The sequence below is a fragment of the Sphingomonas arvum genome (genome assembly GCF_026013565.1).
Lineage (GTDB): Bacteria > Pseudomonadota > Alphaproteobacteria > Sphingomonadales > Sphingomonadaceae > Sphingomicrobium > Sphingomicrobium arvum.
Window position 1 is genome coordinate 619,250 of sequence record NZ_JAPDOB010000001.1, and the last position, 54,221, is coordinate 673,470.

Annotated in this window: 58 protein-coding genes and 2 tRNA genes (2 of these 60 running past the window's edge); 38 read left to right on the plus strand and 22 right to left on the minus strand. The window is 67.9% G+C overall.

The features are described from left to right. Nucleotides 1-265 carry the final stretch of a porphobilinogen synthase gene (hemB, locus tag OMW55_RS03015; protein ID WP_264880715.1) on the plus strand. The gene continues 728 nt to the left of window position 1, outside the view, so 265 of the gene's 993 nt are visible here — the last part of the coding sequence; its start codon lies beyond the left edge, outside the window; its stop codon occupies nucleotides 263-265. Further along, nucleotides 258-839 (plus strand): GNAT family N-acetyltransferase, encoded by a 582-nt coding sequence (locus OMW55_RS03020; protein ID WP_264880717.1) that lies wholly within the window; start codon nucleotides 258-260, stop codon nucleotides 837-839. Before hemB ends, OMW55_RS03020 begins: the two co-directional genes overlap by 8 nt. Here the strand turns inward: OMW55_RS03020 and OMW55_RS03025 are convergent. Beyond that, entirely contained in the window at nucleotides 836-1,336 is a 501-nt protein-coding gene (locus OMW55_RS03025) for a hypothetical protein (RefSeq protein WP_264880718.1), read from the minus strand. The two genes, OMW55_RS03020 and OMW55_RS03025, sit on opposite strands and share 4 nt — an antisense overlap. 84 nt (nucleotides 1,337-1,420) lie before the next feature. On the opposite strand from OMW55_RS03025, the gene OMW55_RS03030 reads away from it, so the two are divergent. Then, a tRNA-Arg gene (locus OMW55_RS03030) sits at nucleotides 1,421-1,497 on the plus strand. Nucleotides 1,498-1,593: 96 nt separating this feature from the next. Here the strand turns inward: OMW55_RS03030 and OMW55_RS03035 are convergent. Continuing rightward, nucleotides 1,594-1,977 carry an OmpA family protein gene (locus OMW55_RS03035; RefSeq protein ID WP_264880719.1) on the minus strand — a complete coding sequence of 128 codons (384 nt, stop codon included), beginning with the start codon at nucleotides 1,975-1,977 and terminating at the stop codon, nucleotides 1,594-1,596. Nucleotides 1,978-2,563: 586 nt separating this feature from the next. Between OMW55_RS03035 and OMW55_RS03040 the strand changes: the two genes are divergently transcribed. After that, complete coding sequence (locus tag OMW55_RS03040) at nucleotides 2,564-2,737, plus strand: hypothetical protein (RefSeq protein ID WP_264880721.1); 174 nt, start codon at nucleotides 2,564-2,566, stop codon at nucleotides 2,735-2,737. A 35-nt stretch (nucleotides 2,738-2,772) separates the two neighbouring features. Here the strand turns inward: OMW55_RS03040 and OMW55_RS03045 are convergent, their stop codons facing one another. Beyond that, a complete protein-coding gene (locus tag OMW55_RS03045; protein ID WP_264880723.1) occupies nucleotides 2,773-2,928 on the minus strand; it encodes a hypothetical protein in 156 nt (51 codons plus the stop codon). A gap of 226 nt (nucleotides 2,929-3,154) precedes the next feature. Here OMW55_RS03045 and OMW55_RS03050 point away from each other — a divergent pair, with 226 nt between their 5' ends. Both OMW55_RS03050 and OMW55_RS03055 read left to right on the plus strand, forming a co-directional pair. Then, complete coding sequence (locus OMW55_RS03050; RefSeq protein ID WP_264880724.1) at nucleotides 3,155-3,394, plus strand: hypothetical protein; 240 nt, start codon at nucleotides 3,155-3,157, stop codon at nucleotides 3,392-3,394. A gap of 40 nt (nucleotides 3,395-3,434) precedes the next feature. Continuing rightward, nucleotides 3,435-3,767, plus strand: a complete 333-nt coding sequence (locus OMW55_RS03055; RefSeq protein ID WP_264880726.1) for a hypothetical protein — start codon at nucleotides 3,435-3,437, stop codon at nucleotides 3,765-3,767. Nucleotides 3,768-4,115: 348 nt separating this feature from the next. Here the strand turns inward: OMW55_RS03055 and OMW55_RS03065 are convergent, their stop codons facing one another. From OMW55_RS03065 to OMW55_RS03095, 7 genes are all read right to left on the minus strand, one after another. Next, nucleotides 4,116-5,369 (minus strand): N-succinylarginine dihydrolase, encoded by a 1,254-nt coding sequence (locus tag OMW55_RS03065; protein WP_264880728.1) that lies wholly within the window; start codon nucleotides 5,367-5,369, stop codon nucleotides 4,116-4,118. Between the two features lie 4 nt (nucleotides 5,370-5,373). Beyond that, nucleotides 5,374-6,390: an arginine N-succinyltransferase gene (locus OMW55_RS03070; RefSeq protein ID WP_264880730.1), complete on the minus strand. Its 1,017-nt coding sequence runs from the start codon at nucleotides 6,388-6,390 to the stop codon at nucleotides 5,374-5,376. Further along, nucleotides 6,387-7,595 carry a hydrolase gene (locus OMW55_RS03075; RefSeq protein WP_264880731.1) on the minus strand — a complete coding sequence of 403 codons (1,209 nt, stop codon included), beginning with the start codon at nucleotides 7,593-7,595 and terminating at the stop codon, nucleotides 6,387-6,389. The genes OMW55_RS03070 and OMW55_RS03075 overlap by 4 nt, the downstream gene beginning before the upstream one ends. Before the next feature lie 40 nt (nucleotides 7,596-7,635). Next, nucleotides 7,636-8,106 (minus strand): RNA pyrophosphohydrolase, encoded by a 471-nt coding sequence (locus OMW55_RS03080; protein WP_264880732.1) that lies wholly within the window; start codon nucleotides 8,104-8,106, stop codon nucleotides 7,636-7,638. A gap of 31 nt (nucleotides 8,107-8,137) precedes the next feature. Then, the gene (locus OMW55_RS03085) at nucleotides 8,138-8,869 is read right to left on the minus strand and encodes a hypothetical protein (RefSeq protein ID WP_264880734.1); all 732 of its coding nucleotides are present in this window, start codon (nucleotides 8,867-8,869) and stop codon (nucleotides 8,138-8,140) included. Between the two features lie 117 nt (nucleotides 8,870-8,986). Further along, the gene (locus OMW55_RS03090; RefSeq protein ID WP_264880736.1) at nucleotides 8,987-9,910 is read right to left on the minus strand and encodes an alpha/beta hydrolase; all 924 of its coding nucleotides are present in this window, start codon (nucleotides 9,908-9,910) and stop codon (nucleotides 8,987-8,989) included. Between the two features lie 62 nt (nucleotides 9,911-9,972). Then, a complete protein-coding gene (locus OMW55_RS03095; protein ID WP_264880738.1) occupies nucleotides 9,973-10,584 on the minus strand; it encodes a hypothetical protein in 612 nt (203 codons plus the stop codon). 70 nt (nucleotides 10,585-10,654) lie between these two features. Between OMW55_RS03095 and OMW55_RS03100 the strand changes: the two genes are divergently transcribed. The 7 genes from OMW55_RS03100 (at nucleotide 10,655) to OMW55_RS03130 (ending at nucleotide 19,200) form a co-directional block, all read left to right on the plus strand. Next, complete coding sequence (locus tag OMW55_RS03100) at nucleotides 10,655-12,640, plus strand: 2-oxoacid:acceptor oxidoreductase subunit alpha (RefSeq protein ID WP_264880740.1); 1,986 nt, start codon at nucleotides 10,655-10,657, stop codon at nucleotides 12,638-12,640. A gap of 70 nt (nucleotides 12,641-12,710) precedes the next feature. Then, the gene (locus tag OMW55_RS03105) at nucleotides 12,711-13,730 is read left to right on the plus strand and encodes a 2-oxoacid:ferredoxin oxidoreductase subunit beta (protein WP_264880742.1); all 1,020 of its coding nucleotides are present in this window, start codon (nucleotides 12,711-12,713) and stop codon (nucleotides 13,728-13,730) included. A gap of 24 nt (nucleotides 13,731-13,754) precedes the next feature. Further along, nucleotides 13,755-14,420, plus strand: coding sequence for a spermidine synthase family protein (locus OMW55_RS03110; protein ID WP_264880743.1), 666 nt, complete (start codon nucleotides 13,755-13,757; stop codon nucleotides 14,418-14,420). Continuing rightward, entirely contained in the window at nucleotides 14,420-15,376 is a 957-nt protein-coding gene (locus tag OMW55_RS03115) for a metal-dependent hydrolase (RefSeq protein WP_264880745.1), read from the plus strand. The genes OMW55_RS03110 and OMW55_RS03115 overlap by 1 nt, the downstream gene beginning before the upstream one ends. Nucleotides 15,377-15,434: 58 nt before the next feature. Beyond that, nucleotides 15,435-16,796, plus strand: a complete 1,362-nt coding sequence (locus OMW55_RS03120; RefSeq protein ID WP_264880747.1) for a cryptochrome/photolyase family protein — start codon at nucleotides 15,435-15,437, stop codon at nucleotides 16,794-16,796. Nucleotides 16,797-16,804: 8 nt separating this feature from the next. After that, nucleotides 16,805-18,055: an SAM-dependent methyltransferase gene (locus tag OMW55_RS03125; protein WP_264880748.1), complete on the plus strand. Its 1,251-nt coding sequence runs from the start codon at nucleotides 16,805-16,807 to the stop codon at nucleotides 18,053-18,055. Next, the gene (locus OMW55_RS03130; protein WP_264880749.1) at nucleotides 18,052-19,200 is read left to right on the plus strand and encodes a serine hydrolase domain-containing protein; all 1,149 of its coding nucleotides are present in this window, start codon (nucleotides 18,052-18,054) and stop codon (nucleotides 19,198-19,200) included. Before OMW55_RS03125 ends, OMW55_RS03130 begins: the two co-directional genes overlap by 4 nt. Here the strand turns inward: OMW55_RS03130 and OMW55_RS03135 are convergent. The 3 genes from OMW55_RS03135 to OMW55_RS03145 all read right to left on the minus strand — a co-directional run bounded on the left by OMW55_RS03135 (nucleotide 19,197) and on the right by OMW55_RS03145 (nucleotide 22,193). Continuing rightward, the gene (locus OMW55_RS03135) at nucleotides 19,197-19,901 is read right to left on the minus strand and encodes an SDR family NAD(P)-dependent oxidoreductase (protein ID WP_264880750.1); all 705 of its coding nucleotides are present in this window, start codon (nucleotides 19,899-19,901) and stop codon (nucleotides 19,197-19,199) included. The two genes, OMW55_RS03130 and OMW55_RS03135, sit on opposite strands and share 4 nt — an antisense overlap. A gap of 12 nt (nucleotides 19,902-19,913) precedes the next feature. Continuing rightward, on the minus strand, nucleotides 19,914-21,710 hold the full coding sequence (locus OMW55_RS03140) for an acyl-CoA dehydrogenase C-terminal domain-containing protein (RefSeq protein ID WP_264880751.1): 1,797 nt from the start codon (nucleotides 21,708-21,710) through the stop codon (nucleotides 19,914-19,916). 72 nt (nucleotides 21,711-21,782) lie between these two features. Further along, nucleotides 21,783-22,193, minus strand: coding sequence for a hypothetical protein (locus OMW55_RS03145; protein ID WP_264880753.1), 411 nt, complete (start codon nucleotides 22,191-22,193; stop codon nucleotides 21,783-21,785). A gap of 224 nt (nucleotides 22,194-22,417) precedes the next feature. Here OMW55_RS03145 and purF point away from each other — a divergent pair, with 224 nt between their 5' ends. After that, a complete protein-coding gene (gene purF, locus OMW55_RS03150) occupies nucleotides 22,418-23,869 on the plus strand; it encodes an amidophosphoribosyltransferase (RefSeq protein ID WP_264880754.1) in 1,452 nt (483 codons plus the stop codon). Between the two features lie 3 nt (nucleotides 23,870-23,872). Here purF and OMW55_RS03155 read toward each other — a convergent pair whose 3' ends face one another. The 3 genes from OMW55_RS03155 to OMW55_RS03165 form a co-directional block, all read right to left on the minus strand. Continuing rightward, on the minus strand, nucleotides 23,873-26,557 hold the full coding sequence (locus tag OMW55_RS03155; protein WP_264880755.1) for a putative bifunctional diguanylate cyclase/phosphodiesterase: 2,685 nt from the start codon (nucleotides 26,555-26,557) through the stop codon (nucleotides 23,873-23,875). A gap of 79 nt (nucleotides 26,558-26,636) precedes the next feature. After that, nucleotides 26,637-27,560 (minus strand): cysteine synthase A, encoded by a 924-nt coding sequence (gene cysK / locus OMW55_RS03160; RefSeq protein ID WP_264880757.1) that lies wholly within the window; start codon nucleotides 27,558-27,560, stop codon nucleotides 26,637-26,639. Then, on the minus strand, nucleotides 27,557-28,837 hold the full coding sequence (locus OMW55_RS03165; protein WP_264880758.1) for an MFS transporter: 1,281 nt from the start codon (nucleotides 28,835-28,837) through the stop codon (nucleotides 27,557-27,559). Before OMW55_RS03165 ends, cysK begins: the two co-directional genes overlap by 4 nt. A gap of 115 nt (nucleotides 28,838-28,952) precedes the next feature. Between OMW55_RS03165 and OMW55_RS03170 the strand changes: the two genes are divergently transcribed. Next, the gene (locus OMW55_RS03170; RefSeq protein ID WP_264880759.1) at nucleotides 28,953-29,384 is read left to right on the plus strand and encodes a hypothetical protein; all 432 of its coding nucleotides are present in this window, start codon (nucleotides 28,953-28,955) and stop codon (nucleotides 29,382-29,384) included. A gap of 17 nt (nucleotides 29,385-29,401) precedes the next feature. On the opposite strand, the gene OMW55_RS03175 is transcribed toward OMW55_RS03170, so the two are convergent. Further along, nucleotides 29,402-30,235 (minus strand): hypothetical protein, encoded by an 834-nt coding sequence (locus OMW55_RS03175; protein WP_264880761.1) that lies wholly within the window; start codon nucleotides 30,233-30,235, stop codon nucleotides 29,402-29,404. Nucleotides 30,236-30,442: 207 nt separating this feature from the next. On the opposite strand from OMW55_RS03175, the gene OMW55_RS03180 reads away from it, so the two are divergent. Next, nucleotides 30,443-31,267 carry a phytanoyl-CoA dioxygenase family protein gene (locus OMW55_RS03180; RefSeq protein WP_264880763.1) on the plus strand — a complete coding sequence of 275 codons (825 nt, stop codon included), beginning with the start codon at nucleotides 30,443-30,445 and terminating at the stop codon, nucleotides 31,265-31,267. A 53-nt stretch (nucleotides 31,268-31,320) separates the two neighbouring features. Next, complete coding sequence (locus OMW55_RS03185) at nucleotides 31,321-31,497, plus strand: hypothetical protein (protein ID WP_264880765.1); 177 nt, start codon at nucleotides 31,321-31,323, stop codon at nucleotides 31,495-31,497. Between the two features lie 100 nt (nucleotides 31,498-31,597). Here OMW55_RS03185 and OMW55_RS03190 read toward each other — a convergent pair whose 3' ends face one another. After that, entirely contained in the window at nucleotides 31,598-32,482 is an 885-nt protein-coding gene (locus OMW55_RS03190) for an alpha/beta fold hydrolase (RefSeq protein ID WP_264880767.1), read from the minus strand. Between the two features lie 89 nt (nucleotides 32,483-32,571). Here OMW55_RS03190 and radA point away from each other — a divergent pair, with 89 nt between their 5' ends. The 5 genes from radA to OMW55_RS03215 are packed head-to-tail and all read left to right on the plus strand — an operon-like array spanning nucleotide 32,572 to nucleotide 37,927. Continuing rightward, complete coding sequence (gene radA, locus OMW55_RS03195) at nucleotides 32,572-33,936, plus strand: DNA repair protein RadA (protein WP_264881984.1); 1,365 nt, start codon at nucleotides 32,572-32,574, stop codon at nucleotides 33,934-33,936. 10 nt (nucleotides 33,937-33,946) lie between these two features. Then, nucleotides 33,947-34,456 carry a CvpA family protein gene (locus OMW55_RS03200; protein WP_264880769.1) on the plus strand — a complete coding sequence of 170 codons (510 nt, stop codon included), beginning with the start codon at nucleotides 33,947-33,949 and terminating at the stop codon, nucleotides 34,454-34,456. After that, nucleotides 34,453-35,760: a cysteine--tRNA ligase gene (gene cysS, locus OMW55_RS03205; protein WP_264880770.1), complete on the plus strand. Its 1,308-nt coding sequence runs from the start codon at nucleotides 34,453-34,455 to the stop codon at nucleotides 35,758-35,760. Before OMW55_RS03200 ends, cysS begins: the two co-directional genes overlap by 4 nt. Next, on the plus strand, nucleotides 35,757-36,173 hold the full coding sequence (locus tag OMW55_RS03210) for an iron-sulfur cluster assembly scaffold protein (protein ID WP_264880771.1): 417 nt from the start codon (nucleotides 35,757-35,759) through the stop codon (nucleotides 36,171-36,173). Before cysS ends, OMW55_RS03210 begins: the two co-directional genes overlap by 4 nt. Next, nucleotides 36,170-37,927 (plus strand): monovalent cation:proton antiporter-2 (CPA2) family protein, encoded by a 1,758-nt coding sequence (locus OMW55_RS03215; protein WP_264880772.1) that lies wholly within the window; start codon nucleotides 36,170-36,172, stop codon nucleotides 37,925-37,927. Before OMW55_RS03210 ends, OMW55_RS03215 begins: the two co-directional genes overlap by 4 nt. Here the strand turns inward: OMW55_RS03215 and OMW55_RS03220 are convergent. Both OMW55_RS03220 and OMW55_RS03225 read right to left on the minus strand, forming a co-directional pair. After that, a complete protein-coding gene (locus tag OMW55_RS03220; RefSeq protein ID WP_264880774.1) occupies nucleotides 37,924-38,994 on the minus strand; it encodes a 3-dehydroquinate synthase family protein in 1,071 nt (356 codons plus the stop codon). The two genes, OMW55_RS03215 and OMW55_RS03220, sit on opposite strands and share 4 nt — an antisense overlap. Then, entirely contained in the window at nucleotides 38,991-39,551 is a 561-nt protein-coding gene (locus tag OMW55_RS03225; protein ID WP_264880775.1) for a shikimate kinase, read from the minus strand. Before OMW55_RS03225 ends, OMW55_RS03220 begins: the two co-directional genes overlap by 4 nt. 49 nt (nucleotides 39,552-39,600) lie before the next feature. On the opposite strand from OMW55_RS03225, the gene OMW55_RS03230 reads away from it, so the two are divergent. From OMW55_RS03230 to OMW55_RS03250, 5 genes are all read left to right on the plus strand, one after another. Next, nucleotides 39,601-39,762: a hypothetical protein gene (locus tag OMW55_RS03230; RefSeq protein ID WP_264880776.1), complete on the plus strand. Its 162-nt coding sequence runs from the start codon at nucleotides 39,601-39,603 to the stop codon at nucleotides 39,760-39,762. Next, complete coding sequence (locus OMW55_RS03235) at nucleotides 39,746-41,539, plus strand: hypothetical protein (RefSeq protein WP_264880778.1); 1,794 nt, start codon at nucleotides 39,746-39,748, stop codon at nucleotides 41,537-41,539. The genes OMW55_RS03230 and OMW55_RS03235 overlap by 17 nt, the downstream gene beginning before the upstream one ends. Before the next feature lie 38 nt (nucleotides 41,540-41,577). After that, the gene (locus OMW55_RS03240) at nucleotides 41,578-42,426 is read left to right on the plus strand and encodes a tyrosine-type recombinase/integrase (RefSeq protein WP_407822117.1); all 849 of its coding nucleotides are present in this window, start codon (nucleotides 41,578-41,580) and stop codon (nucleotides 42,424-42,426) included. Nucleotides 42,427-42,439: 13 nt separating this feature from the next. Further along, the gene (locus OMW55_RS03245) at nucleotides 42,440-43,381 is read left to right on the plus strand and encodes an acetyl-CoA carboxylase carboxyltransferase subunit alpha (RefSeq protein WP_264880780.1); all 942 of its coding nucleotides are present in this window, start codon (nucleotides 42,440-42,442) and stop codon (nucleotides 43,379-43,381) included. A 78-nt stretch (nucleotides 43,382-43,459) separates the two neighbouring features. Then, a complete protein-coding gene (locus tag OMW55_RS03250; protein WP_264880782.1) occupies nucleotides 43,460-44,929 on the plus strand; it encodes a M48 family metalloprotease in 1,470 nt (489 codons plus the stop codon). 10 nt (nucleotides 44,930-44,939) lie between these two features. On the opposite strand, the gene OMW55_RS03255 is transcribed toward OMW55_RS03250, so the two are convergent. Beyond that, nucleotides 44,940-45,146: a Flp family type IVb pilin gene (locus tag OMW55_RS03255; RefSeq protein ID WP_407822092.1), complete on the minus strand. Its 207-nt coding sequence runs from the start codon at nucleotides 45,144-45,146 to the stop codon at nucleotides 44,940-44,942. 87 nt (nucleotides 45,147-45,233) lie between these two features. Next, nucleotides 45,234-45,989, minus strand: coding sequence for an SAM-dependent methyltransferase (locus OMW55_RS03260; RefSeq protein WP_264880784.1), 756 nt, complete (start codon nucleotides 45,987-45,989; stop codon nucleotides 45,234-45,236). Nucleotides 45,990-46,029: 40 nt separating this feature from the next. On the opposite strand from OMW55_RS03260, the gene OMW55_RS03265 reads away from it, so the two are divergent. From OMW55_RS03265 to dnaK, 11 genes are all read left to right on the plus strand, one after another. Further along, nucleotides 46,030-46,764, plus strand: coding sequence for a ComF family protein (locus OMW55_RS03265; protein ID WP_264880785.1), 735 nt, complete (start codon nucleotides 46,030-46,032; stop codon nucleotides 46,762-46,764). 38 nt (nucleotides 46,765-46,802) lie between these two features. Further along, nucleotides 46,803-47,057 (plus strand): glutaredoxin 3, encoded by a 255-nt coding sequence (grxC, locus tag OMW55_RS03270; RefSeq protein ID WP_264881987.1) that lies wholly within the window; start codon nucleotides 46,803-46,805, stop codon nucleotides 47,055-47,057. Next, complete coding sequence (locus tag OMW55_RS03275) at nucleotides 47,054-47,893, plus strand: carbon-nitrogen hydrolase family protein (protein WP_264880786.1); 840 nt, start codon at nucleotides 47,054-47,056, stop codon at nucleotides 47,891-47,893. Before grxC ends, OMW55_RS03275 begins: the two co-directional genes overlap by 4 nt. Before the next feature lie 17 nt (nucleotides 47,894-47,910). Beyond that, on the plus strand, nucleotides 47,911-48,105 hold the full coding sequence (locus OMW55_RS03280) for a hypothetical protein (protein ID WP_264880788.1): 195 nt from the start codon (nucleotides 47,911-47,913) through the stop codon (nucleotides 48,103-48,105). 92 nt (nucleotides 48,106-48,197) lie between these two features. Next, nucleotides 48,198-48,274 (plus strand) — tRNA-Arg (locus OMW55_RS03285). Nucleotides 48,275-48,292: 18 nt separating this feature from the next. Continuing rightward, nucleotides 48,293-48,529 carry a DUF6356 family protein gene (locus OMW55_RS03290; RefSeq protein ID WP_264880790.1) on the plus strand — a complete coding sequence of 79 codons (237 nt, stop codon included), beginning with the start codon at nucleotides 48,293-48,295 and terminating at the stop codon, nucleotides 48,527-48,529. Then, complete coding sequence (locus OMW55_RS03295; RefSeq protein WP_264880791.1) at nucleotides 48,519-49,832, plus strand: FAD/NAD(P)-binding protein; 1,314 nt, start codon at nucleotides 48,519-48,521, stop codon at nucleotides 49,830-49,832. Before OMW55_RS03290 ends, OMW55_RS03295 begins: the two co-directional genes overlap by 11 nt. Continuing rightward, nucleotides 49,829-50,437, plus strand: a complete 609-nt coding sequence (folE, locus tag OMW55_RS03300; protein WP_264880793.1) for a GTP cyclohydrolase I FolE — start codon at nucleotides 49,829-49,831, stop codon at nucleotides 50,435-50,437. Before OMW55_RS03295 ends, folE begins: the two co-directional genes overlap by 4 nt. Nucleotides 50,438-50,506: 69 nt before the next feature. Continuing rightward, nucleotides 50,507-51,445 (plus strand): ACP S-malonyltransferase, encoded by a 939-nt coding sequence (gene fabD, locus OMW55_RS03305; RefSeq protein WP_264880794.1) that lies wholly within the window; start codon nucleotides 50,507-50,509, stop codon nucleotides 51,443-51,445. Further along, complete coding sequence (gene fabG / locus OMW55_RS03310) at nucleotides 51,445-52,185, plus strand: 3-oxoacyl-[acyl-carrier-protein] reductase (protein WP_264881989.1); 741 nt, start codon at nucleotides 51,445-51,447, stop codon at nucleotides 52,183-52,185. The genes fabD and fabG overlap by 1 nt, the downstream gene beginning before the upstream one ends. Nucleotides 52,186-52,349: 164 nt before the next feature. Then, a protein-coding gene (dnaK, locus tag OMW55_RS03315) for a molecular chaperone DnaK (RefSeq protein WP_264880795.1) crosses the window boundary here: on the plus strand, nucleotides 52,350-54,221 show its 5' portion. Its footprint extends 75 nt past the window's final position; only the first 1,872 of its 1,947 coding nucleotides appear in the window; its start codon is at nucleotides 52,350-52,352; the stop codon falls past the right edge of the window.

The following is a 54,221-nucleotide window of genomic DNA, read 5'->3' on the forward strand; positions in this document are numbered from 1 at the left end:
CATCGCCGAGGGCGCCGACATGGTGATGGTGAAGCCCGGCCTGCCGTACCTCGACATCGTCGCGGCGGTCAGGCGTGAGTTCCGCCTGCCCGTGTTCGCTTACCAGGTGAGCGGCGAATATGCGATGATCGAGCATGCCGCCGCCGCCGGGGCGGCCGAGCGCGATGCGCTGATCCTGGAGACGCTGCTGGCGTTCAAGCGGGCGGGAGCCACCGGCATCCTGACCTACCACGCGGTGGACGCGGCACGGCTGATCGGTGCCTGAGGTGGTCGCCCAGACCGAGCGGCTGCGGCTGCGGACCTGGGGGCCGGGCGACCGGGACGAGTTCAGCCGGGTCACCAACACGCCAGCGGTCATGCGCTGGCTCGGCGGGGTGGCTGACCGCGCGACAATGGACGCGGCGTTCGACCGGATCGACGGCTTCCAGCGCGATTTCGGCCACACGTTCTGGATTGTGGAGCGACGCGAGGACGACGCGCTGCTCGGCTTCTGCGGGCTGAAACGGGTCAATGCGCCGGGCGGGGAGGCCCTGCACGGTCAGTTCGAGATCGGCTGGCGGCTGCGCGAGGACGCGTGGGGACTGGGTTATGCCAAGGAGGCGGCGATCGCGTCATTGGACCTCGCGTTCGACCGGTATGGAGCGCCGTTTGTGATTGCGCTGACCGTTCCCGGCAACGCTGCTAGCCAGGGCCTGATGCGGCGGTTGGGCATGAACCGGCGGGGGGACCTCGACTTCATCGATACGCGGTTCGCCAGCCCGGGCGAACTGAACCCAAGTATTGTGCATCGAATCGAGGCCGGGGACTGGCCGGCCGCGCGCGCCGCCGCTCTGGCTTAGCGCAGACGGGCCTGCACGGCAGCGATGCGCTCGGCCTGCCGCTCGTCGATCGCCGCCGCTTGCGCCGCTGCCGCACGCACGTTGGCAAGATCGGCCGGCACCAGGCCGCCCCGCTGCTGCACCGCGTCCGTCGCCAGCGCGTCAACGTCGCCCAGGGCTCGCGTGATCGGATAACGGGCGGCGATTGCGGCCGACAATAGCTGCTGCGCCTGCACCCAGGCCTCACCCGACCGCGCTCCGGCCCGCGCCGCCGCGCTTTCCGCCGCAGAGATCGCGGCGTCGGCACCGCCCTGTGCGTTGCGGACATCGGCCAGCAAGCGGTCGAGCCGGGCGCGGACGTCCACGCTGGCCGGCAACTCGATGCTGGTGTCCGGCACCGGCACGCGCGGGTCGATCCGCTCGGCGGCGCGCGGGGCCAGGCTCGGCTCATCGGGCTGCTGGCGACCGGCGCAGGCGCCGAGGACAAGGGTGAGAAGGAGCGGGGCAAGGCTGCGCATGGCGACAAGCTGTAGGGCACGCCCGGCGCCTGCAACAAGGGGTTGCGCGCCTCGCCGCATCCCCCTAGATGCCCCGCACGGCAGGCGCCCGTAGCTCAGCTGGATAGAGCATCAGACTACGAATCTGAGGGTCGGACGTTCGAATCGTTCCGGGCGCGCCATTTCCCAAAGGGGTTCTCCGGCTGGAGGGCCCCTTTTGTGGTTCAGGGCCACGTGGCCCGTTTCGAGCCCGGCTGTTCTATCTTGGCAGCCGCGCCTTACGGCAGCAGGGTAAGGTCCACTCGACGATTCTGAGGTTCGCGGACGCCGTCGGCGGTGGGCACCAGGGAATCGTCTTCGCCATGGACGACAGCGGCGATGGACCCGCTGGGCACACCACGCTCGATCAGGGCGGCGCGCACCGCCTGTCCGCGCTCAGCCGATACTCGCCGGTTTGCGCCCTCGGGGCCTGACCGATCGGAGAAGCCGTCCAGGCGGACGCGCCCACCGCGCTGGCGCAGGCTGGCCGCGACGGCATCGAGCACCTCGGTCCATTCCGGCCGGATTTCGGACCCCTTGCCGCTGTCGAAGTAGATGGACTGCGGGGCGGGCTCCGGCGCAGAGGGGGAGGCAGTCAGGGCGGCGAGCAAGAGCAGAAGCATGGTGACCTTGAGAGCTAATGGCACCGAGCCGGTCCGTACCTACCGCGCTGTTTGGCGAAGTCCAGCGTGCAGGCAAGAAGCCGGCGGAGCGAGCCCTCGTGGGCTTGCTGATCGGACCGGCGGCTGCGCTCAGCCGCGTTCGGGCTCGGGAGCCGGGGGTGGCTCCACCGCGCAGGGGTTGGTCGCCAGGATGACCGAGCCATCCGGGCAGGTCTGTGTCGCTGATTTCGGGCTGGCGGATCGTCGAATAGCACCAGTGCCGACTCGTTCAGCTTTACCTTGGTTTGCGCCCAGCCGAGCCCGCCTCATCCCGGCCTAAGTCGAACAGGCCGTTGACCATGAATAAGAGAGGTTGGTGCTGCCGTCGCCATCGCCGCCAGTTAGCGCGGTGGCGTGAAGCCGTCGCCGGTCGTTAGGCCGAGGACGAGCGGGTGCTTTCAACTATGAAGAAGTCGCTGCTGGCGGCGGTGACCACGTCTGCGGTCGCCGCGCGGGCCGCAGTTCGTCACCGCTTGGCTTACGTCGGGGTCGACAATGGCGCGTTGCTGGCCCGCGATCTGGATCACGACATCGACAATCATGGGCGATGGGTCTGGCCCTCAATCACAAGCGGCCCGGCCTCGACCTCCATTGGATCGCCGGTCACGATTTCGGCCTGCTCCGCCTGAAGGGTGAGGCCGGGTACAAGCGGGCGCGCCATGACGATTATCTGATCGCTATGGTACCGCTGCAGGGCACGGCAGACTGCCGCCGGAAGTGACGGTTCGGAACGATCGCCCGGTAATCGGTGTCAGTTCAGGCCGCTGACAGGCTTTCCGCCTCGGCAGCGCGGGCAGCGAACTGCTGCGCCAACCTGGCATGCCATTGGCGGGCATTGTCGGTGATTGCCCGTTGTGCGGCCATCCGCTCTTCCGCCGCCCGGCGGAAGTAGTAACGCTGGTTTGATTCCACTGCCCGTCCCCGCGCTTATTCCCCAAATCGTGCGTAGCAGAGCATGGGGGGAGAGTCCTACCGAGTGGTAAATATCCACAGCCCGGCTGGCGCACGTCCGCAACGTTTCATCGCGGGACAGGGCTGTGGCGCCGTGGTTACAGTGCGGCCGGTTCCGCTTACCGATGAAACCCAACGATTCATCGCTCGTTCTACGTACCAAACGACATGAACAGGACGCGGTACCATGCTGAACTCCACCCACGGCCATCACTTCGATCCCGCGGCCCGAGGCTATCATGCCGTCTATCGTGAGAATGCGGTCAATCGCTGCCCCGGTTGCGGCCGTAGCCACTGGCTGATCGGCCGACTGCTGGCGGAGTGTGGCTTCTGCGGAACCGCGCTGCCGCTGAGCGAGAGCTACGCCCATGGAACATCTACCCCGTTCCACAGCCGCGGTCCGCGACGGCCCAAGCTCGCGGCCTGACCTCGCCAGCCATCGTCGTTTCGGCTATAGAACGGCGGTGATGAAGAGAGTCGCCGCCTTTGCCCTACTGACCGCGATCGCGGGACCGAGCCTGGGGGCACAGCGCAGCATCGCCATCGTCAATCAGGCCGGCGGGCTGCTGAAGGAACTGGCGCTTCGCGCGCCGGGCGCAAGTGAGTGGAGGCCATTCGCACCAGGCTTGTCGCCGGGCGCGCGCACCTCGGTCAGCGTGGATGACGACGGCTGCGCCTTCGATGTTCGTGCGACCAGCGGAAACGGACCAGTGGTCTGGCCGGCAATCAACTTCTGCGAGACCAAGTCGGTGTCTCTGAACCGGCGGGCCGACGGCTTGGCCTGGGTCGACTACGACTGAGCCGACGGGCCGGGGCCTTCACGATCCTCGCCGGCGCTGGAGCGGGGCGAACGCTGTCCAGCAGCTTGGGGCCGGCAACGAACACCACCAGCGTGCAAACCACGAAGAACATCCAGCCCTGCCACCCCGGGTAGGTCGCGAGATAGGTCTTGCCGCGCTCCACTGCGCCCAGTGTGATCGCCCAGATCACGGCCCACGCTTCCCAGCGGGTGCGGATGACGAACAGGCGGCCGAGACGTCGAAGCATTGCCATATGGTTAAGCAATGCACGTGCCAGCCGCAGAGTTCCGCCAATCCTGCGTTAACCAGACCTGTTCACTTGTAAGAAAAACCGACGCTCTGAAAGGATCAGGTCAGCTCGCTTAGCCCCAATGCGTCGAGCAGTGCCGTCCGTGCCCGTTCCACCTGTTCGAGCAGATCGTTGCGGCGCAGGTCGTTTGGATCGATCTCTTCGGGCCATTCGCGCGCGACAATGGAGGCCAGCCGGTCGAGCTTGCCCTCGTCGGCCAGGAAGCGGGGATCGACGGTGGCGGGGTCCGCCACCACCCGCAGGCGCAGGCAGGCCGGGCCCCCGCCATTGGCCATGGACTGGCGTACGTCGACCACCTCCACCCGCCGGATCGCACCGTTGCCGGCGAGGTGCCGTTGCAGCCAGGCCCATACGGCGGGGGTTTCACGCGCTTCCTCCGGCACGATCAGGGTGGTGCGGCCGTCCGGCGGCGTGACCAGTTGCGCGTTGAACAGGTAGGAGCGGATCGCGTCCTCAAGCCCGACTTCCGCGGCCGGAACCTCGACATAGTCGAGAGCGGGAAACAGACTGCCGAGGCTGGCCAGGAAGCGCTGCTTGTCGGCGAAGGCCTGTTCGTGCGCGAACAGCACCCGTTCGTTGGCGACGGCCACGACATCGTTGTGGAACGCCCCGGCCGCGATCGCCTGTTCCGACTGCTGCACAAACAGGGTGCGATCCGGGGTGAGCCCGTGCAGGCGGGCGACCGCGCGGCAGGCCTCAACGTGCTGGCGCGCCGGAAAGGCGCCGCCGGTCAGGCCATAGACGAAGACCTCTACGCCGGCTTCGCCGTGCCGATTGGTAAGCCGCATGTGATTGGCCGCACCCTCGTCGCCGAACGCCGGCGGCACCGGTCCGTGCACTGCAAAGTGCTGCTCGTCGGCAAAGGCGAGCTTCAGCTGCGCCAGCGTGGCCGGCCACTCGTGGCTGCGATGCGGCATGGACTTGAGGTTGGCGACGGTCAGGTGCGTGCGGCGGTCGGCCGTGTCTGGGGCGGGGGAGACGGTTGCCGCATTGGCCGCCCACATGGCGCTGGCCGACATGCCATTCGCGAGCAGCGCCGCCTCTGCCTGCTCCGGCGCGGTGCCAAGCTGCGCCAGCCACGAACGGGCAGGGCGGGGCTGCGGCACGAACAGGCCCTGGGCTAATCCAAGCGCCAGATTGGCCCGCATCTTGTCGAGGCCCTGCAGCGCCGCTGCGCGTGGCTGGCTGGTCGCGCCGGCATTGCGCATCGCGGCAAGGTTGCCGAAGCTCAGGCCTGCGTAATTGTGGCTCGGCCCGACGATACCGTCGAAGTTGATCTCCTGCAGCGCCATCGGCCTAGCGGCTCACCGCCAGGACGGTATCGCCCTCACGGACCTCTAGCAGTGCCGCGGTGTCGGCGCTCAGCGCGAGTCCCTCGTTGTCGATCCGGCGCACTTCGCCCAGGCAGGCGCGGAAGCTCTTCAAGCGTCCGGTTGCGAGCAGCATCTTCATCGACCCCCCGTCGCCGACCTCGACCACCTTTTCCGCCACCGCCTCGCGTACGGTTCGCACCTGATCGGTGCGAGACACCACCGTGGGGCCGCCATCAAAGATGTCGATGTAGCGGTCGAACGCGAACCCCTCGCCCTCGAGCATGCGCAGGGCCGCGCGCCCGGTGGGGTGGGGCTGGCCCATCACCGCGCGGGCGGCGTCGGGCAGCAGGGAGACGTAGATCGGCGACTTGGGCATCAGCTCGGCGATGAAATGGGTGCCATTGACGGCGTTGAACGCGTCGGCCTCGGGAAAGCTCATGTCGAAGAAGCGACCTGCCAATGCATCCCAGAAGGGCGAATTGCCGGCCTGGTCCATGACCCCGCGCAACTCAGCCAACAGCCGGTCCCCGAACCGCTCGCGATGTTGGCGGATGAACAGGTAGCGGCTGCGCGCCAGCAGCAGGCCCAGGCCGCCCGCCCGCATCGCCGGGTGCAGGAACAGGCCGCCGACCTCGCTCGACCCTTCCAGGTCGGTGGTCAGCGTGAGCATCTGGTTCCGGAAGGTCTTGCCCAATTCCGGAGACCATTGGGTCAACGTCGACAGGTGATAGCTGTAGAAGGCCTGGGTGACCCCGACCTGCCCAAAGACCTGGCAAGTGCCGCGGATCACGCGGGCGGCGGGGTCCTCCAGCACGAAGATGTAGCAGTCGTTGCCCTGGACTTCCTCGACCTTGTCGAACGCATCCTCCGACTTGGCGAGCTTGCTGACCAGCGTGCCTTTGTCGGCCGGGAGGTTGGTGAACCCGCCGCCGGTGAGCTTGGCCATCTCATAGATAGCGTCGAAATCGTCGGGATTGGCCGGGCGGACGCGAAAGCTCATGCAGCCTCCGCGGCCAGGCGCCAGATGGTCAGGGCCGAGAGCGCAGCCCGTTCGGAGAAGGAGTCGACGATCAGATATTCCTCCTCCGAATGGATCTTGCCGCCGCGCACGCCCATGGTGTCGACCACCGGCACGCCGCAGGCCGCGATGTTGTTGCCGTCGCACACGCCGCCCGACGGCTGCCAGCCGATCTGCTGGCCGAGGTCGGCGCCCGCCTGACGGACGAGCCCGAACAATTGTTCGGCGGCTGAGGTCAGCGGCTTGGGCGGGCGCCCGAAGCCACCGTGGGAGTGAATGGCGACCTCATGGTCCCGCGCGACGTCGGCGATCGCCGCGGCGATCCCAGCTTCCGCCCGGGTTTGCCGTGCGGCGTCGACTGGCCGCAGGTTGACCCGCAGCACCGCGCGGTCCGGTACGACATTGTTCGGCCCCCCGCCGTCCAACCGGGCGACGTTGACGCTAAGCCCGTCTTGCACCAGCCGGCACAGGCGCAGCGCCAGGTCGGCCGCCGCCACCACCGCGTTGCGCCCGTCCTCCGGATTGCGCCCAGCATGAGCCGCGCGGCCGGTCACCGCGAAGCTGATATTGCCGCTGCCCGGCCGCGCCCCGGCCAGCGTTCCGTCCGGCAGCGCGGCCGGCTCATAGGTCAGCGCCGCGCGCTTGCCCCGTGCCGCGGCCGCCAGCAGCGCGGCTGACCCAGGGGAGCCGACTTCCTCGTCGCTGTTGATCACCACTTCATAGCCGATGCGTTCGGCGCCGGCCGCCCGCTCCAGCGCGGTGAGTGCCGCCAGCATCACGGACAGCCCGCCCTTCATGTCGGCCACACCCGGCCCGCCGAGCACGCCGTCCTCCTTCCAGTCGACGCACTGGAACGGGTGATCGGCTGGATAGACGGTGTCCATGTGTCCCGTAAACAGCAGTTGCACCGGCGCGTTCGGCCGCACCGTCAGGTGCAGGTTCTGACCATGCGCCACCGGCAGCTCACGCCCCGCGGCGTCCACCGCAGTGACCGACGCCGGATCGCGCAGCCGCAACTCGCCCGGTAGGGTCGAGAAACAATCGGCCAGCGTTCCGGCCATCAGCGCGAGCCCGGAGAGGTTACCCGATCCGCTGTTGATCTCCGCCCACAGCTCCGTGCGGCGCAGCATCGGCTCGGCCGCGGCGCGCTCGGTCAGGTCACGTTCGAAAGAGGTCAGGTCCCCCATGCGACGGCTCTAGCGAGCCGTACGCGGGAAGGCCACACTGCTAGAAAAACTCGGCCCAGTGCTCGATCAGGCAGCGGTAGAGGTCGCGCTTGAACGGCACAATGATGTCGGGAAGGTCGCGGGGGTCGATCCACTTCCAATCGCAGAACTCCGGATGCTTCGTGGCGATGTTGACGTCGCTCTGCCGGCCGAGGAAGCGGCACAGGAACCAGTCCTGCTCCTGGCCCCGCCACTTGCCGCCCCACAGCTTGGAACGAAGCTCTTCCGGCAGGTCGTACCGCAGCCGCTCCGGGTGGTCGGCAATCCGTTCGACGAGGTGCGGCGGGATGCCGGTTTCCTCTTCCAGTTCGCGCAACGCGGTTTCCCACGGCTGCTCGCCTTCGTCGATCCCGCCCTGCGGCATTTGCCAGGCCTCGTCCGTGTTATCGATCCGGCGCCCGACCCAGACCTGCCTATCGGCATTCAAGAGCATCACGCCGACACCCCGGCGGTACTGGTTTTGGTTGGTCATCCGAGTTCTTTGGGGATGCGGGACCGTTCGATCAACTGGCAGGGAGTGCACTCAGGAACCTGCGTAAGCGCACTTGGAAGTCGCGGACGTTGTAGATCTGGTTCGCGACGGCAGCGCGATGCCATTGCAACTCCTGCATGAGTTCCGGATGCGCTCGCAGCGTTGCGCTGCCTTGTGCAGCGACGTCCGCAGGTATGACGATGTTGCATTTCGCGGGGAGCTCCGGCCGGTTGGTTCCGGGCTGCGGTCTGTCCCCGCAGCTGCCCCGAATGGAATTCTGGACCGAGTCCGGGATGAGCTTGCGCACGTTCTGGCGATACGGCGTCAGGACCGCCGACAATTGCATCGGAGTCTTGTCGAAGCCGATGACCTCGCCAAGCGCGCGGCGGACGCCGGGATCCTTGATGGTCCGGAGCCGGTCAGCGCCAAACATCTGCGCGATGACCATTCCATCGGATGCGGCTCCGGTTACCTGACTGGCTTGGTAAGCGGCAATGACAAAGTCGCGATCGGAAAGGGATGGATCGCCGCTCCACCCGCGGAAAGCGACGTCGGCATAGCGCGCGGGAATGTCGTAATAGCGGGGCACTTGCCCGAGGTTGCCTTCGTAGCGCTTCAGCTCTTCGCCGACTTGGCTGAGCAACTCCTTCGTTTGCCTGTCTTCAAGCCGCTGCTGATTCCAGTTTGCCGCCAGCACGCCGAGGAAGCCGAGAACCAGCAGCACGAAGTCGATAGCGATGGCAGTCCAGTTCTGTGCCTTCAAGTTCGTGGCGAGTCGACGATGCCACATCGCAGCCCCCTCGCTCACCACCGCTCGGCAAGCGTGCCCAACGTAGCTCAGTGGGGCGAAACTCGCAAAAAAGCGCCCGAATTCGCATGGTCAGAGCAGCATGACCTTCAGGTGCGCGCAGCACCGCTCCAGGTCGATTTGCGCGCTCGGCAGCGACTTGCGCAGGTTCATGAAGCCGTGGATCGTGCCCTCCGCTTCCAGGTAGACTACCGATACGCCGGCCTGGGCGCACGCGGCGGCGTAGGCGCGGCCCTGATCGCGGATCGGGTCGAGGCTGGCGGTCACTACCAGGGTCGGCGGTATCCCGCGCTGGTTCTGGTGCAGCGGGTCGTAGCGCCAGTCTTTCGCGTCGGGCGCGTAGCACTGGTCGAACCAGTTCATCCCCTCGCGCGTAAGCAGATAGCCCTCACCGAAGTCGGTGAAGCTTGGATACCCCTCCGTCGGGTTCGCGGCCGGGTAGATCGGCCATTGCGCGATCACCGGCACAGCGGCCGGCTCGTCCCGGAGCGCCAGGGCAGCGACGATTGTGAAGTTGCCACCCGCGCTGTCGCCGGCCAGGATCAGCCCGGTCGCCGCCCGTCCGAGTTCCGGCGGGTTCCCGGCCACCCAGCGCGCCGATGCGATCGCGTCCTCCACGCCGGCGGGAAACGGGTGCTCCGGAGCCAACCGATAGTCGACCGATATGACCGGTAGGTCGAGCAGCCGCGCGATCTCGGCGCACAAGGGCGCATGGGTGTCGATGTCGCCCAGCACGAAGCCGCCGCCATGGTAGAAGACCATCACTGGCCCCGGCCCGCGCTCCGCCCGTGCGTCGAACAGCCGCATGGGGCAGGGCCCGCCGGCGATGTCGCGGATCACGGCCAGCTTCCCGACCTCGGCGTCGAATGCATGCCGCGACGCATGCATCATGCCGCGTGCCTGCTCGAGGCTGACTTGGTGGCTGCGCGGGCCATCGAGGCCGTTCAGATAATCGAGGAAGGCGCGGACATCGGGGCGGACGAATGGCTGGCTCATGCTGTTCCTTCTGCTCGCGGGGCAATCGAGATTGATGGCCTGACCAATCGGGCGAACCCGACCTACTTGCTCAGGCGTGGAGGTGGAACGCTGAACCGAACGCGCCAATTGGTAACGAACGGCACCGCTCTGCCACTCTCGTCGGTCATGGCAGGGACCTGAAATGAGCTGGACTGACTACACGCGGCCTTGATCAGCGCGCTGGTCCCCCCGCTCTTTGGGCCGCAGTCGGTTATCGAGCCGTTGGCGTTCACCGCAAGCACGACGTCCACGTCGGCGCTCGGCTGGCCGTTAAGCGACTTGACCTGGAATTCCGCATTCGGGCTCGCCCGAAGCGACGCGATCCGCCCACCATCGCTCGTGTCGGGAAGGAACAATCGGATGAGCTCTTGGACTCGGGCGTAGGAGGCAGTGCCGTCCCGCAGGGTAGCATGCGGGAACCGTCGTCCGCGCAGCAGTGAACAGATGTCGCCAGCGAGGCGTGGGTCCCCCAGCTCCTGTTCACTTCTGCACGCGAAGAGCTTGCCACCGGGCGTAAGGGACAGGCTGACGAGGCTGGCTGCCGAGGCCTCCGCCCGGAGCGCCCACTCCGGGTAGTCGGTGTATTTCAGACTTCCGCCAGCGCTCGGCACCGACAGGGCCAAGGCGGCAGCACTCAGAGGCAAGATCGGCATGGCATCAACGCTCGCAAAATCGCCTCAGAGAGTCTAGATCAGGGCAAACCCCACATCCTCAGGACGACCGATGGCCGCGGCCACCCACTTACTGACCCCCGAAGAGTCCCATGCCGAGCCGCACCAGGAAGCGGTTGTCGTTCGCTTTGCAGGCGATTCCGGTGATGGGATGCAGCTGACCGGCGGGCAGTTCACGCTGTCGACCGCGCTGGCCGGCAACGACCTGGCGACCTTTCCCGATTTCCCGGCCGAGATTCGCGCACCGCAGGGCACGACGTTCGGCGTGTCGGCGTTCCAGATCAACTTCGGCTCGACCGCGATCGAGACGGCGGGCGACCAGCCGGACGTGCTGATCGCCATGAACCCGGCCGCGCTGAAGGTGAACGTCGCGGCATTACGTGAAGGCGGCCTGATCATCGCCGACGAGGGCGAGTTCTCGCAACGTAACCTCGCCAAGGCCGGCTACGACGCCAATCCGCTGGAGGACGAGAGCCTCGCCAAGTGGCAGCTGGTGAAATTCAACATCAGCCAGCTGACCATGGATGCGGTGAAGCCGTTCGGCCTCGGTAACAAGGAGGCGCTGCGCTGCAAGAACATGTGGACGCTGGGGCTGGCGCTGTGGATGTTCGACCGCAGCCGCGAGCCGATCGTTGACTGGCTCAAGACGAAGTTCGCCAAGGCGCCGCAGCTGGCGGAAGCCAACATCGCCGCGCTGAACGCCGGCCATGCCTACGGCGAGACGGTGGAGATGGGCGCCGCGGTCAAGCCGCGCCACATCGCTGCCGCGCCGGCCGAACCGGGCCTCTATCGCACCGTCACCGGCGCCGAAGCGCTGGGGCTGGGGCTGGTGGCGGGCGCGCAGCTGGCGCACCTGCCGATGTTCTTCGGCTCCTATCCCATCACGCCGGCCTCGCCGTTGCTGCACCACCTCAGCCGGTTGAAGGAGTATGACATCACCACCTTCCAGGCGGAGGACGAGATCGCGGCGATCTGCGCCGCGCTCGGCGCATCCTACGCCGGCAGCCTGGGCGTCACATCTTCGTCGGGGCCCGGCATCGCGCTCAAGACCGAGGCGATCGGCCTGGCGGTGATGACCGAGCTCCCGCTGGTGATCGTCAACTCCCAGCGCGGCGGGCCCTCGACCGGCCTGCCGACCAAGACCGAGCAGTCGGACCTCTACCAAGCGGTGTACGGCCGCAACGGCGACGCGCCGCTGCCGGTGATCGCCGCCCGCTCGCCGTCCGACGCCTTTGACTGCGCGATCGAGGCCTGCCGCATCGCGACGCGCTACATGACCCCCGTCATGCTGCTGACCGACGGCTATATCGCCAATGCCGCCGAGCCGTGGCGCGTGCCCGACATGAGCGGCTACGAGGCCTTCCCGGTGACGTTCGCCAACGGCGAAGCGCCGCGCGCGGACGATGGCAAGCTGTTGCCCTACGCCCGCGACGAGCGGCTGGCCCGGCCATGGATCAAGCCCGGTACCCCCGGCCTCACGCACCGGATCGGCGGGATCGAGAAGAACCCGGGCACCGGCGATCTCGACTATTCGCCGGGCGCTCACGCCGAAATGACGCGACTGCGGCACCAAAAGGTGCTCGGCATCTCCGCAGACATTCCAGATCAGGACGTCTGCCTGGGCGAGCCCGGGGCGGCCCTGGCGGTGGTCGGCTGGGGCTCGACCTTCGGGCCCATCCACCAGGCGGTGCGGCGAATGCGGGCGCGTGGCGCCGATGTCGCGCACGTCCACATCCGGCATATCTGGCCGCTGCCGGCGAACCTTGGCGAGCTGCTGCATGGCTTCGGGCGGGTGATCGTGCCGGAGATGAACGCGGGACAGCTCAAGACCGTCCTGCGCGACCAATATCTGGTCGACGCGCGCTCGTTGACCAAGGTGAGCGGCCAGCCGTTCCGGATCGCCGAGATCGAGGGAGCGATCGCGGAGGCGCTGGAGGGAACGGCGCCGGGCAATCTTCGCTCCGACTCGACGCAGCTGCCTGAAGGCGATTCCGGCCATGACGACGGCAGCAACGTGCGCGAGGGCCTGGCGCGGTGAAGCCGATCAACCCATTTCCGCTGATCATGATGCTCCTCGTGATCCTGGCACTTCTGTATTGGCTGTGGCGATGAACGAACTGACGCAAATCGAGAAGACGACCGCGAAGGACTGGGCGACGGATCAGGAAGTCCGCTGGTGCCCGGGCTGCGGCGACTATGCGGTGCTGAAAGCCGTGCAGCGGACGATGCCGGACCTTGGCGTGGCGCGTGAGAAGACCGTGTTCGTCTCAGGCATCGGCTGCTCCAGCCGCTTCCCATACTACATGGAGACCTACGGCTTCCATACCATCCACGGCCGCGCGCCGGCGGTGGCGACCGGGATCAAGCTGGCCAATCCCGAGCTCGACGTGTGGATCATCACGGGCGATGGCGATGCGCTGTCGATCGGCGGCAATCACACGATGCACGTGCTGCGCCGCAACCTCGATTGCCAGATCCTGCTGTTCAACAACGAGATCTACGGCCTGACCAAGGGGCAGTATTCGCCGACCAGCCGGCCCGGCACGCGCTCGCCGTCCACGCCGTTCGGTTCGGTCGACCGGCCGGCGCGCCCGTGCGCCTTCGCGCTGGGCGCCGGTGCGCGGTTCGTGGCGCGGGGCATCGACGTCAACAAGAACCTGCCTGACGTGCTCAAGGCCGCGCATGCCCACCGGGGCGCGGCGTTCGTCGAAATTTTTCAGAATTGCGTCGTCTACAACGACGACGTCTTCGCACCCTTCACCGCCCGTGAGGTCGCAAGCGAGATGCAGCTGTGGCTGAAGCCGGGCGAGAAGATGCTGTTCGCCGATGGCACCAAGGGTATCGCGCTGGATCATGACACGCTCAGCTTGCGCGTGGTTGCGGGCGACGACCCGGCCGTGCTGACCCACGATCCGGCCAACCGCATGCTCGCCCACCTGCTCGTCGAGATGCCGGGGCAGGGCTTCCCCGTCGCCCTCGGCGTCCTCTACGACGATCCGGCGCCGACGTTCGAAGCGGCGGTGCTGGAGCAGAACCACACGGTTGCGGCCGGCAAGAAGGCGGACCTGCAGGCGCTGGTCAGCAAAGGCCAGAGCTGGATGGTGGAAAAGGAACCACGCGCTGAATAGCTGCCAGGCGTGCGGGGTGTCGGCATGATCCCGCGTACCCTGATCGCGTCCGCCCAGATCCCGAATGGGCCCGAGATGCGGCTCTATTCGCGCGGTGGGGATCACATGATCCTGCTGGAGCGGGAAGAGCTGATGTCGACCCGCATGTCGGGATCGGAGGAAGCACTGGCGACGATGACAGCGGACCGCTTGGGCAGTCGCCCGGGTCAGCGCTGGCTGATCGGCGGCTATGGCATGGGCTTCACCCTGCGTGCGGCGCTCGCGCGCCTGCCCGGGAACGCGCGGGTGACCGTGGCCGAGCTGGTGCCCGAGATCATTGACTGGGCTCGCGGGCCGATGGCGGCGCTGACGGATGGCTGCCTGGACGACCCGCGAGTGACGGTCGCTCTGCGGGACGTGACAAACGAGATCGCCGGGGGTGGGTGGGACGCGATCCTGCTCGACGTGGACAATGGGCCGGATGCGCTCGTCCGGGCGCAGAACCAGTGGCTGTACGAGCCCGGCGGGCTGGCAGTCACGCGCCAGGCGCTACGGCCCGGCGGGCTGCTCGCCATCTGGTCGGCATCCTCCGACGCGCGCTTCAGCCGCACGCTGGCCAGCGCCGGTTTCCGCGTCGAGGAAGAGGTCGTCCGCGCGCGCGCCAACGGCAAGGGTCCGCGCCATCACATCTGGTTCGCCACTCCGCGCTGATGGACAACATCACGCACAGCCTTGCCGGAGCACTGCTCGGGCAGATCGGGCTGAAGCGTTCGTCCAGGCTGGCCATGGCCGGTTGCATCCTGGGTGCCAATGCGCCTGACATCGACGTGTTCGCGCCGCTGTTCCTCCCGGTCGACAACATCGCCTTCCACCGCGGACCGACCCATGCGCTGTGGGCGCCGCCGCTGCTTGCCGCCGCCATCGTCGGCCTGCTGTGGTTGTACGATCGCTGGCGGCCCGGGGAAGCGGGCGCGCCGCCGTTCCGGGCCGGTCCACTGTTGCTCGCCACCTTGCTGGCGACCTACAGCCATCCGTTCCTCGACTGGCTGACGACCTATGCGGTCAATCTGTTCACGCCGTTCGACCGCGGCTGGTATTCGGCGAACGCCATCTTCATCGTCGACTGGGTCTACTGGCTGCTGCTGATCGGCGGGATCCTGTTGTCGGCACGGCGCTATCGCCGCGATCGGCCGCATCCCGGCGCTCCCGCCCAGGTCGCGGGCGTTCTGCTGCTTGCCTACATCGCCGGCAACGTCGGCTTGAGCGCTTATGCTGAGCGGACCATGGCCGAAGCATTGCGGCGGCGGGGGATCGAACCCGTGCTGATCGTCGCCAGCCCGCCGCCACTCGCGTTCTGGGAGCGGACCATGGCCTGGCGCGACAGGGCGCGGTGGGGTTCCGGGCGCTTCTCACCCGCCGGCGGGCTCAGCATCGATCCGTCCATTCGTCCGCTTGGATTTGACAATCCGCATTTCCTGCGAGCCAGGCGAGAGCGCCGCTCCCTCCGGTCCTTTCTCTATTGGTCGCGGATGCCGATCGTGGTGGAGGAAGCAGGCAGAACCTACCTGTCGGACCAGCGCTATTACGGCCCGATCCGTTCGGCAGCGGTACCGCCTTCGGTGCGACGCGCGGCCCGCCGGGCAAGCTTCCTGGTCCCGCTCGACTGAGCATACCGCCCAACGGCCGCATGGTTCGTATTGCCCGCTTCGTCGTTGAAGCCGGACCATGGCCGATACGCAACTCGTCTGGCTCCGTCAGGACCTCCGCCTCGCAGACCAACCCGCCTTCGCCGCCGCCGCTGTGGCCGGGCCGGTGCTGGCGCTCTATGTGCTGGACGACGAGACGCCGGGGGAGTGGAAGATCGGTGGTGCGCAGCGCTGGTGGCTGCACGGCAGCCTCGCCAGCCTTGCGAATGAACTGGAGGCGCGCGGCGGCGCCCTGACCCTGCGCCGCGGCCGCAGCGCCGAGATAGTGGCGCAGGTCGCCGAGGAGAGTGGCGCAGCCGCCATCCACGCCACGCGCCATTACGAACCCTGGTGGGTCGGGGCGGAGCGGGAACTCGGTGAGCGGCTGACCCTGCACGAAGGCGACGTGCTGCATGAACCTTCGGACATCCGCTCGGGCTCGGGCGGCGCATTCAAGATCTACGGCCCTTACTATCGCACACTCGAAAGCCACTTGCCGCCCCCGGAGCCTGAGCCCGCGCCCCGAAAGCTCACCGCGCCGGGCAAGCTGCCGCCGAGCGATCGGCTCGAAGATTGGGAGCTGCTTCCGACCCGGCCGAACTGGGCCACCGGCTTCGACGTGTGGGAGCCGGGCGAGGCGGGCGCGCTCAAGCACCTGAAGCGGTTCGCGGCCGAGGCCGAGCACTACGCCAACCGCCGCGACCTGCCGGCCGAGGTCGGCACGTCCAACCTGTCGGCCCACCTTCACCATGGCGAAATCAGTCCGCGGCAGGTGTGGCATGGCGTCGGGGCGGGGAGCGGCGACAAGTTCCGGCGCGAGCTGGCCTGGCGGGACTTCTCCCGCTCGGTGATCCTCGCCGACCCGGACATGGGCACGCGCGAGCAGCGGCCGCTGGCTCTTCCGCACCGCACGGGCAAGCAGGCCGAAAGCGATTTCGCGGCATGGAGCAAGGGGTACACCGGCTACCCCCTCGTGGACGCAGGGATGCGCCAGCTGTGGGTCACCGGCTGGATGCACAACCGGGCGCGGCTGGTTACGTCCAGCTTCCTGGTCAAGCATCTGCTGCTCGACTGGCGGCGCGGCGCGCAGTGGTTCTGGGACACGCTGGTCGACGCCGATTACGCCAACAACAGCCAGAATTGGCAGTGGATCGCCGGGACGGGCTTCGACAGCCAGCCGTTCTACCGGATCATGGCGCCGCTCGCCCAGTCGGAGCGGTTCGGCGCGGCCGAGTATATCCGCCGGTGGGTGCCGGAATTGAAGCAGCTGCCTGACGCGGACATCCATGATCCATGGGGGCGGCGCGTGGCGCCGGCCGGCTACCCCGAACCGCTGGTTGGACACCGCGACGGGCGGGAGCGCGCGCTTCGGGCCTTTCGCAAGGCGCGCGGCGGCGGCTAAGGGCAGGCATGGCCTCCCGCGGCGCGCACCTTCTCAACGCTGATCGGACGTTCGTCACCGGTGGCGGCCTGCTCGGGCGGCTGGCCGCTCCGCCGTTCGCGCGGATGGTGGACCAGCTGCACGAGCGACTGCGCCAGGGCGGCATCCATGCGACGCTGCCATCCGGCGACCAGCGCAATCTCGGGTTTCACGCGCCTGGACCCGAGCCGGTCGTCCACCTGCACAGCTGGCTGGCGCTGGTGCGGCTCGCGACGTCCGGCAGTGTCGGCTGGTACAAGGCGTGGGAGCGCGGCGAATGGTCGTCGCCCGACCCGGTGCCGCTGTTCGAGCTGTTCATGCTCAATGCTGCGAGCCTCGGCGGCACGGCGCGGGCCAAGGGGCCGTTCCGGCTGGTGAACTGGCTGGCGCACCAGTGGCGCGACAACGGGCCGGGGCAGGCGCGGGAGAACATCGCCGCGCACTATGACCTCGGCAATGACTTCTATGCGGCGTGGCTCGATCCGACGATGACCTATTCGGCGGCCCGGTTCGCGGCCGGCGACGACCTGCAGGCGGCGCAGCTGCGCAAGGTTCACCTGCTGCTCGACCGGCTGAAGCTCAAGCCCGGCGATCGGCTGCTGGAGATCGGCTGCGGGTGGGGCACGCTGGCGATCGAAGCGGCCAGGCGGGGTGTGACGGTGACGGGGCTCACCCTGTCGACCGAGCAGAAGGATTGGGCGGAGCGGCGGATCGCGGAGGAGGGCCTATCGGACTGCGTCGCTATCAGGCTGCAGGACTATCGCGAGCACCGCCAGACCTATGACGCGGTCGCGTCGGTCGAGATGGTGGAGGCCGTCGGGCAGCGCTGGTGGCCGGCTTACCTCGATGCGATCGCGGGAGCGCTCCGGCCCGGCGGACGCGCTGCGTTGCAGTTCATCGCCATTCGGCCCGAGTTGTTCGACCGCTATGCGGCGAGCGCCGATTTCATCCAGACCTACATCTTCCCCGGCGGCATGCTGCTGCACGAGCCGCGTTTCGCGGCGCTGGCGGTGGAGCGTGGCTTGTCGTGGGTCGAGCGCGACGGCTTCGGGCTCGACTATGCGGAGACGCTGCGGCTCTGGCGCGAGCGCTACGACGGCGCGGAGCGGGCGGGGCGACTGGACGGCTTCGACGAACGCTTCCATCAGCTGTGGCGCTATTACCTGATGTATTGCGAAGGGGGCTTTCGCGGGCACGGCATCGATGTCGCGCAGGTTACCATGGTGAAGGAGAGCCAATGAAGCGATTGCTCACTCTTGCCCTAGTGCTGGCCGCGCCGGCGGCTGCCCAGAAGCCGGTTCCGGCCGATCCCGCCAGCCGGCAGGCGCTGCGCAGGGCCGGTGCGGAAGTGCTGTTCTGGAGCCAGGCGCAGCGGGACGCGAACTTCCGGCGGATGGAGCAAATCTTTCCAACGGTCGTCATCAAGGCCGGTGGCCGGGTTCGGCCGCTGCCCGCCGGACGGCCGCTGCCGGTCAGCGCGGCGGAGGTGAACCGGTTCATCGCGGCCCAGAACGTTGCCGGGCTGATCGTGCTGCAGGATGGGCGGGTGCGGCTTGAACGCTACGCCCGCGGGTTCGGGCCGACCCAGCGCTGGACCAGCTTCTCGGTCGCCAAGTCGCTGACGTCGACCCTGTTCGGGGCGGCGGCGAAGGAGGGCAAGCTGCGGCTGGACGACCCTGTCACGCGCTTCATTCCGGAGATGAAGGGCAGCGCCTACGACGGGGTCACGGTTCGGCAGGTGCTGACCATGTCGTCAGGCGCACGGTGGAACGAGGACTATACCGATCCGAAGAGCGACGTCGCCCAGATGTTCTCGCGCCCGGTGGCTGCCAACGAGGACGTCATCACGGCCTACATGAAGACGCTCGGCCGGGCGGCGGCGCCGGGGTCGAGGTTCAACTACAATACTGGCGAGACCAACCTGGCCGGGACCATCCTCTCCCGCGCCGTGGGCATGCCGATCGCGCGCTATGCCTCGCTCAAGGTCTGGCGGCCGTACGGGATGGAGGCCGATGCCCATTGGCAAGTCGACGAGCATGGCCGCGAGGTGGCTGGTTGTTGCGTGTCCATGCGGCTGCGCGACTACGCCCGGCTGGGCCAGCTGATGGTGGAGGACGGGCGCGGGCTGGTCGCGCCGGGGTGGGTCAAGGACGCGACTGCCATTCACCAGCCATTCCCTCAGGCAGGGCGCGGTTACGGGTACTTCTGGTGGATCGAGCCGTTCGGCTACCGCGCCAGCGGCATCTTCGGGCAGCAGATCTGGGTTGACCCTAGCCGCGGGCTGGTGATTGCCGCCGTGGCTGCGTGGCCGAAGGCGACCGATGAGAAGCTGAGCGCCGAACGGGCAGCCTTCTTCAAGCGGTTGGATGAGGCGGCAAAGCGCTAGTCGACGCGGACGCGGGCTCCGGTTTCGCGTTCCTCGCCAAGCAGCACCAGCACGCGCTCGGCGACGACCTCGGGCGGCTTGACCTGATCGGGCTCCTCACCGGGAAAAGCGAGGGAGCGCATGCGGGTGCGGGTGGCGCCCGGGTCGAGGATGGTGACGCGCAGGCGCTTCAAATAGGCGGTCTCGTCCGCGTATGCGCCGAGCAGGCCTTCGAGCGCGGCCTTGCTCGACCCGTAGGCACCCCAGAAAGCGCGAGGGGTGGCGCCGACCGAGCTGGTGACACCGATAACTTCCGCCCGATCGGCCTTCTTCAGCAGCGGGTCGAAGGCGGCGATCAGCGCCAGGTTGGCGATCAGGTTGGTGTTGAGGATGCGGCCATATTCCTTCGCGTCGATGTCCTGCACCGGCGTTAGGCTACCCAGCATTGCGGCGTTGAGTATCAGTAGGTCGAGCTTGCCCCAGCGCTCCGCCACCGCCTCCGACAGCTTGGCGATCGCGTCGGTGTCGGTCAGGTCCAGCGGCGCAATGGTCGCCGAGCCGCCGGCAGCGTGGATGCGCTCCTCCACATCCTCCAGCGCCTTGGCGGTGCGCGCGACCAGGATGACGTGGGCGCCGGACTTCGCCAGCGCCTCCGCCGTGGCCGCGCCAATGCCGCGCGAGGCGCCGGTGACCAGCGCCAGCCTGCCGTTCAGATCAGTCATGGGTCGAGGCGTTTAGAACGCCTCGACTGGCAAGGCCATGACGCTTTCGGCGCCGGCCTCGATCTGCCCACGATAGGCGCTCGCCCGCGGCAGCTCGCGCTGGGCGTAGAAGCGGGCGGTCGCGAGCTTGGTTTGGTGGAAGCTGGCGTCCTCGCCGGCCTCGTTCTCCAGCCGGGCGCTGACATTGGCCATCTTGAGCCACATCCAGCCGAGCGTCACCAGGCCCATCAGGTGCATGTACGGCACCGCGCCCGCACCGACGTTATTCGGGTCCTGCATGCCGTTCTGCGCCATCCACATGGTCGCGGCCTGAAGGTGCCCAAGCGCCTGCTCCAATGGTGCCGCGATCCCGGCCGGGTCGCCCGCGGCGCGGGTCTCGGCGATGTCGCGGGTGATGGTCTCGAGCAACAGCCGGACGCCCCGTCCGCCGTCCTTGGCCAGCTTGCGGCCGACCAGGTCCATTGCCTGGACGCCGTTGGTGCCCTCGTAGATCTGGGCGATGCGGGCGTCGCGGACGAACTGCTCCATGCCCCATTCGCGGATGTAGCCGTGGCCGCCGAACACCTGCTGCATGTTGACCGCGGCCTCGAAGCCCTTGTCAGTCAGGTAGCCCTTGATGACGGGCGTCAGCAGGCTGATGATGTCGTCGGCCGCCTGGCGCTCCTCCTCCGTGGCCCCTTTGCGCGACAGGTCAACCTGCAGCGAGCCCCACAGTACCAGCGCTCGCGCCGCCTCGTTGAAGGCCTTGGCTTCCAGCAGCATGCGGCGGACGTCGGCATGGACGAACAGGGTGTCGGCCTTGGCGTCCGGATCGCGCTGGTCGGGGCGGAGCGCGCGGCCCTGGCGGCGGTCCTTGGCGTAGGCGACGGCGTTCTGGTAGGCGACCTCGCCCTGCGCTAGGCCCTGTAGGCCGACGCCGAGGCGGGCGGCGTTCATCATGATGAACATGGCGGCAAGGCCCTTCTCCGGCTCGCCGACCAGATAGCCGGTCGCGCCGTCGTAGTTCATCACGCAGGTCGAGTTGCCATGGATGCCCATCTTGTGCTCGATCGAGCCGCACGACAGGCTGTTGCGCTCACCCAGTGAGCCGTCGTCCCCGACCATGAACTTGGGCACGATGAACAGCGAGATGCCCTTCACATTGTCCGGGGCGCCGGCAATCTTGGCCAGGACCAGGTGGACGATGTTGTCGGCCATGTCGTGTTCGCCGGACGAGATGAAGATCTTGGTCCCGGTGATCTTATAGCTGCCGTCGGCCTGCGGCTCGGCGCGGGTCTTGAGGAGGCCGAGGTCGGTGCCGCAATGCGGCTCGGTCAGGTTCATGGTGCCGGTCCATTGGCCGGAGACCATGTTGGGGAGATACTTGGCCTTCTGCTCGTCCGAGCCCTTGACCAGGATGGCGGCGATCGCGCCCTGGGTCAGGCCGTTGTACATCTCGAAGCTCTGGTTGGCCGAGAGGATGTATTCGGAGATCGCGGTGGCCAGCACGTGCGGCATGTTCTGGCCGCCGAACTCGGCGGGAGCTGAGAGAGAGGTGAAGCCCAGCTCACAGAATTGCTTATAGGCGTCCTTGAAGCCTGCGGGGGTGGTGACGCTGCCGTCCTCGTGGCGGGTGCAGCCTTCCTCGTCGCCGACCCGGTTCAACGGCGTCAGCACTTCCTCGCAGAAGCGGGCGCCTTCGGTCAGGATGGCTTCCACCATGTCGGGGGTGGCATCGGAGAAGCCAGGCAGGTTGCCGTAGTTTCCCATCTCCACGATGTGGTCGAGCAGGTAGCGGGTGTCGCGAACGGGTGCGGTGTAGACGGGCATCTCACAACTCCGGCAAAAAGGCGGTCAGGTGTCGGCTCTAGGTGGGCAGGCCGCGGCAAATCAACAAGAATGTCAGCACAGCGGATCGCCGGCGAGGTCGGTGACGGGCTCGGGCGAGGGCAGGCGAGTGAAGGACTTGTCGGTGAAGCTGACGTCCGGGCCGCAATAGTAGGCGCAGGCGGGGCCGGCGGCGCCAAGCGTGGCCCGGTCGCCAGTGCGGGCGAACGCGATGGTGCAGGCGCCGTCCCCGTCAGGCTGAATTCGACCATTGGCTAGCGTGCCGCGCAGGGTGCAGTTGGCGTTGCCGGCGCGGGCATAGGTGATGAAGGCCACCTGGCCGCCCTTGAGGCACAGCCGGTCGCGGGCGCCGTCGGCGAAAACAATCATGTCGCTCTCCGCCGGGGCTGGCGCGGTCGCGGCGGCCTCGTTCGTGGCCGCTTCCTCTTTGCCGCAGGCAGCGAGGAGCAGCGCGCAAACCGCCAAGGCGGATACCCCGGCATGCTGACGAAGTGGGCGGCGCTCGTGCCCAGGCGCGTACGCGCGGGATAGCTGGCAGTCTGCGCGGCGCGGCATGGCGTGGCCATGGCAGGCGCAACCCGGTTGTTCAATGGCGAGACGACCCGGCTTCAAGCTCCATTCATGAGTCAGGCGACAAAGGCGCGGGCTTCTCCTATAGGCACGGCACTTCTGGCAGCGGGCGGGCGGCAATGCTGACGACGAATCCCTTCGACGACGATAAGTTGCGCGAGGAGTGCGGCGTGTTCGGCATCTGGAATGCCGATGCCGCGGCCAGCTTCGTGGCGCTGGGGCTGCATGCGCTGCAGCACCGGGGGCAGGAGGCGGCCGGCATCTCCAGCATGGACGCGGCGGGCTTCCACTCGCACCGGGCGGCGGGGCATGTCGCGGGCACGTTCGACAAGGATGAGGTGATCCGCGCGCTGCCCGGACGGACGGCGATCGGGCACGTGCGCTACTCGACCACGGGCAGCTCGGCGATGCGCAACGTTCAGCCTTTGTTCGCCGAACTGGCCGACGGCGGCTTCGCGGTGGCGCACAACGGCAACATCTCCAATGCGATGAAGCTGCGCCGCACGCTCAACCGGCGCGGGTCGATCTTCCAGTCGACGTCGGACACTGAGGTAATCATCCACCTGGTCGCGACCTCGCACCACACGCAGATGCTCGACCGGATCGTCGACGCGCTGAACCAGGTCGAGGGCGCCTATTCTCTGCTGATGCTGACGGAGGCGGGGCTGATCGCCTGCCGCGACCCGCTCGGCATCCGGCCGCTGGTCATGGGGCGGATTGGCGACTCGGTGATCTTCGCCAGCGAAACTGTCGCGCTCGACGTCATAGGCGCTCACTACGAACGGGACGTCGGCCCGGGCGAGATGGTGCTGGTGAACGGTGACGGGGTCCGCAGCTTCCGGCCGTTCGTCTCTGCGTCACCGCGGCCCTGCATTTTCGAGCATGTTTATTTCAGCCGGCCGGACAGCGTGGTGGACGGAACCTCCGTCTACGAGAGCCGGAAGAACATCGGGGCGGAGCTAGCGCGGGAATCGCCTGTGGAGGCCGACATCGTCGTGCCGGTGCCGGACAGCGGCGTGCCGGCGGCCATCGGCTTCAGCCAGGCGAGCGGCATTCCGTTCGAGCTGGGGATCATCCGCTCTCATTATGTCGGGCGGACGTTCATCCAGCCGAGCCAGGAAGTGCGGCACCTGGGCGTGAAGCTCAAGCACAACGCCAACTCGGCGCTGATCCGCGGCAAGAAGGTGGTGTTGATCGACGATTCGATCGTGCGCGGGACGACGAGCGTGAAGATCGTGCAGATGATGCGCGACGCCGGCGCGGCCGAGGTGCACATGCGGATCGCCTCGCCGCCGACCCGCCACAGCTGTTTCTACGGCGTCGACACGCCCGAGCGGGCCAAGCTGCTCGCGGCGCAGATGGATGTGGCGGCCATGGCCAAGTACATCAACGCCGATAGTCTGGCGTTCATCAGCATCGACGGGCTGTACCGCGCTCTGGGCGACTCGCGGAACCCGGCGGTGCCGCAACGCTGCGATGCGTGCTTCACCGGCGATTACCCGACCCGGCTGACGGACCTCACCGACAAGGAGATGGCGCAGTCGGCGTTGCGGGTAGTGGCCTCGCGTTGAGGCTCAGTTAGCTGCCTGGTTAAGGTACCATGGCTTCAGCATGGTCGCCTCGTTGCCGCGAGCGGGCCGGGGCGCCAGGCGGGTCAGGTCGAACTCGCTCTCGAACTTCATTCCGAACCGGTCCTTCTGCGCCCAGCGGACGGTGCCGCTGACCGGCCCAACGCCGACGATGTCGAGCGTCAGGCGAGCGCCGGGGGCGACCGGCACCTGGCATTCGACCAAGGTGCCGAAGGCGGAAATGTTGCGGAGGCGGACCTCGCGCACCTGCCCGTGAATGGCGGCGATCGCCCGGCGCATCAGGCGCTGGCGCGGCTGGCGGATGCACTGATGGCCGTCGGCCTCGACCGACATGGCTTGGGCTAGCTTCAGCGCGCCGGCGCCGTCGGTCGGGCGGCCGAAGATGAAGCCCTGCACCTGGGCGACGCCGAGTTCGCGGATCAGCGCGAGGTCGTCGTGGGTCTCCACGCCCTCCGCAACCGTGTCCATCTTGAGGCTGTCGGCGAGGGTGACGATGGCGCGGATGATAGCGGCATTGCGGCTTTTCACGCTGGCCGCACCGCGCACGAAGCTTTGATCGATTTTGATCTTGTCGAACGGGGCGTGGCGCAGGTAGCCCAGCGACGAGTATCCTGTTCCGAAGTCGTCAAGGACGAGCCGCACGCCCAGCTTCTTCAGGCGGGTGAAGGTCTCCTCCGTGGCATCACTATCGGCCAGGAATACGCCTTCGGTGATCTCGAGCTCCAGTCGATTGGGATTGACGCCGGTAACCTCCAGCGCCTTCTGCACCACCTCGACGATGCGCGGATCGTTAAACTGGATAGGTGACAGGTTGACGGCGACGCGGACGCGGTCGGGCCATTTCGCGGCTTCATGCAGGGCCTGGCGGAGCACCCACTCGCCGACCTTGCCAATCATGCCGCATTCCTCGGCCAGTGGCACGAACTTGGCCGGCGAGATGTTGCCGCGGATCGGATGGCGCCAGCGCACCAGCGCCTCGAACCCGGACACTTCCTCGCCCGCGGCCCGGATGATCGGCTGGTAGGAGACGCTGAGCTCGTCACGCTCCATGGCGACCCGCAGGTCGTTCTCCAGGTGCTGGCGGTCGGTCGCCTCCGAATGCATGGCCGGTTCGTAGAAGTAATGCTTACCCCGGCCGGCAGCCTTGGCGGCGTAGAGCGCCAGGTCGGCGTTGCGGATCAGGCTGTCGGCACAGGCGCGACCGGGATCGCCGATGGCGATGCCGACGCTTGCCCCGATGGTGACGCGGTGGCCTTCAAGTTCATAGGGGCGGGACACTTCCGCGATGAGCGCGCGGGCGAGGCTTTCGAGCAGGCCGACTTCGGCCGCGCCTGGCAATACCGCCTCGAACTCGTCGCCGCCGAGGCGCCCAACCTTGCCGTGGTCGCCAAGCACGCTGGTCAGGCGTTGGGCGACCTGTTTCAGCAGTGCGTCACCCGCCGGATGGCCGAGGGTGTCGTTGACGTTCTTGAACCGGTCAAGGTCGATCAGGAACAGCGAGCACGCGCGCTGGCGGCGGGCGGCGTTGCGCAGCGCCTCGTCCAGCGTGTGGCGCATCATTGCGCGGTTGGGCAAACCGGTCAGCGAGTCGAACCGGGCGAGGCGAGTGATCTCCTGCTCCGACCGGCGCTGCTCCGTCAGGTCGGTGCCGATGCCCCGGAAGCCAAGGTAGCGACCGTGCTCGTCGAAAATCGGGTTGCCCGACAATGACCAATGGACATCCTCCTCGCTGGCCGGCCTCACGACTACATCGGAGAAAGGGAAGCGGGCCGACAGGTGGAAGCCGAGGGTGCGTTCTTCGCGCATGGTGTCGCTTGGGCTGACGTCGACTGACAGAAGATCGGTGAACTGGCGGCCAAGCAGCGCTTCGGGGGTGGTCTTGAAGTCATCGGCGAGCTGCTGCGAGACGTAGGACAGGGTGCCGGCGGGGTTGGTTTCCCAGAACCACCCTCGGCCGGAGGTTTCGAATTCCTCGACGAAATGAAGGGCTTTCTGCGCCAGCGAGTCGAGCTGGAGCCGGCGGCGCGCGCTGGCCAGCATCGTGCGGGTGACCGCGATGCTGTATCCGACTGCTAGCAGGCTGAGCCCGGAAATCGTGGCGGTTACGCTGGTGCTGCCGGAAAAGAGAAAGGCGCCGACACTCGCGACCAGGGCGTTAATGACGGACAAGGGTGGAGAGCCGATGCTGACCAGCCCGCGCATGGCAACACCCGCGCCGAGCACGAGGGGCAGGAAGCTAGCATTGTCGAGCCCGTCGAAATGGGACGCCGCGCTGGCGAACAGCATCCACAGCACGCCCGAGGCGGCGAGATAGGCCATGGCGAGCCTGCCTACCGCATGCGAGGCAAGGCCGAAGCGACGGTGAAAGCCGAGGGCCAAAGCGACCCCGCCATCGAGCAGCATGGCCAAGATCAGCGGCAGCAGGGCGGTGAACACCTCGCCCCACGACGACCCATCGACGCCTTGCCAGACGACCGTCAGGCCGACCACGCCGTGAGTTGCGGCGAGGAGCAGGGGCGCGCTGTTGAAGGTGCGGATGCGGCGAGCGCCGAGCGTCCGGTCGCCTTCGGTCTCCGCCGGGGCGACGTCGAACAGCAGGGCCTCGCGCACGGAGGCACGCGGCGCCAGGCCGCGTTCCTCCATCACCACTCCAAGGCGCGTTCGCCTCATTGCTCACCCACTTTCTTAGCAGAAAGCAGGTAAGCGAAACCCGTTAACGGATTACACCGGCGGCATCGTTAAATCGGCTTCAACCCTGTTCGGGAAGGAAGTCAGGCACCGACAAGTAGCGCTCGCCGGTGTCATAATTGAATCCGAGCACCCGCGGCCGTTCACCAAGTTCGGGCAACTTCTGTTTGATCGCCTGGAGCGTCGCACCCGACGAGATCCCGACCAGCATGCCTTCTTCACGGGCGCTGCGGCGGGCCATTTCCTTGGCGTCGTTCGGATCGACCTGGATCGTGCCGTCGAGCAGGTCAGTGTGAAGGTTGGAAGGAACGAAGCCAGCCCCGATGCCCTGGATCGGATGCGGACCAGGCTGCCCGCCCGAGATGACCGGGGAGAGGGTCGGCTCGACGGCGAAAACCTTCAGGTTCGGAAACCTTGATTTGAGCACCTCCGCCACGCCGGTGATGTGGCCGCCGGTGCCGACCCCGGTGATCAGCGCGTCGAAGCCGTCCGGGAAGTCTTCAAGGATTTCGTTCACCGTCTCCCTACGATGGACCTGGATGTTGGCAGGGTTGTCGAATTGCTGCGGCATCCACGCGCCAGGCGTCGCCGCCACAATCTCCTCCGCGCGGGCGATGGCGCCCTTCATGCCCTTTTCCTTGGGCGTCAGGTCGAACGTTGCGCCGTAGGCGAGCATCACGCGCCGCCGCTCCAGGCTCATGCTTTCAGGCATGACCAGGATGATCCGATAGCCCTTGACGGCTGCGACCATCGCCAGGCCGATGCCGGTGTTGCCGCTGGTCGGCTCGACGATCGTACCGCCGGGCTTGAGCTGACCGCCCCGCTCGGCATCCTCGATCATCGCAAGAGCGATGCGGTCCTTGATCGAGCCGCCGGGATTGCTCCGCTCGGATTTGATCCACACTTCGGCCTGGTCGCCGAACAGCCGCTGCACGCGGATGTGCGGGGTGCGGCCGATGGTCTGAAGAATATTGTTGGCCTTCACGCGGGTTTCTCCTCTTCGACGGCCCTGGCAAGCACCTCTGGCGGCGGGTCGAAGGTTCGCGCCCGCCTGAGTTCGGGGAACAATTGGGACCACGCCCCCGCAACTGCAATGGCCGCGCCGCCGCCAAACACCACGGCGCCAACCGGGCCGAGCAGCGCGGCGAACAGGCCGGATTGGAGTTCGCCAAGCTCGTTGGAGGCGGAGATAGCGAGGCCCGACACCGCCGAAACCCGGCCGCGCATGGTGTCGGGGGTGTGCAGCTGGACAAGGGAGGAGCGAACGTAGACCGACAGCATGTCGGCCGCGCCGAGCGATGCAAGAACAAGCAGTGACAGCGGCAGGCTGCGGGAGAGGCCGAAGACGACCGTGGTCAAGCCGAAGGCTGCAACCGCCCACAGCATCTTGACCCCTACGTTCTGCTTGAGCGGTCGGACGGCGAACACCGCAGCCACCAGGGCCGCGCCGACGGCGGGTGCCGCGCGGAGCAGGCCCAGCCCTTCCGTTCCGACTTGGAGGATGTCGCGGGCGAACACCGGCAGCATCGCGGTGGCGCCGCCCAGCAGCACGGCGAACAGGTCCAGCGTGATGGCACCCAGGAGGAAGCGATGGCCGCGGACGTAGGTCAGGCCCTCGATCATCTGGCGGATCGGGTGGGGGTGGCCCTCCATCTGCGGGGGCACGATGCGGCGGATCGGAGTCAGCGCTAGGATGGCGAGGCACATCAGCGCCGCGGCCGTCCAGTAAGGAGCCGAGGGATGGGCGGCGTAGAGGAAGCCACCGATCGCCGGGCCCGCCACAGTGGCACCTTGCCAGGCGATGGAGGACAGGGCGATCGCCTTGGGCAGCAGTTCGGGCGGCACGATGTTGGGTGCGATGGCCGACATGGACGGCCCGGTGAACACCCGCGCCACACCGTGCAGGGCGGCCAGGGTGAACAGCAGCGGCAGGCTCAACCAGCCGTTGTAGGTTGCGAGCGCGAGGGCAAGCGCAATGCCCGCATCCATACTATTGGCCAGTCGCGCCACCGTGCGACGCTCGTAGCGGTCGGCGGCCCAACCCGCGACGGGGGTGAGGATGGCGAGCGGCACGAACTGCACCGCGCCGAGGAGGCCGAGGACGAAAGACGCCTCGCGGATCGACATGCCATATTGGGCCCTGGCGACGTCATAGACCTGGTAGCCGATGATGACGACCATCCCCATCGTCGCGAGCACGGCGCAGAAGCGCGCGATCCAGAACAGCTGAAAGTCGCGGATCGCAAGGGGGGAACTAGGCACCGGTGGCGCTTAGCGGCGGGTACGCCGGGGAGCAATCGGGGAGGATGTCGCGGCTGGCGGTCGCGAGCGGACAGTTGTAGGCTCCTCCACGTAAGAGGTCCGGAGCAATCAATTCATGATCCTGGGATTTCTGTTGTTTGCTGCCGCTGCTGTTCGGTTCTTCCCGGATACGCCGTTTGCGCGCACGCTTGTGAAGTATCTGGTCGAGCTACCGATGGACGCTATGCGGAAGCTCGAGCGGCGGCACATAATCCTTGTCGTGATCCTGCTCTGCGCAGGGCAAAGCCTGGCGATCCTCGGCTCCGCGGAACTGGCGCTCGCTTACGCCGTCGACATGTCGGTCTATTACGACCTGCTCATCTGCGCTTGGACCGGCAGTGCTCTCAACAGCCTTAGAACGAGCCTGTCGTCGTTGAGGCTGCACCTGAAGAGACCCGCACGCCGAGGGCGTGGCAACCAGCGGCAGTCACGAGGACCCGCCAGAACCGCTCGTACCGCCCAGCCTGCCAATGACGACGACGACATAGGGCGGGCCAAGGCAGCCTGACCTGCAAGGCGGTCGGCTCAGCGGCCGGCCTCGGCGATGGTTCTGGCCATGCGGCGGCGATCCTGTGCGCCGGTGTCGCGGCCATCGCTCGCGTAGAGCGACTTGAGATAGCCGAGGTCAAAGGCCGTCATCGAGCGCGGCGCGGCGGCATTGTCGAAGGTGCTGAGGACGGTCCCGACCTCGTTGCCAGCGGGCGGGCGGGTCATGGCCAGGCCGCGCATCGCGGCATAATGGGCGATCTGGCCTAGAGTGCGGCCGTTCAGCGACCCGCGGTCGATGATGATCACCGACCCGTCGAGCTGCTGTCGCGTCGGCTGCTTGAGGATGGACGCTGACTGGACCCGCAAGGTGGCGGGCGCCGAGCCATCCTTTGACGGCGTGAGGCTGACGCCGTCCTCGTTGCGCAGGCTGGTGACCGACCAGGCGCGGACCGGACCCTTGGCGCTGGCAAGCGCCTCGATGTCGCGGCGGGACAGGCCGTTCAGCCACTCCGGGCGGTTCCTGCGAATGTCGCCGAACAGCAGCTGGCCGTCGCCCGCGATCATCACGATCAGGTTGGCGTCGCAACGGGCGGGCGCCGTGCGTAGACCGACCTGGCGGGCAATGTCGCGGATCTGGTCCTGCACCAGCGCGCCGGCCTCGGCCGGAAGGCCAGTAACCAGTGGGCAGACCGGGTCGTGGTAACGCGCCATCTGCAGCTCGCTCCCAGCTGACACGGCATTGACTGCCTGGCGCGTTTGCGCCTCGTCCAACGTTCGGCGGCCGGTGACCACCACCGTAGGTGCCGGATCTGCGGCGGGCGCCGTGACCTGCATGGTCGCCGTGGCGAGGGACAACAGAACGAACGCCATGCTTGCTTTCCTCTCTTGCTGGGCCTTGCGAGTGCCACGCGCGGCTCCCCGAGCCGAAGCAGCGTTCTACGAACCGTCGTTACGTCCTATGGACCGCCAATCGTCGTCGACCAACCGCTGATCGGACGATGGAAGACGGGCGGCTCGACTTGCGCGGGTGGTCACGCCAGACTCGGGTGGTCAACGGAGTCGAGGAGTGCGTGAGGAATGGCGGACGGGCATGAGCATGATGTGGCCGCCATCATGGGCGGGCTCTACGGCGACGGAATCATCGGCCTGAAGGGAGCCTTCGCACCGGAGTGGGCGGACCGCCTGGCGGCCGACGTCTGGCGGGTGTGGGAACGCGTGAAGGACAAGCCGGGTGGGGCGCTGCCCCGTGGGCCGCACCGCTTCTACGTTGAATGCTCACCAGAGGACATCGGCGGGTTCGTCGACATTGCCGCGCACCCGTGGTTCGTCGCAGTATGCGAGGCGGTGCTTGGGCCGGACTACCGGATCGTGGAGATCGGGTTCGACATCCCGTTCCCGGGCGCGGCCGACCAGCCGTGGCACCGCGATTTCAAGGCGCCGCCGGAAACGGTGGTCGGACGGCGGCTGAACAGCCTGGCGTTCAACCTGACCACCGTCGACACGCGCGAGGAGCATGGGCCGTTCGAGGTCGCGCCCGGCACGCAGTGGGACGACATCGCCGGTGCCAAGGACGACATGTTTCCGGACCGTACGCTGTGGGGCCGATATGAGGGGCGGGCGGTGCAGAAGCTGCCACAGCGGGGAGACATCTCGGCGCGGTCGGCGCTGACCATCCATCGCGGAACCGCGAACCGTTCGGACGAGCCGAGGCCGGTGCTGGTGGTGGGGGTGGACGCGCCCGATGGGACCAACGCGCATCACCACGACCTGCAGGTGACTCGGGGCTATCTCGACAGCCTGCCGCCGCGGGTGCGCGACCATCTCACCTGCCGGGTAGTGGAGCGGCTGGAGATGATCGAGCAGCACCATGTGATCGAAGGACTGCTGCAGCCGACATACTGAGGAACCGGGCCTTGGCCCGTGCGCTCCACCTGCGTTCACGCAAGGAGTTGAAAATGGCCAATATGTTGGGTGCGCTGATCGGCGCGGCGATCGATCGCGGCGATGGCGACAGCGGGATCAAGGGCGCGATCATGGGCACGGTGGCGGAGAGCGCCATCCGACTGCTGGCGCCGGTGGTCGCGACCTATGCGCTCGGCTGGGCCGTGCAGTACGGTGTCGCCAAGGGCTGAAAGGCAATCACCGGTAACGATCCGGCCCAGAGCGGGCGCTTGCGCACAGCCTGATTTTCGGACGTCGGAGCCCGTCAGTCGGGCTCCGACGTCCGGGCGGCTATTGTGCGGTGAGCGGGATCGCGCTGCCCGACTGGTCCGCAGCCTTACGGCCATTGTTTTGCGTCAGGAACCCGACCACGTCCCGGGCAAAGCGGTCCTTGTCGGTCTCGAAGATGCCGTGCGGGCTGCCGTCATACGTGATGAGCTGCGCGTGGGGCAGGGCCTCGGCGACCTTCTTACCGGTGCCTTCGAACGGCACGTTCTTGTCGCTTGTGCCATGGAGGATGAGGGTGGGGATGCCCTCGAACGCGGGCAAGTCGCCGCGGAAGTCGGTGGTCGCCCAGGCCTGCGCGGCGGCATAGGTCGAACGGGCGCCGGCCATGATCGCCTGGTGGAAGCCGGCGTCCAGCACGCCATCGCTGATCGGCTGGGTGACGAAGCCGACGCCGTAGAACTGCTTCAGGAAGGTCTGGAGGAAGCCGGCGCGGTCGGTCTGCATCTGGGCCGTGATCTCATCGAGCTTGGCCTGCGGCACGCCGTCCGGGTAATCGTCCCCCTGGACCACCCGAGGCACGACGGAGCTGGCGAGGACAGCGGCGCTGATCCGGCCCTTGCCCTGCCGCGACACGAGCCGCGCGACCTCGCCGCCGCCCATGGAGAAGCCAACCAACGCGACCGGCTGACTGATGTTCGCATCCTCCAGGATGGCAACCACGTCATCGGCGAACGTGTCGTAGTCGTAGCCGTCCCACGGCTGCTCGGAGCGGCCGAACCCGCGGCGGTCGGGGATGATGCAGCGCTTGCCCGCCTCGACCAGTTTGATCGCCAGGTCGTCGAACGTGTCGCCGGTTAGCGGCCAGCCGTGCAGCAGGACCACCGGATCGCCTCGGCCCCAGTCCTTGTAGTAGAGCATGGTGCCGTCCTTGGCCTTGGCATAAGGCATGGGGTGTCTCCTGATGGGATGGAAACTCGCCAACGGCCCGCTTGGCAGTCCGTTGCATGCGTTCCGCTTCCGTTCTACGCCTCGTCTCGATGGCGAAGCTGAAATCCCGATACGTCTGCCAGGCCTGCGGGTCGGCCCAGTCGCGCTGGCAGGGGCAGTGCCCCGACTGCGCCGAGTGGAACACGCTGGTGCAGGAAGCGAGCAACGTGACGGTGTTCTCGGCCAAGCACGACCTGCAAGGCGGCGGCCGAGCGGTCGAGCTGGTCGGCCTGGATGCGGCGGTGGCGCTGCCCGAGCGGGTGCCGAGCGGGATCGCCGAGTTCGACCGGGCGGTTGGCGGCGGGCTGGTGCCGGGTTCGGCCATGCTGCTGGCCGGCGATCCCGGCATCGGCAAGTCGACCCTGCTGCTGCAGGCGGCGGCGAGCATCGCGCGGAGCGGGCGCGGCGCGGTCTATATCTCGGGCGAGGAAGCGGTCGACCAGGTGCGGCTGCGCGCTCTTCGACTGGGCGCGGCGGGAGCGCCGGTGCGGCTGGCGTCCGTCACCTCCGTGCGCGACATCCTGACCACGCTGGGTGAAGGATCCGCCCCGGCCCTGCTGGTGATTGACTCCATTCAGACCATGCATTCGGACCTGATCGAAGGCGCGCCGGGCACCGTTAGCCAGGTGCGGGCGAGCGCACAGGAGCTGATCCGCTTCGCCAAGGACCGCGGCACGGCGCTCATCCTGGTCGGGCACGTCACCAAGGACGGCAGCATCGCGGGGCCGCGCGTGCTGGAGCATATGGTCGATGCCGTGCTCAACTTCGAAGGCGAGCGCAGCCATCAGTATCGCATCCTGCGCGCGGTGAAGAACCGCTTCGGCGGCACGGACGAGATCGGCGTGTTCGCCATGGAAGGCGCCGGCCTCAACGAGGTGCCCAACCCGTCGGCGCTGTTCCTGACCAAGCGTGACGATCCTGTCAGTGGCACGGCGATCTTCCCGGCGCTGGAGGGCACCCGGCCGGTCCTGATCGAGATCCAGGCGCTGACTATGCGGCTGGCGAGCGGGGCCACGCCGCGCCGGTCGGTGGTGGGCTGGGATGGCGGGCGGCTCGCCATGCTGTTGGCGGTACTGGAGGCGCGCTGCGGGGTGAGCTTCGCCACCACGGAAGTCTATTTGAACGTGGCCGGCGGTTACCGCCTGCAGGACCCGGCGGCCGACCTGGCCGTGGCGGCGGCGCTGGTCAGCGCGCTGTCGGAGCGGCCGGTGCCGGCGGAGGCGGTGGTGCTGGGCGAAGTGGCTCTGTCGGGCGAGGTGCGGCCGGTGGCGCACACGCCGCTGCGGCTCAAGGAAGCGGCGAAGCTGGGCTTCGAGGAAGCGTGGGTGCCGGGCGGGGTGGAACCAAGCGCGGGCATCCGGACGGCGCGGTTCGGGCAACTGCGCCAGCTTGTCGAGCGTATCCTCGGGCGCTAGCCCGCATGCCATGACCGCGCTCGACATCTTCGTGCTGCTGATGCTTGGCGGCGGGGCCCTGGTGGGCTTCGTCCGCGGTTTCGTGCACGAGGTGCTGGCGCTCGCCGCCTGGCTGGGGGCGATCATCGCCTTGAAGCTGTTCCATGCGCCGGTAACCGGCTGGCTGGTCGACAGCGGGCGCGGGCCGGCAGCGGCAGCCGTGCTGGCGTTTGCCCTGCTCTTCCTGCCGACCTACTTCATCGTGCGGCTGATCGCGCAGAAAGCCGGGCACGCCAGCCGTCGTTCGGTGCTGGGCCCCGTCGATCGCTTCCTTGGCGGCGGGTTCGGCATGCTCAAGGGGCTGGTCGGCGCGGCGATGTTCTTCCTCCTCGCCAACCTCGCCACGGACATGGTTTACGGCCCGAACGCCGAGCGGCCCGACTGGATGACCACCAGCCGCACCTTTCCACTGCTGAACGCCAGCGGCCGGGCGATCGTCGACATGGTCGACAGCTACCGCCACTCGGGCAAGAAATCATGATCAGGCTCTACGACACCCAAGCCCGCGAAAAGCGCGAGTTCGTCCCCGCCGACCCCAAGCGCATCACCATGTATGTGTGCGGGCCGACGGTCTACGGCCGCGCGCACATCGGCAATGCCCGGCCGGCGGTGGTGTTCGACACGCTCGCGCGCCTGCTGCGGCACAGCTACGGCGAGGACAGCCTCGTCTATGCCCGCAACATCACCGACGTGGACGACAAGATTATCGCCGCCGCGGCTGAGGAGGGCGTCGATCCGGCGGTGATCACCGGGCGGTTCGAAGCGGCTTACCTCGACGACATGCGCGCGCTGGGCGTGCGCGACCCCGACCTGGCGCCGCACGCGACGCAGGAGATCGGGCCGATGATCGCGATGATCGCCGGTCTGGTCGAGCGCGGCCACGCCTATGCGGCCGAGGGCCATGTGCTGTTCGATGTCAGTTCGGACCCGGACTATGGCGCGTTGAGCAAGCGCGACCGGGAAGCGATGCTGGCCGGCGCCCGCGTCGAGGTCGCCCCTTACAAGCGCTCACCGGGCGACTTCGTCCTGTGGAAGCCGAGCGAGCCGCACGTGATCGGCTGGGACTCGCCCTGGGGCCGCGGCCGGCCCGGCTGGCACATCGAATGCTCGGCGATGATCCGCGCCCACCTGGGCGAGACGATCGACATCCACGGCGGCGGCCTCGACCTCATCTTCCCGCACCACGAGAATGAAGCGGCGCAGAGCCGCTGCGCGCACCGAGGCCAGCCGCTGGCGCGCTACTGGGTGCACAACGGCTTCGTCGACTTCGGAAGCGAGAAGATGTCCAAGAGCCTGGGCAACGTGGTGACGCCGCGCGAGCTGCTGGACGCTGGCCACAAGGGCGAAGTGCTGCGACTGGCCTTGCTCAGCGCGCATTACCGCTCGCCGCTGCCGTGGACGGACAAGCTGGTAGAGCAGAGCAAGGCGCAACTGGACGGACTCTACCGCAGAGTCGGCGACGCAGCCGCTGGTAAGCTAGACGGGGGGGTGAGCGAAGCCCTCGCCGACGACCTCAACACTCCGCTGGCGATATCCCGCCTCAGCCTGATCGACGATCCTGCCACGCTGAAGGCCAGCGGCGCACTTCTAGGTCTGTTCGGCACCTCGGCGGAGCAATGGTTCCGGGGAGACGGTGATAGCGCCCTTGACGCCCGGATCGCCGAGCGCACCGCGGCCAAGCGGGCGCGCGACTTCGCCGCCGCCGATCGCATCCGCGACGAGCTGAAGGGTGAAGGCATCGTGCTGGAAGACGGGCCGGGCGGCACCACCTGGCGCAGGGCATGAGTTCCGAGCCCGTCTATACGCTGGAAGTCCTCCGTTTGGCGGCGTCGCTGCCGCTCGAGACAAGCCTGTCGGACGCGCACGGACGGGCGGAGAAGCGTTCGACGACCTGCGGCAGCGTGATCACGACGGAGGTGCGGCTCGACGACGGACGGCTCGTGCAGGTCGCCCAGCAGGTGCAGGCCTGCGCGTTCGGGCAGGCCAGCGCGGCGTTGTTGCAGCAGTTCGCTGCCCATCGCTCACCGGTGGAGATCGTCGCCGCGCGGGTCGCCATGCGCTCTTGGCTGGCCGGCTCTGGCGAGCCGCCGGCCGGGTTCGAGGTACTTGCACCGGCGCGGGCAAAGACAGGACGGCACGGGGCCATGCTGTTGCCATTCGACGCGCTGATCGCGGCATTGCGGGACGCGGGCGCATGACGGTGCTGCTGACCGGCGGCGCGGTGATGCTGGGGGCGGCGCTGCTGTTCGTGACCCTGTTCCGCCGTTTGGGGCTTGGTGCGACCCTGGGCTACATCGTCGCCGGCGCGCTGGTCGGTCCGCAGCTGCTGGGGCTGGTCGGCAATGCCGATGGCATCATGCAGGTCAGCGAGATTGGGATCGCGCTACTGCTGTTCCTGGTCGGGCTGGAACTGCAGCCGAGCCGCCTGTGGCGGCTTCGCAGTGACATCTTCGGTCTCGGCCTCGCGCAAGTGCTGCTGTGCGGACTGGTGCTGGCGGGGCTGATCCACTTCGGGCTGGGCGTAAGCTGGGGGGCGAGCCTGGTGATTGGGCTCCCACTCGGCCTGTCCTCGACTGCGCAGGTGCTACCGATGCTGCGTAGCGACGGGCAGCTCAACACGCCCTACGGCGAGCGGGCCTTTTCCATCCTGCTGCTTCAGGATCTGGCGCTGATCCCACTGATCACGCTGCTGGCGGCCTTGTCCCGCAACCCCGATCCGAACGCACCGGCGGGGTTTACGCTGGCGCTGTACACGATCGGTGCGGTGATCGGGTTGGTGCTGGCCGGGCGTTATCTGGTGAACCCGTTCTTCCGACTGATCGGGCGGTTGTCGGAACGCGAGCTGTTCGTTGTCGCGGGCCTGTTCACCGTGATGGCGGCGGCGGCGCTGATGCACGCCCTGCACCTGTCCGTCGCCCTGGGTGCGTTCGTCGCCGGGGTGATGCTGGCTGAAAGCCCCTATCGGCATGAGCTGGAAAGCGATGTGGAGCCGTTCCGCTCCATCCTGCTCGGCCTGTTCTTCATGTCGGTCGGCATGCTGCTGGACCTGTCGGTCATCGCGCACCAGCCGTTGCGGGTGGTCGGGCTCGCCGCAGCGGTGATCGGGGTCAAGGCGGCGATCATTTACCCTCTGGCACGCGCCTTTCGCTCGCGCCCGGGTCAGGCGGTGAGCCTTGCGCTATTGCTCAGCCAGGCCGGCGAGTTCGGCTTTGTGCTGTTCGCGCAGGCGACCACAGCGCAGATCATCAGCCCCGAAGCCGCCAGCCTGTTCGGGGCCGTGGTCACCCTTTCGATGGCCGCGACCCCGTTCCTGATGCGGCTGATCGGCTGGCTGCAGGCGCGGCGAAGGGACGTCGAGCCGGACCTCCAAGGTCCGGAGTTCTCGCCGGAGACCAATGCCATCGTGGTCGGCTACGGCCGGTTCGGCCAGACCGTGTCGCAGATGCTCATGGCCAAGCGCATTCCGGTGACGCTGATCGACCTAAAGGCGACCCAGATCGAGCTGGCGAGCGAGTTCGGAACCAAGGTCTATTATGGCGACGGCACCCGGATCGACTTGCTGCGCATGGCCGGGGCGGACACGGCCGAGGCGATCCTGTTCTGCCACGACGACCCGGAGCTCGACGCCGATCGGTTGCGGCCGATCCTTGAGGCGTTCCCGCAGGCGTTGGTGATGGTGCGGGTGTTCGACCGGCGCCAGATGCTGGCGCTGGACGGCTTGGACGTCGGACTGATGCAGCGAGAAGTGTTCGAAAGCGCGGTGGTGATGGGGCGTTTGGCCTTGCAGCGACTCGGCATTGCAGAGCGCGAGGTGGGCCGGGTCGAGCGGGAGTATCGTCAGCGCGACGGGGAGCGGCTTCAGCTGCAGAGCGCGAGCGGCGACCTGCACAGCGGGTTCGAGAAGAGCTTCGCGCCGGAGCGGCCACTGGAGGACGAGGAGCGGAAAATTTAGGCCGCCCGCTCCAGGAACGCGGCCAAACGCCCCGACTCCACCCCGTCGCTGAGGAACGCTTGGCCGATGCCGCGGGTGAGTACCAGGCGGAGGCGGCCGCCTTCGTTCTTCTTGTCGGCGCCCATTAGCGGGAGCAGGGCCGCGCGGTCGAGCGGCGTCGCGGTGAGCGTGGTTGGCAAGCCGGCAGCGGCGAAATGGCGGCGCACCCGGGCAGCGTCGTCTGCCGCGCAGAGCCCGAGTTGGGCGGAGAAGTCGAAGGCCAGCACCGTGCCGAGCGCCACCGCCTCCCCATGCAGCACCACCCCGAGGCCAGCGGCGCTCTCGATCGCATGGCCGAACGTATGGCCGAGATTGAGCAGTGCCCGGACGCCGGTGCGGTCCTCCACGTCGGCCGCGACGAACCGTGCCTTGGCGGCCACGCAGCGGGTCACCGCTTCACCGCGCAGCGCGAGCTCGCCGGCGAGCAGGGCGGGTCCGTTCGCCTCACACCAGGTGAAGAAGTCCGGATCGTCGATAAGGCCGTACTTCACCACCTCGGCATAGCCGGCGAGCAACTGCCGGTGGTCGAGGGTGAGGGTCAGCGCCGGGTCGGCCAGCACCAGTGCGGGCTGATGGAACAGGCCGACCAGGTTCTTCTGCCCTTCGGCGTCGATCGCGGTCTTTCCTCCAACCGCGCTGTCGGCCTGGGCGAGCAGGCTGGTGGGCACGTGCACCACCGGCAAGCCGCGCTTGAACAGGCCTGCGGCGAGGCCGGTCAGGTCACCGACCGAACCGCCGCCGAACGCGATCACCGGGCGCTTGCGGTCGAGGTTGTGGCCGGCAAATGCCGCTACGAGTTCCTGCAGGTGCGGCCACTGCTTGGCATCTTCGCCCTCCGGCACGAACACCGGCGTGCAGCAGACCGCGGCCTCCAGCTTCTCGCCGTGCAGCGCCCATACCTTCGGCTCGGTCACAACCAGCAGCCGCCGGCCCCAAGATATGGTTCGCAGCCGCTCGGCGCTGTCGGCCAGCGGGCCGATCAGCACGTCGTAATGGTCGCTGCCCGCGGTGACCGGAACGATGCTCAACGCGCGTCCAGGAAGCGGTTCATCTCCGCAATGATGGTCTCTACCACGTCGGAATGGCTGCCGCCCTGGCTGACGACCCGGATGTGAGCCTCGGCGTAATTGGGCCGGCGCTGCTCGATAAGCGACTGGAGTATTTCAGCCCGGTCGCCTTTGTTCAGCAGTGGGCGGGTTTCGGGGCGGCGCGCAGTACGTTCCGCCAGCAGGTCGGTTGGAGCGTCGAGCCAGATGGTAATCGCCTTTTCATTGAGGAGCCGGCGGGTCTGCGCGTTGACATAGGCGCCGCCGCCCGTGGCTATTATCCGCACGCCGCCGTCCAGCAGGCGCGCGACCAGGCGGCGCTCGCCGTCTCGGAAGTCCGCCTCGCCGTAGCGCTCGAACACCTCCCCGGCAGTCAGTCCGGCAGCGTCCTCGATGGCAGCGTCGCTGTCGACGAACGGCAAGCCGAGGCGCCGGGCCAGACGACGGCCGACCGTGGACTTGCCCGCGCCCATCAGCCCGACCAGCACGACGGGGCGGTCGAGCCGGCGGGACAGTCCTGATCCATCGCGGGCACTCATAACGCGAAGGGCTATACAGGCGCTTGCCGCTTGGGCAAAAGCCCGCCTCATGGCTATCCACCGACGGCCGCCGCACCCGATGCGCGGCCCCCTGATTCTCCTCGTCATCCTGGCTGTGCTGATCGCTGGGATCGTGGTTATTGCGAACAGCGCCAAGCCGGTGCCCACAAAGCCGATCGAGGTCGACGTCGCCCGTGGCCAGCAGGGCTAAGCTCCTCCTGCTGACGGGGCTTGCCGGGGTGGCGCTGGCCCCGGCTCTGGCGCAGGAGGTGATCCTCCCGCCGGGCTTCGGCAACGAGACGACGCCCGCGCCGACGCCGCAGCCGGCGAGCAACTTGACGGATTCGGCGGAGCGTCCGGCAGCGGCCAGACCCCGGCCTCGTCCCGCGGCGACTGCCGAGGGCGGCGAACTGGTCGAGAGCGACGAGCTGACGGAGGCCGAGCTGGCGCCGCCACCGCCGCCGGTCGAAATTCCGGACGAGTCCCGCCGCGATCCGCGGCGGGCCGGCGTGCTTGATCCGACGCGCTGGGGCTATGGAGAGAATCCTTGGGGCGCGGCAGACGGGCGTTTCCTGTCTGGGCTGCTGCGCCGGCAATCAACTCCGCTACCGTCCCGCTGGCTTCTGATCACGTTGCGTAACGCGTTGCTGACCCGGGCCGAGGCGCCGTTCGGCGTCAACGGTGCCGACTGGACGGCCGAGCGGGCCTGGCTGCTGCTGCGTATGGGGGAGGCGGACGCGGCCGGCATGTTGGTGTCCGGTGTCGACGTCGATGATTTCACGCCCAAGCTGACCCAAGTGGCCGTGCAGACAGCATTGGCGACCGCCGACCCCGCGGGCTTGTGTCCACTGCGCGACAAAATGGCAGGGTCGGAGGCACGGATCCTGCCGCTCGCCCAGGCAATCTGCTCGGCGCTGGACGGCGAGGGCGCAAGCGCCGCGGCCCAAATTCAGCAGGCGCGGCGGCGCGGCCGAATCGGCGGGATCGACCTTGTGCTGGCCGACAAGGTTGTGGGCGCGGGCGAGGGCACCGGCCGCGCGGCCACGGTGGAATGGGAGCCGGTCGATACGCTGACCAGCTGGCGCTTCGGCCTGGCGGCAGCGACAGGGCTGATGCCGCCCGACCGGCTTATGACAGCCGCCAGCCCGCAGGTTCGGGCGTGGGCCGCACGGGCCCCGCTGTTCTCGCCGGAAGCGCGCCTGCCGTTCGCCCGCACGGCGGCGGGCCTGGGCGTGCTGTCGTCGAGTGCGCTGGTCGACCTTTATTCTCAGATCTACGATGCGACCGACCCATCCGACCTGCCGGGCACGGATGCGTGGCGGTTGCGCACCGCCTTCGTCGGGCGGGACTCGAACGCGCGGCTGGCCGCCATGCGCGAGCTCTGGCGGCAGGGCGATGGCGAACTGGAACGGCAGGCGTCGCGGGCCATGCTGTCGCTGGCGGCGACCCGGATCACGCCAAACCCCGAGCTGGGCGATGATGCCGTCAACCTGGTCGCATCCATGCTGGCGGGCGGCTACGACAAGCAGGCAGCGCGGTGGGCGCGCGCCGTCGGCCAGATGGACGGTGCGGCGGGCGATCGCGCCTGGGCGTTGCTTGCGCTCGGTACCGAGGCTGACGTGGACGTGAGCTCCAGCCGGATCGAGGACTTCATCGGCCGTGACGACAGCCGCGACAAGCAGCGCAGCAAGCTGCTGGTGGCAGGGCTGGTCGGAACCGGGCGAATCTCTGCCGAGGAAGCGAGCCGGCTTGGCCAGCGCAACGAGCTGGGCCTTGGCGGAACGTCGGTGTGGACGCGGCTGGTGGACGGCGCCGGCCAGCGGCGGCAGGCGGGCACGGCCGTAGTCCTCGGCGCCATCGGACTGCAGGCGCCGAGCTTCACGCGGGTGCCGGCGGCGCAGCTGCTGCACGCGCTGAACGCCATGCGCCTGGCAGGCCTCGGCTACAATGCGCGAATGATCGCGGCCGAGGCGCTGGCCCGCACGTGAACGGTGACGACCGGATTCTGGTCGACCGTTTCTGCGAGATGCTGGCGGCGGAGGCCGGAGCCGCGCGGAACACCTTGCTTGCTTATCGCAACGACCTGGCCGCTGCGGCCGAACGGGTTGGCCGGCTGGGCGAAGCGAGTGGCGACGAGCTTGGCCAGCTGGGCGCCGCCTGGGCCGAGCTGTCCCCTGCCACGGTTGCGCGGCGATCGGCGGCCCTGCGGAGGTTCTACGGGTTCCTGCACGAGGAAGGCTTGCGGACGGACGATCCATCCGGCGCCCTGCCGCGCCCGAACACGGAACGGCCGCTGCCGCGCATCCTTGAGCCGCACGAGGTCGATGCCATGTTCCAGGCGGCGGAGGATCGCGCGGTGAGCGGGCAGCCAACGGCGCTGCGCAACCTCGCACTGATCGAACTGCTTTATGGATCGGGGCTGCGCGCCACCGAACTGGTCAGCCTGCCGCGGGCGGCGCTCCGCCCCGGGCAGCCGTTTTTGATCCTGCGCGGCAAGGGCGCCAAGGAGCGGCTGGTGCCCATCTCCGAGCGGGCGCATGCGGCAGTCGCCGCATGGCTGCCGCACGTGCCAGCCAAGACCAGTTTCTTGTTTCCCGGTGGAAAAGCGCACCTCAGCCGCGTGCGGCTGTTCCAGATCGTGCGGGCGATGGCGGCGGACGCGGGGATCGCGCCGGAACGGGTCAGCCCGCACGTGCTGCGCCATGCGTTTGCAACGCACCTGCTGGCTGGCGGCGCGGACCTGCGCGCGTTGCAGGCGCTGCTCGGCCATGCGGACATCGCCACCACCCAGATCTACACTCATGTCGACAGCGCGCGGCTGGTGGAGCTGGTGAACCGGGCGCACCCGCTTGCCACCGACCGCCGCCGGGCTTAGGCCCCGCGGCGCCATGAAGACCTACCTTGATTTCGAGAAACCGATCGCCGAGCTGGAGACGCGCGTCGCGGAACTGCGCGAAACGGCGAACTCGGGCGAGATCGACATCGATGCGGAGATCGAGCGGCTCGAGGCGAAGTCCGACCGGCTGCTCAAGGATACCTACGCGAAGCTGACGCCATGGCAGAAGACGCAGGTCGCGCGCCATGCCGAGCGGCCGCACTTCAAGGATTATGTGGCGGGCATCGCCGACGACTTCCTGCCGCTGGCCGGCGATCGGGCGTTCGCCGATGACCAGGCGATCGTCGGCGGGCTAGCGCGGATTGGGGGGCGACGCGTGGTCCTGATCGGCCACGAAAAGGGGGACGACACCGCGAGCCGCCTGAAGCACAATTTCGGAATGGCCAAGCCCGAAGGCTATCGCAAGGCAATCCGGCTGATGCAGTTGGCGGACCGCTTCGGACTGCCGATGGTGAGCCTCGTTGACACGCCAGGCGCATTTCCGGGAGTGCAGGCGGAAGAGCGCGGCCAGGCGGAGGCTATCGCCCGTTCGACCGAGCAGTGCCTCGCACTGGGCGTGCCGCTGGTGTCGGTGATCGTTGGCGAGGGCGGTTCGGGCGGTGCGGTCGCCATCGCCGCGGCCAACCGAGTCCTGATGTTCGAGCACGCGGTCTATTCCGTCATCTCGCCCGAGGGTTGCGCGTCCATCCTGTGGCGGACTGCCGACAAGGCCGCCGACGCCGCCGAGGCGATGCGCATAACTGCCGCTGATCTGGCGGGCCTCGGCGTGGTCGACCGGATTGTGCCGGAGCCGCTGGGCGGCGCGCACCGCGACCCCGCGGGCGCCATCACGAACCTCAAGGATGCGCTGGTCGAAGAGCTGGACTCGCTTGCGGGCCAGAGCGGCGATGAACTGCGCAAGGGCCGCCGGGCCAAGTTCCTCGCGATCGGCTGAGCGCGCTTCGCCAAGGAACTGGCAAGTGGGAGGACCCGTTCAGGTTGGCGAAAACGATCAACCGTACGAGTCCTTATTATGAGCAAAAAGTCACTGCTGATGCTTGCGGCGGCCGGGGTCGCCATTGTTCCCGGCGTTGTCACTGCCCAGACAGCCTCGCGCGGGCTGCCGGTCCGCTATGTCCAGGAGGCGCAGCGCGACCATAATGCGCTCGTGGCCGAGTTCGGCGGAGCCGAGACCGGCGCGCGAGCTGCCTACGTCGACCAAGTCGGGCGGCGCATGGCCGTCTATTCCGGGGTCGACCCCCGGGCATTCCGCTTCACAACGCTCAACTCGGCGGTGGAGAACGCCTTCGCGGTGCCGGGCGGCTACGTCTACATCACCCGCCAGCTGATGGGCATCATGAACAACGAGGCCGAGCTGGCCTTCGTCGTCGGTCACGAAGTTGGGCACGTTGCCGCCAACCACGCGCAGGCACGACAGGAGGCGACCCGCCGCAACACCATCAACGGCATTCTGGGCGCGATCTTCGGCAGCTTCATCGGCGGCGGCTTCGGCGAAGCCATCTCGCAATGGGCGCAGACCCGCTCGGTGCTGTCGACGCTCAGCTTTAGTCGGCAACAGGAATATCAGGCCGACCAGCTCGGCATCCGCTACCTGGCCCAGGCGGGATACGACCCGAACGCGTCGGCGACCATGCTCGCGGCGCTGGGCCGGGCGGACGCCTTGGAGCTGCGCATCCAGGGCGGCGACCAACGGCAGACGCCCGAATGGGCGCAGACCCATCCTAACTCCGCCAACCGGGTGGCCCAAGCGAGCCAACTGTCGCGCGCGACCGGGCGTGCGGGCGGCGGCATCACCAACCGTGATGCATTTCTGAACCAAGTGCGCGGCGTGATGGTCGACGACGATCCAGCTCAGGGCGTGATCGATGGACGCACCTTCACCCACCCCGACCTTCGCCTGCAGTTCGCAGTGCCGACCGGCTACCTGATGCAGAACGGCACGGATGCGGTGACTATCAGCGGCAGCGCGGGCAAAGCGCAATTCTCGACGGGGCCATACAACGGCAACATGCAGGCTTACATCGGCCAGGTCTTGCAGGGGCTGACTGGCGGGCAAGTGCAGTTGCAGGTGGTGGACCAGAACCGCACAAACGTGAACGGCATCCCGGCCACTTACGTGATCGGCCGGGCGCAGACCTCGTCCGGCATCGTTGACGTCAGCGTGTTCGCCTATGAATTCGCGCCCAACCAGGCCTACCACTTCGTCATGCTGACGCAGGGTGGACGGGGCATCGGGCCGTTCGCGCCGATGGTGAACTCCGTGCGGCGGCTGTCAGTGGGCGAGGCGGCCCAGATCCGGCCGCGGGTGATCGACGTGGCGACAGTTCGCGCTGGCGATACGGTGCAGTCGCTGGCGAGCCGAATGGCCTACCGCAACTTCCAGGTGGAGCGCTTCCTGTCCCTGAACGGGCTTCAGGTGGGCGAGCGACTCGTGCCTGGCCAGCGGGTCAAACTCGTCGTCTACGGCACCCGGGAGCGGTGAGCCGACCGGCTTAGCTCGCCGGCGTTGCTGGACCACCTAGTGCGGGCAGAACCTGATCCTTGATGTTGCCCCACATGCCGCCAGTGCCGCCGCCCATCATGCTAAAGGCGCCGATGCAGGTCACGGCGATCAAGGCAACAATCAACCCATATTCGATCGCGGTCGCCCCGCGCTCATCGCGGCGCAACCTGCGCAGCATCAATCGGATAGCGCTCACGCCACCCTCCTCTGGTCCACGTCCACGCGGAGAGGATTACGGCCGGTGAAGTTAACAACTTGTGCCGGAGTCGCGGTTAAGTCCGAGTTAGGCAGTTTCGCTATTTGCCGGAGTCCATGCGGCGAAATGGATCAGCTCAGCCGTTTCGATGGTGCCTGCCTCGTCGCCGGCCCCGGCGAATGCTCTTTGAGCAGCGCCCAGGCCAGCGCGGCCGACCGCCTGCCGGGACCTGCCGGCCAACACGTTAGTGGCGGCCATGCCGCGCAGGTCAGCGACAAGGTCGGAGAAGGCGCGGTACCGCAAGCGGACCCGGTCGACGTCGACGACGGGCAACTCGAACCCGCCGGAATGCAGCAGGCCGGCAAAGGCGCTCGCGCCAATCCGTGGATGCACGCGCGGCGCCACCCCATGACCGCTCGCCTGGTCGGCCTCCAGCATCGCCGAGCGCAGCACAGGCAGCGTGTCGTTGCCCGGGAAGGCACCCATGAACAGCGCTCCGGGTGCGAGCAGGTGGCGCACTGCCTGAAGCATCGCCGGCAGTTCGTCCGTTGTGTCCAGCTGCCCGAGTACAATCAGGAGTTCGAAACTGGTCGGCGGAAACCGGGCAAGGTCTTCTAGGACGGGAGCGAGCACCAGCTGATCGGCAGCGCCTCCGAGCGGCTCGGCCAGGCGCTCGTCGGGGCAGCCGACCAGCAGCCCGCGCCCGAACCGCCGCTTCACCATCTGGAGGCGTTCGGCCACGTCGGCGACCATCCGCTCGGCCAGGAAAAGCCGCGGACCCTGGCGCGCTGCGCGAGATCGCCGCAGCGCAAGGGCTTGCTTATCGAACAATGGGTCGGCCATGACATGCCTGTGCCGGTCGAATCCAGGGTGGACAAGCCTGATGAGGATTTCCCGTGCCCTTCGCCGACCGCTGCAGCTGGCGCTGGACTTCGCGCTGCCGCCGCGCTGTGCGGGCTGCGGGGCGATCACCTCAGCTGTTGGCCTGTTCTGTCCTGAATGCTGGCCGCAGCTGGACTTCATGGGTGGTGGCTGCCGGCGCTGCGGCCTGCCGCTGGAGGCAACAGCGGCTGACACGTGCGGAGCGTGCCTGGCGGACAGCGGAGCGCTGGATCGGATCCGTGCGGCGGTGGCCTATGGCGAGCAGGCGCGCTCGCTGGTGCTGCGGCTCAAGTACGGGCGCAAGACGGCGCTGGCGCGGACCATGGCCGGCTACATGCAGCGTCCGCTGGCCGAGCTTCACCCGGACGCGCTGCTGGTGCCCGTACCGCTGCATCGCTCGCGGTTGTGGAGCCGTGGGTTCAACCAGGCGCAGCTGATCGCCGCCGCCCTGACCCGGCTGTCGGGCCGGCCGAACGATCCATTCGTGCTGCAGCGGACGAAGAGCACGCCCAAGCTCAAGGGTATGAGCGCAAGCGAGCGGCGCCGGGCAGTCCAGGGCGCCTTTACGCTCCGTCCCGGACAAATTGTGAAGGGTCGCCACCTAGTGCTCGTGGACGACGTCTATACGACGGGAAGCACGGCCGATGCGTGTGCGCGAATCTTGAAGCGCAAGGGAGCGGCCAGCGTTGAGCTGCTTGCCTGGGCGCGGGTGGTCGCTCCGGCTCGCATCGTCTAGTGCTGCGTTGAGCCGTTGATCAAGAATGGAGCATGCTCGTGGCGCGTGTTGAGATGTATTCGAAGAGCACCTGTCCTTACTGTTTTCGAGCCAAGGACCTCTTGCAAGGCAAGGGCGTTCGGATCGAGGAATACAACCTTGATGGCGGCGGTCCCAAGCGGGACGAGATGATCGACCGGTCCGGCCGAATGACCGTGCCGCAGATCTTCATCGACGGCCGCCATGTCGGCGGCTGCGACGACCTGTTCGCCCTGGAGCGGCAGGGCAAGCTGGACGCGATGCTGGCCGCATGACCCGGATCGCGCTGCTCCAGGCGCAGACCGGGATCGACCCAACCCGCAATGCGGCGGACCTCGCCCGAGCGGTGCGTCAGGCGAGCGCGGGCGGGGCCGCGATGCTGTTCACGCCCGAGATGAGCGGCTTGCTCGACCGGGATCGGGAACGCGCAGCACGGCATTGGCGGTCCACGGACGAGGACCCGGTGCTCGCCGCGGTGCGCGAAGCGGCGGCGCGAGAAGGCATCTGGATCCACCTCGGCAGCCTGGCGGTGCTGGGCGGCAGCGAGGGGCGACTGGTCAACCGCAGCTTCGTGATCGATGCCGCCGGCGCGCTTCGGGCCAGCTACGACAAGCTGCACCTGTTCGACGTGGACCTGCCGACGGGCGAGAGCTGGCGCGAGTCGGCATCTTATGCGCCGGGCGCAGGAGCGGTCGTGGTGGAGGGAACGCCGGTCGGCCGGCTGGGCCTGACCATCTGCTACGACCTGCGCTTTCCCGCGCTGTTCGCGGCGCTGGCGGAGGCCGGAGCCGACACCATCGCGGTGCCGGCCGCTTTCACGGTCCCGACCGGACAGGCGCACTGGCAAGTGCTGCTGCGCGCCCGCGCGATCGAGGCCGGGCTGTTCGTGGTCGCCGCTGCGCAGGCAGGCCGGCACGAGGACGGGCGCGAGACCTACGGTCATAGCCTGGTCGCAGACCCGTGGGGCGAACTCAGGCTGGAGATGGACGGAGCGCCGGGGCTGGGGTTTGCCGAGCTGGACCTTTCGCGGATCGCCGAGGTCCGCTCGCGGGTGCCGGCGCTTCTCCACCGCCGGCCGGTTCCGCCGGTGGAGCGCGTGCCAGCGCGCTGATGCGAGGCGTGGGCAGGGTGTCGCTGCTGCTGCGTAAGCGCGGCGCGGCGCTTGGCGCCTGGGTGCTGCTTGGTCTGGCGCTGCTGGTGCGGGCCGCCCACGGGCCGCGTTGGGCTGCCGCGCTGCTGGCGATCATGGCTGCCGCCATCTTCCTTGCCCGGCTGACCCACCGGGTGCTACTCCGCCAGCTGCGCCGACGAATGGGCGGCTGAGCGATTACCCTCCGGTCGCGCTTGCCTGCACTTTATCTGTGGGCTTGGCTGCTCTAACAGCGGCGTTGGTCAAGATTGGCATGATCAGACAAGGCCCCGTAGCTCAGCAGGATAGAGCGCCGGATTCCTAATCCGTAGGTCACAGGTTCGAATCCTGTCGGGGTCACCATCGATTCGGGAGGAAGAGGTGCTGGGCCGGCTATTCACCGATCATCCGCGTTCATTGGGCATGAGCTGGGCCGGGCACGCCACCGGTGCGGTGCGGATTGGCGCATCCATGATCGGCGCGGGCGCGGCCTGCCTGGTCCATGCGGCCGTACCCGGCTGGTTCACCGAAACTGCGGGCCGCACAGTGCTGCGCCTCCACGACCACATGCAGAAGCGGCGCGCGGCGGCTCCGGACTGGCCCGATTATGAGATCTGACGAGGCCGGCCGCGTGCCGGTCGCGATTATAGGTGGCGGGTTCTCGGGCACGATGACCGCCCTCCACCTGGCGCGCCGGGGTGTGCGGAGCGTGGTGATCGACGGCTCCGGCCGCGCCGGGCGAGGCGTCGCCTATGCGACGACGGATCCTGCCCACCTTTTGAACGTGCCAGCGGCAAAGATGAGCGCGTGGCCCGACCAGCCCGATCATTTCGTCCATTGGAGCGGCCTTGGCGGGGGCGAGTTCGCGGAGCGGCGCGCGTTTGGCCGCTACCTGTCCGACCAGCTCGCTGCGAGTGAGGTGAAGGTGGCGGAAGCGATCGCGACCGGCGCCGAGCGCACAGCCGACGGGTGGCGCGTCAGCCTTGACGATGGACGGCAGGTCTCCGCGCAGGGCCTGGTGCTGGCGCAAGGCAACCAGCCGCCCGCACCCTTGCCTGTGGCCGAGCGCCTGCCGCATGAATTGTACATCGCCAATCCGTGGAGCGAGGCAGCACGTGAGGCAATCGAGCGCGCGGCCGAGCGCGACAGCGACGTGCTGATCATTGGGACCGGGCTGACCATGGTGGACACCGTGCTGTCGCTGGCCGAGGCCGGGCACAGCGGCCGGATCACGGCGCTGTCGCGGCGTGGGCTGGTGCCGCGGGCCCATGCCCACGCGGCTGCGCCGCCCGCACCGGTCGAGCTTGGTGAGCTTCCGCTCGGTTCGGTCCGCAAGCTGGCGCGTTGGCTGCGGCGCCGCTCGGCCGAGGTCGGCTTCCGGCCGGCGGTGGATGCGCTGCGGCCGCACAGCCATGCCATCTGGCAGAGTTTCAACGGGGTGGAGGAGCAGCGATTCATCCGCCACGCGCGCCCGTGGTGGGACATCCACCGGCACCGGCTCGCGCCGCAGGTCGCGGAGCAGCTCAAGTCGCTGATTGCCGATGGCAGGCTGCAAGTCATGGCTGGGCGCCTGGTGAGCCTCGGCGCGGACGACGGGGAGGTGCAGGCCCTGATCCGCCGTCGCCGGGGAAGCGAGGTCGAGCGGCGCTTTGGCCTGGCGGTGAACTGCACTGGACCGCTGGGCGAAATCGCACAAACTCGCGATGCGCTGCTGGCCGGGCTGCTGGCGCGCGGGGAGGTGCGGGCGGACCGGTTCGGCATCGGCCTCGAGGTGGATGAGCGCGATCGGGCGGGCGAGCGGCTGTGGGCGCTCGGGCCGTTGACCAAGGGCCGCTATTGGGAAATCACCGCCGTGCCCGACATCCGGGGCCAGGCGGCGGCGGCGGCCGAAGACATTGCGGCGGAGATTGGCGCGAGATGAGCACTCCCGACGACGGCGACCCGGTGCAGCCGCCGGCCAAGCTGCCGGTTCCCGAGGAGGTGGCGGAGGCGGTCCGCACCCTGATCCGCTGGGCCGGGGACGACCCGGAGCGCGAAGGCCTGGTCGACACGCCCGCCCGTGTGGCGCGCGCGTGGAAGGAATATGCGCGAGGGTATGAGGAGGATCCGTCCGTCCACCTCAGCCGGACCTTCGAGGAGGTCGGCGGCTATGACGAGATTGTGCTGCTTAAGGACATCCCGTTCCAGTCGCATTGCGAGCACCACATGGCGCCGATCATCGGCAAGGCGCACATCGCCTACCTGCCGCGCGACCGGGTGGTCGGCATCTCCAAGCTGGCCCGCGTGTTGCACGGCTTCGCTCGCCGCCTGCAGGTGCAGGAACGGCTGACGGCCGAGGTCGCCGACTGCATCTGGGAGCATTTGCAGCCGCAGGGCGTGGCCGTTGTAATCGAGGCCAGCCATGCGTGCATGACCGCGCGCGGCGTGGGCACGCCGGGCGTGATGATGACCACCAGCCGGATGATGGGGACCTTCCGCGCCGACGAGCGCAGCCGCAAGGAAGTGCTGGCGCTGATGGGCTGCTGACCCCGCTCGCGGGTTGGCAAGCGCCGCGGCTCCGCCTAACCGCCCCTTCGAGCCACGAGGGGAGAGAAGATGCGCGCGTTCCTGTTTCCGGGCCAGGGCAGCCAGTCGGTCGGCATGGGCGCGGCGCTGGCCGACGCCAGCCGCATCGCTCGCGACACGTTTGCGGAAGTGGACGAAGCGCTCGGCCAGAACCTATTCAAGCTCATGCGCGAGGGGCCCGAGGACCAGCTGACCCTGACCGAGAACGCCCAGCCGGCGATCATGGCACACGCGCTGGCCGTGTTCCGCGTGCTGACGCAGGATTGCGGCGTCACGCTGGACAAGGCGGCGCAGTTCGTCGCCGGGCACAGCCTGGGCGAATATTCGGCGCTTTGCGCAGCCGGCACCTTCGATCTGCCGACCACGGCGCGGCTGCTGAAGCTGCGGGGGCAGGCAATGCAGGCCGCGGTTCCGGTAGGGCAGGGTGCGATGGCCGCCCTGCTCGGCGCTGACCTCGAGAAGGCGGAGGCGATTGCGTCCGCCGCTGCGCAGGGCGAGGTATGCACGGTCGCCAACGACAATGACCCGAGCCAGGTTGTCATCTCCGGCCACCGTTCCGCGATCGAGCGCGCGGTCGGGCTGGCGAAGGAGCATGGCGCCAAGAGGGCGGTGCTGCTGCCGGTGTCGGCGCCGTTCCACTGCCCGCTGATGCAGCCGGCGGCCGACCGCATGGCCGACGCGCTTGGCCAGACCGACCTTCGCGCGCCCACCGTGCCGGTGTTCGCCAACGTCATCGCCGCGCCCGCGAGCGATCCCGACCGCATCCGCGAACTGCTGGTGGAGCAGGTCACCGGTATGGTCCGCTGGCGCGAGAGCATCGCGGAGATGGTCGCGGCCGGTGTCGAGGAGTTCGTGGAGCTGGGCGGCAAGGTGCTGGGCCCGATGGTCAAGCGGACGGCGCCGGACGCGAAGGTAACCAGCGTGGTGTCGATCGACGACATAGAGGCGCTGGCCAAGGAGATTGCATGATGTTCGACCTGACGGGCATGACCGCGCTGGTGACCGGCGCTTCGGGCGGTCTTGGTAGCGCTATCGCCAAGGCGCTCAGCGCGCAAGGCGCCCGGCTGGCGGTCAGCGGCAGCAATGAGGCCAAGCTTGGCGCCTGTCGCGACACATTGGGCGGCGACCACGTGGCGCTCCCGTGCAACTTGTCGGATGCGGCGGCCGTGGACGGGCTCGTGCCGCAGGCGGTCGAGGCGCTCGGCGGGAAGCTCGACATCCTGGTCAACAATGCCGGGGTGACCCGCGACAACCTGCTGATGCGGATGAAGGACGAGGAGTTCGCCGACGTCATCCGCATCAACCTGGAAGCCGCTTTTCGCCTGATGCGCGCGGCCGCCAAGTCGATGATGAAAGCGCGGTTTGGGCGGATCGTGAACATCACATCGGTGGTCGGCGCTACCGGCAACCCAGGACAGGCCAATTACGTCGCGTCGAAAGCCGGCCTGGTCGGCATGAGCAAGGCGGTGGCGCAGGAACTTGCGACCCGCGGCATCACGGTGAACTGTGTCGCTCCCGGGTTCATGACGTCGGCCATGACCGATGCCCTGAACGACCAGCAGCGCGCCGCTATCCTGGCCAAGATCCCATCGGGCGCGATGGGCACTGGCGAGGACATCGGCGCCGCCGTCGCCTATCTCGCCAGTCGTGAAGCCGGCTACGTCACGGGCCAGACGTTGCACGTCAACGGTGGAATGGCGATGCTCTGAGCGCGCTCTGAGGCGCCGCCGCAACAGTCCTTCGGCCAGCTTGCCACAGCCGTATTCAACAACCCTTGTTGAAGCGGAACTCACCCCTATATCGCCGCCGAAACAAGGAACACGGACGTGCCTGGATGGGGCGTCCGGGGGCTAGTGGTAAAGGGTTGTAGACTATGGCGAAAGTGATCGGGATCGACCTCGGCACGACCAACAGCTGCGTGGCGGTCATGGAGGGCGGCAAGCCCAAGGTTATCGAGAATGCGGAAGGCGCACGGACCACCCCGTCGGTGGTCGCGTTCACCAAGGACGGCGAGCGCCTGATTGGCCAGCCGGCCAAGCGTCAGGCGGTGACCAACCCCGACAATACGGTGTTCGCGGTAAAGCGCTTGATCGGCCGCCGGTTCGACGATCCGATCACCAAGAAGGATACCGAGCTGGTCCCGTACAAGATCGTGCGTGGCGGCAACGGTGACGCTTGGGTGCAGGCCGGTGGAAAGGACTATTCGCCCTCGCAGATCAGCGCCTTCACGCTGCAGAAGATGAAGGAAGCGGCCGAGGCCTACCTCGGCGAGACGGTCACCCAGGCGGTGATCACCGTTCCAGCCTACTTTAACGACGCCCAGCGCCAGGCGACCAAGGATGCCGGCCAGATTGCTGGTCTGGAAGTGCTGCGCATCATCAACGAGCCGACGGCCGCGGCGCTCGCCTACGGCCTCGACAAGGACAACAACAAGACCATTGCGGTCTATGACCTTGGCGGCGGCACGTTCGACGTGTCCGTGCTCGAGATCGGCGACGGTGTGTTCGAGGTGAAGTCGACCAACGGCGACACCTTCCTTGGGGGCGAGGACTTTGACGCCAAGATCGTCGAGTATCTGGCCGACAAGTTCCAGCAGAAGGAAGGCATCGACCTCAAGAAGGACCGGCTGGCACTCCAGCGGCTGAAGGAAGCCGCCGAAAAGGCCAAAATCGAGCTGTCCTCGGCCGCCACGACCGAGATCAACCAGCCGTTCATCACGGCGCGCATGGAAGGCGGCGCGACCACCCCGCTGCACCTCGTTGAGACGATCACTCGCGCGGACCTCGAGAAGCTGGTCGCTCCGCTGATCGAGCGGACGCTGGAGCCGTGCCGCAAGGCGCTCAAGGACGCAGGGCTCGACGCCAACGCGATCGATGAGGTCGTGCTGGTCGGCGGTATGACCCGCATGCCGCGTGTTCGCGAAGTGGTGAAGGACTTCTTCGGCAAGGAGCCGCACACCGGCGTCAATCCCGACGAGGTGGTGGCGATCGGCGCGGCCATCCAGGCCGGCGTGCTGCAGGGCGACGTGAAGGACGTGCTGCTGCTGGACGTGACGCCGCTCTCGCTCGGCATCGAGACGCTGGGCGGGGTGTTCACCCGCATGATCGACCGCAACACGACCATCCCGACCAAGAAGAGCCAGGTCTTCTCGACCGCGGACGACAACCAGAATGCGGTGACCATTCGCGTCTTCCAGGGCGAGCGCGAGATGGCGGCAGATAACAAGGTGCTGGGCCAGTTCGACCTGGTCGGCATTCCGCCGGCGCCGCGCGGCGTGCCGCAGATCGAGGTCACGTTCGACATCGACGCCAACGGCATCGTCAACGTGTCGGCCAAGGACAAGGGCACCGGCAAGGAACAGCAGATCCGCATTCAGGCCTCGGGCGGTCTTAGCGACAACGATATCGAGCAGATGGTCCGCGACGCCGAGCGCTTCGCCGAAGAGGACAAGAAGCGCCGCGCCGGGGCTGAGGCCAAGAACCAGGCCGAAAGCCTGATCCACTCGACCGAGCGGCAGCTGGCCGAGCATGGCGACAAGGTCTCGCCCGAGGTGAAGGGCGAGATCGAAAGCGCGCTCGCTGAAGCCAAGAGCGCGGTCGAGGGCGGCGATGCCGATGCCATGACCCAGAAGAGCCAGGCGTTGGCGCAGGCGGCGATGAAGCTCGGCCAGGCGATCTACGAAACGCAGCAGGCCGGCGCCGACGCCGGAGCTGCAGGCGCGGAGACCGCGTCGGCTGACGCTGGT

What these genes read in the sequence shown, in the direction of transcription:
- OMW55_RS03200 (WP_264880769.1), top strand. Translation starts at nt 33,947, where the DNA reads ATGACCGCGCTCGACATCTTCGTGCTGCTGATGCTTGGCGGCGGGGCC.
- purF (WP_264880754.1), top strand. Translation starts at nt 22,418, where the DNA reads ATGCTGACGACGAATCCCTTCGACGACGATAAGTTGCGCGAGGAGTGC.
- OMW55_RS03265 (WP_264880785.1), top strand. Translation starts at nt 46,030, where the DNA reads ATGAGGATTTCCCGTGCCCTTCGCCGACCGCTGCAGCTGGCGCTGGAC.
- OMW55_RS03215 (WP_264880772.1), top strand. Translation starts at nt 36,170, where the DNA reads ATGACGGTGCTGCTGACCGGCGGCGCGGTGATGCTGGGGGCGGCGCTG.
- OMW55_RS03115 (WP_264880745.1), top strand. Translation starts at nt 14,420, where the DNA reads ATGGACAACATCACGCACAGCCTTGCCGGAGCACTGCTCGGGCAGATC.
- OMW55_RS03040 (WP_264880721.1), top strand. Translation starts at nt 2,564, where the DNA reads ATGGGTCTGGCCCTCAATCACAAGCGGCCCGGCCTCGACCTCCATTGG.
- OMW55_RS03065 (WP_264880728.1), bottom strand. Translation starts at nt 5,369, where the DNA reads ATGGCGCTGCAGGAGATCAACTTCGACGGTATCGTCGGGCCGAGCCAC.
- OMW55_RS03140 (WP_264880751.1), bottom strand. Translation starts at nt 21,710, where the DNA reads ATGCCCGTCTACACCGCACCCGTTCGCGACACCCGCTACCTGCTCGAC.
- OMW55_RS03100 (WP_264880740.1), top strand. Translation starts at nt 10,655, where the DNA reads ATGGCCGCGGCCACCCACTTACTGACCCCCGAAGAGTCCCATGCCGAG.
- OMW55_RS03080 (WP_264880732.1), bottom strand. Translation starts at nt 8,106, where the DNA reads ATGACCAACCAAAACCAGTACCGCCGGGGTGTCGGCGTGATGCTCTTG.
- OMW55_RS03070 (WP_264880730.1), bottom strand. Translation starts at nt 6,390, where the DNA reads ATGAGCTTTCGCGTCCGCCCGGCCAATCCCGACGATTTCGACGCTATC.
- OMW55_RS03125 (WP_264880748.1), top strand. Translation starts at nt 16,805, where the DNA reads ATGGCCTCCCGCGGCGCGCACCTTCTCAACGCTGATCGGACGTTCGTC.
- fabD (WP_264880794.1), top strand. Translation starts at nt 50,507, where the DNA reads ATGCGCGCGTTCCTGTTTCCGGGCCAGGGCAGCCAGTCGGTCGGCATG.
- OMW55_RS03170 (WP_264880759.1), top strand. Translation starts at nt 28,953, where the DNA reads ATGATCCTGGGATTTCTGTTGTTTGCTGCCGCTGCTGTTCGGTTCTTC.
- OMW55_RS03210 (WP_264880771.1), top strand. Translation starts at nt 35,757, where the DNA reads ATGAGTTCCGAGCCCGTCTATACGCTGGAAGTCCTCCGTTTGGCGGCG.
- OMW55_RS03185 (WP_264880765.1), top strand. Translation starts at nt 31,321, where the DNA reads ATGGCCAATATGTTGGGTGCGCTGATCGGCGCGGCGATCGATCGCGGC.
- folE (WP_264880793.1), top strand. Translation starts at nt 49,829, where the DNA reads ATGAGCACTCCCGACGACGGCGACCCGGTGCAGCCGCCGGCCAAGCTG.
- OMW55_RS03190 (WP_264880767.1), bottom strand. Translation starts at nt 32,482, where the DNA reads ATGCCTTATGCCAAGGCCAAGGACGGCACCATGCTCTACTACAAGGAC.
- OMW55_RS03050 (WP_264880724.1), top strand. Translation starts at nt 3,155, where the DNA reads ATGCTGAACTCCACCCACGGCCATCACTTCGATCCCGCGGCCCGAGGC.
- OMW55_RS03120 (WP_264880747.1), top strand. Translation starts at nt 15,435, where the DNA reads ATGGCCGATACGCAACTCGTCTGGCTCCGTCAGGACCTCCGCCTCGCA.
- OMW55_RS03295 (WP_264880791.1), top strand. Translation starts at nt 48,519, where the DNA reads ATGAGATCTGACGAGGCCGGCCGCGTGCCGGTCGCGATTATAGGTGGC.
- OMW55_RS03180 (WP_264880763.1), top strand. Translation starts at nt 30,443, where the DNA reads ATGGCGGACGGGCATGAGCATGATGTGGCCGCCATCATGGGCGGGCTC.
- OMW55_RS03025 (WP_264880718.1), bottom strand. Translation starts at nt 1,336, where the DNA reads ATGCGCAGCCTTGCCCCGCTCCTTCTCACCCTTGTCCTCGGCGCCTGC.
- OMW55_RS03275 (WP_264880786.1), top strand. Translation starts at nt 47,054, where the DNA reads ATGACCCGGATCGCGCTGCTCCAGGCGCAGACCGGGATCGACCCAACC.
- fabG (WP_264881989.1), top strand. Translation starts at nt 51,445, where the DNA reads ATGTTCGACCTGACGGGCATGACCGCGCTGGTGACCGGCGCTTCGGGC.
- OMW55_RS03130 (WP_264880749.1), top strand. Translation starts at nt 18,052, where the DNA reads ATGAAGCGATTGCTCACTCTTGCCCTAGTGCTGGCCGCGCCGGCGGCT.
- OMW55_RS03225 (WP_264880775.1), bottom strand. Translation starts at nt 39,551, where the DNA reads ATGAGTGCCCGCGATGGATCAGGACTGTCCCGCCGGCTCGACCGCCCC.
- cysS (WP_264880770.1), top strand. Translation starts at nt 34,453, where the DNA reads ATGATCAGGCTCTACGACACCCAAGCCCGCGAAAAGCGCGAGTTCGTC.
- OMW55_RS03095 (WP_264880738.1), bottom strand. Translation starts at nt 10,584, where the DNA reads ATGCCGATCTTGCCTCTGAGTGCTGCCGCCTTGGCCCTGTCGGTGCCG.
- OMW55_RS03110 (WP_264880743.1), top strand. Translation starts at nt 13,755, where the DNA reads ATGATCCCGCGTACCCTGATCGCGTCCGCCCAGATCCCGAATGGGCCC.
- OMW55_RS03230 (WP_264880776.1), top strand. Translation starts at nt 39,601, where the DNA reads ATGGCTATCCACCGACGGCCGCCGCACCCGATGCGCGGCCCCCTGATT.
- OMW55_RS03260 (WP_264880784.1), bottom strand. Translation starts at nt 45,989, where the DNA reads ATGGCCGACCCATTGTTCGATAAGCAAGCCCTTGCGCTGCGGCGATCT.
- OMW55_RS03105 (WP_264880742.1), top strand. Translation starts at nt 12,711, where the DNA reads ATGAACGAACTGACGCAAATCGAGAAGACGACCGCGAAGGACTGGGCG.
- OMW55_RS03250 (WP_264880782.1), top strand. Translation starts at nt 43,460, where the DNA reads ATGAGCAAAAAGTCACTGCTGATGCTTGCGGCGGCCGGGGTCGCCATT.
- OMW55_RS03075 (WP_264880731.1), bottom strand. Translation starts at nt 7,595, where the DNA reads ATGGGGGACCTGACCTCTTTCGAACGTGACCTGACCGAGCGCGCCGCG.
- radA (WP_264881984.1), top strand. Translation starts at nt 32,572, where the DNA reads ATGGCGAAGCTGAAATCCCGATACGTCTGCCAGGCCTGCGGGTCGGCC.
- OMW55_RS03035 (WP_264880719.1), bottom strand. Translation starts at nt 1,977, where the DNA reads ATGCTTCTGCTCTTGCTCGCCGCCCTGACTGCCTCCCCCTCTGCGCCG.
- OMW55_RS03155 (WP_264880755.1), bottom strand. Translation starts at nt 26,557, where the DNA reads ATGAGGCGAACGCGCCTTGGAGTGGTGATGGAGGAACGCGGCCTGGCG.
- OMW55_RS03135 (WP_264880750.1), bottom strand. Translation starts at nt 19,901, where the DNA reads ATGACTGATCTGAACGGCAGGCTGGCGCTGGTCACCGGCGCCTCGCGC.
- OMW55_RS03240 (WP_407822117.1), top strand. Translation starts at nt 41,578, where the DNA reads ATGCTGGCGGCGGAGGCCGGAGCCGCGCGGAACACCTTGCTTGCTTAT.
- OMW55_RS03175 (WP_264880761.1), bottom strand. Translation starts at nt 30,235, where the DNA reads ATGGCGTTCGTTCTGTTGTCCCTCGCCACGGCGACCATGCAGGTCACG.
- OMW55_RS03055 (WP_264880726.1), top strand. Translation starts at nt 3,435, where the DNA reads ATGAAGAGAGTCGCCGCCTTTGCCCTACTGACCGCGATCGCGGGACCG.
- OMW55_RS03090 (WP_264880736.1), bottom strand. Translation starts at nt 9,910, where the DNA reads ATGAGCCAGCCATTCGTCCGCCCCGATGTCCGCGCCTTCCTCGATTAT.
- OMW55_RS03245 (WP_264880780.1), top strand. Translation starts at nt 42,440, where the DNA reads ATGAAGACCTACCTTGATTTCGAGAAACCGATCGCCGAGCTGGAGACG.